Annotated in this window: 45 protein-coding genes and 1 pseudogene (1 of these 46 running past the window's edge); 27 read left to right on the forward strand and 19 right to left on the reverse strand. The window is 39.9% G+C overall.

Translation table 11 applies throughout. The annotated features are described in order from the left end of the window. Positions 1-135: 135 nt before the first annotated feature. The 3 genes from RM049_RS01475 to RM049_RS01485 form a co-directional block, all read right to left on the reverse strand. Positions 136-978, reverse strand: a complete 843-nt coding sequence (locus RM049_RS01475; RefSeq protein ID WP_322702907.1) for a tetratricopeptide repeat protein — start codon at positions 976-978, stop codon at positions 136-138. Between the two features lie 232 nt (positions 979-1,210). Beyond that, entirely contained in the window at positions 1,211-2,131 is a 921-nt protein-coding gene (locus RM049_RS01480) for a ribonuclease D (protein WP_322702908.1), read from the reverse strand. Beyond that, positions 2,109-2,309 carry a hypothetical protein gene (locus tag RM049_RS01485; protein ID WP_322690040.1) on the reverse strand — a complete coding sequence of 67 codons (201 nt, stop codon included), beginning with the start codon at positions 2,307-2,309 and terminating at the stop codon, positions 2,109-2,111. Before RM049_RS01485 ends, RM049_RS01480 begins: the two co-directional genes overlap by 23 nt. A gap of 289 nt (positions 2,310-2,598) precedes the next feature. On the opposite strand from RM049_RS01485, the gene RM049_RS01490 reads away from it, so the two are divergent. Then, on the forward strand, positions 2,599-3,066 hold the full coding sequence (locus RM049_RS01490) for a BON domain-containing protein (RefSeq protein ID WP_322702909.1): 468 nt from the start codon (positions 2,599-2,601) through the stop codon (positions 3,064-3,066). A 459-nt stretch (positions 3,067-3,525) separates the two neighbouring features. Here RM049_RS01490 and RM049_RS01495 read toward each other — a convergent pair whose 3' ends face one another. Next, a complete protein-coding gene (locus tag RM049_RS01495; RefSeq protein ID WP_322673483.1) occupies positions 3,526-4,347 on the reverse strand; it encodes a carbonic anhydrase in 822 nt (273 codons plus the stop codon). A 660-nt stretch (positions 4,348-5,007) separates the two neighbouring features. Between RM049_RS01495 and smc the strand changes: the two genes are divergently transcribed. After that, entirely contained in the window at positions 5,008-8,709 is a 3,702-nt protein-coding gene (gene smc, locus RM049_RS01500; RefSeq protein ID WP_322702910.1) for a chromosome segregation protein SMC, read from the forward strand. 63 nt (positions 8,710-8,772) lie between these two features. Then, complete coding sequence (locus RM049_RS01505; RefSeq protein ID WP_322673485.1) at positions 8,773-9,768, forward strand: PRC-barrel domain-containing protein; 996 nt, start codon at positions 8,773-8,775, stop codon at positions 9,766-9,768. A 232-nt stretch (positions 9,769-10,000) separates the two neighbouring features. Here the strand turns inward: RM049_RS01505 and RM049_RS01510 are convergent, their stop codons facing one another. Together RM049_RS01510 and RM049_RS01515 are read right to left on the reverse strand one after the other, a co-directional pair. Then, positions 10,001-10,162 (reverse strand): hypothetical protein, encoded by a 162-nt coding sequence (locus RM049_RS01510; protein ID WP_322702911.1) that lies wholly within the window; start codon positions 10,160-10,162, stop codon positions 10,001-10,003. Between the two features lie 395 nt (positions 10,163-10,557). Continuing rightward, positions 10,558-12,525, reverse strand: coding sequence for an EAL domain-containing protein (locus RM049_RS01515; RefSeq protein WP_322702912.1), 1,968 nt, complete (start codon positions 12,523-12,525; stop codon positions 10,558-10,560). 249 nt (positions 12,526-12,774) lie between these two features. Between RM049_RS01515 and RM049_RS01520 the strand changes: the two genes are divergently transcribed. Further along, on the forward strand, positions 12,775-14,499 hold the full coding sequence (locus RM049_RS01520; RefSeq protein ID WP_322702913.1) for an ABC transporter ATP-binding protein: 1,725 nt from the start codon (positions 12,775-12,777) through the stop codon (positions 14,497-14,499). 372 nt (positions 14,500-14,871) lie between these two features. Here RM049_RS01520 and RM049_RS01525 read toward each other — a convergent pair whose 3' ends face one another. Together RM049_RS01525 and RM049_RS01530 are read right to left on the reverse strand one after the other, a co-directional pair. Continuing rightward, the gene (locus tag RM049_RS01525; RefSeq protein ID WP_322702914.1) at positions 14,872-16,350 is read right to left on the reverse strand and encodes a protein adenylyltransferase SelO; all 1,479 of its coding nucleotides are present in this window, start codon (positions 16,348-16,350) and stop codon (positions 14,872-14,874) included. A gap of 11 nt (positions 16,351-16,361) precedes the next feature. Further along, positions 16,362-16,496, reverse strand: coding sequence for a hypothetical protein (locus tag RM049_RS01530; RefSeq protein ID WP_322690032.1), 135 nt, complete (start codon positions 16,494-16,496; stop codon positions 16,362-16,364). A 198-nt stretch (positions 16,497-16,694) separates the two neighbouring features. Between RM049_RS01530 and RM049_RS01535 the strand changes: the two genes are divergently transcribed. Continuing rightward, a complete protein-coding gene (locus tag RM049_RS01535; protein ID WP_322702915.1) occupies positions 16,695-16,907 on the forward strand; it encodes a hypothetical protein in 213 nt (70 codons plus the stop codon). Positions 16,908-17,407: 500 nt separating this feature from the next. Here the strand turns inward: RM049_RS01535 and RM049_RS01540 are convergent, their stop codons facing one another. Together RM049_RS01540 and RM049_RS01545 are read right to left on the reverse strand one after the other, a co-directional pair. Further along, a complete protein-coding gene (locus RM049_RS01540) occupies positions 17,408-17,863 on the reverse strand; it encodes a hypothetical protein (protein WP_322702916.1) in 456 nt (151 codons plus the stop codon). Between the two features lie 380 nt (positions 17,864-18,243). Further along, positions 18,244-18,819 (reverse strand): GNAT family N-acetyltransferase, encoded by a 576-nt coding sequence (locus tag RM049_RS01545; protein ID WP_322672074.1) that lies wholly within the window; start codon positions 18,817-18,819, stop codon positions 18,244-18,246. 612 nt (positions 18,820-19,431) lie between these two features. Between RM049_RS01545 and bioB the strand changes: the two genes are divergently transcribed. After that, entirely contained in the window at positions 19,432-20,439 is a 1,008-nt protein-coding gene (gene bioB, locus RM049_RS01550) for a biotin synthase BioB (RefSeq protein ID WP_322702917.1), read from the forward strand. A 70-nt stretch (positions 20,440-20,509) separates the two neighbouring features. Here the strand turns inward: bioB and RM049_RS01555 are convergent, their stop codons facing one another. The 4 genes and pseudogenes from RM049_RS01555 to RM049_RS01570 all read right to left on the reverse strand — a co-directional run bounded on the left by RM049_RS01555 (position 20,510) and on the right by RM049_RS01570 (position 22,866). Next, positions 20,510-21,691 carry a class I SAM-dependent methyltransferase gene (locus RM049_RS01555; protein ID WP_322702918.1) on the reverse strand — a complete coding sequence of 394 codons (1,182 nt, stop codon included), beginning with the start codon at positions 21,689-21,691 and terminating at the stop codon, positions 20,510-20,512. A gap of 82 nt (positions 21,692-21,773) precedes the next feature. Further along, a pseudogene (locus RM049_RS01560) lies at positions 21,774-21,920 on the reverse strand (element excision factor XisI family protein); the annotation flags it as partial. 152 nt (positions 21,921-22,072) lie between these two features. Beyond that, a complete protein-coding gene (locus tag RM049_RS01565; protein ID WP_322702919.1) occupies positions 22,073-22,495 on the reverse strand; it encodes a type II toxin-antitoxin system VapC family toxin in 423 nt (140 codons plus the stop codon). After that, positions 22,492-22,866, reverse strand: coding sequence for a hypothetical protein (locus RM049_RS01570; RefSeq protein WP_322659298.1), 375 nt, complete (start codon positions 22,864-22,866; stop codon positions 22,492-22,494). The genes RM049_RS01565 and RM049_RS01570 overlap by 4 nt, the downstream gene beginning before the upstream one ends. A gap of 142 nt (positions 22,867-23,008) precedes the next feature. Here RM049_RS01570 and RM049_RS01575 point away from each other — a divergent pair, with 142 nt between their 5' ends. Continuing rightward, positions 23,009-23,791: a 2-phosphosulfolactate phosphatase gene (locus RM049_RS01575; protein ID WP_322702920.1), complete on the forward strand. Its 783-nt coding sequence runs from the start codon at positions 23,009-23,011 to the stop codon at positions 23,789-23,791. Positions 23,792-23,957: 166 nt separating this feature from the next. On the opposite strand, the gene galE is transcribed toward RM049_RS01575, so the two are convergent. Together galE and RM049_RS01585 are read right to left on the reverse strand one after the other, a co-directional pair. Next, positions 23,958-24,974, reverse strand: a complete 1,017-nt coding sequence (gene galE, locus RM049_RS01580) for a UDP-glucose 4-epimerase GalE (protein WP_322702921.1) — start codon at positions 24,972-24,974, stop codon at positions 23,958-23,960. A gap of 10 nt (positions 24,975-24,984) precedes the next feature. Continuing rightward, on the reverse strand, positions 24,985-26,397 hold the full coding sequence (locus RM049_RS01585; RefSeq protein ID WP_322702922.1) for a sugar transferase: 1,413 nt from the start codon (positions 26,395-26,397) through the stop codon (positions 24,985-24,987). Between the two features lie 825 nt (positions 26,398-27,222). Here RM049_RS01585 and RM049_RS01590 point away from each other — a divergent pair. The 15 genes from RM049_RS01590 to RM049_RS01660 all read left to right on the forward strand — a co-directional run bounded on the left by RM049_RS01590 (position 27,223) and on the right by RM049_RS01660 (position 44,716). After that, complete coding sequence (locus RM049_RS01590; RefSeq protein WP_322702923.1) at positions 27,223-29,406, forward strand: polysaccharide biosynthesis tyrosine autokinase; 2,184 nt, start codon at positions 27,223-27,225, stop codon at positions 29,404-29,406. A gap of 52 nt (positions 29,407-29,458) precedes the next feature. Further along, the gene (locus RM049_RS01595) at positions 29,459-30,304 is read left to right on the forward strand and encodes an ABC transporter permease (RefSeq protein ID WP_322683835.1); all 846 of its coding nucleotides are present in this window, start codon (positions 29,459-29,461) and stop codon (positions 30,302-30,304) included. A gap of 41 nt (positions 30,305-30,345) precedes the next feature. Continuing rightward, positions 30,346-31,671 (forward strand): ABC transporter ATP-binding protein, encoded by a 1,326-nt coding sequence (locus RM049_RS01600; protein WP_322702924.1) that lies wholly within the window; start codon positions 30,346-30,348, stop codon positions 31,669-31,671. 105 nt (positions 31,672-31,776) lie between these two features. Further along, positions 31,777-33,012 carry a glycosyltransferase family 4 protein gene (locus RM049_RS01605; protein WP_322702925.1) on the forward strand — a complete coding sequence of 412 codons (1,236 nt, stop codon included), beginning with the start codon at positions 31,777-31,779 and terminating at the stop codon, positions 33,010-33,012. Positions 33,013-33,104: 92 nt separating this feature from the next. Continuing rightward, positions 33,105-34,040 (forward strand): SDR family oxidoreductase, encoded by a 936-nt coding sequence (locus RM049_RS01610; RefSeq protein WP_322672085.1) that lies wholly within the window; start codon positions 33,105-33,107, stop codon positions 34,038-34,040. A gap of 43 nt (positions 34,041-34,083) precedes the next feature. Further along, positions 34,084-34,812 carry a methyltransferase domain-containing protein gene (locus RM049_RS01615; protein ID WP_322702926.1) on the forward strand — a complete coding sequence of 243 codons (729 nt, stop codon included), beginning with the start codon at positions 34,084-34,086 and terminating at the stop codon, positions 34,810-34,812. Between the two features lie 4 nt (positions 34,813-34,816). After that, positions 34,817-35,854 carry a polysaccharide deacetylase family protein gene (locus RM049_RS01620; protein WP_322702927.1) on the forward strand — a complete coding sequence of 346 codons (1,038 nt, stop codon included), beginning with the start codon at positions 34,817-34,819 and terminating at the stop codon, positions 35,852-35,854. Beyond that, positions 35,847-36,809 carry a glycosyltransferase family A protein gene (locus tag RM049_RS01625; RefSeq protein ID WP_322702928.1) on the forward strand — a complete coding sequence of 321 codons (963 nt, stop codon included), beginning with the start codon at positions 35,847-35,849 and terminating at the stop codon, positions 36,807-36,809. The genes RM049_RS01620 and RM049_RS01625 overlap by 8 nt, the downstream gene beginning before the upstream one ends. 129 nt (positions 36,810-36,938) lie before the next feature. Next, positions 36,939-37,952, forward strand: coding sequence for a glycosyltransferase family 2 protein (locus RM049_RS01630; RefSeq protein ID WP_322702929.1), 1,014 nt, complete (start codon positions 36,939-36,941; stop codon positions 37,950-37,952). Between the two features lie 158 nt (positions 37,953-38,110). Then, the gene (locus RM049_RS01635) at positions 38,111-39,028 is read left to right on the forward strand and encodes a glycosyltransferase family 2 protein (RefSeq protein ID WP_322702930.1); all 918 of its coding nucleotides are present in this window, start codon (positions 38,111-38,113) and stop codon (positions 39,026-39,028) included. A gap of 38 nt (positions 39,029-39,066) precedes the next feature. After that, positions 39,067-40,329, forward strand: a complete 1,263-nt coding sequence (locus RM049_RS01640) for a glycosyltransferase family 4 protein (protein ID WP_322702931.1) — start codon at positions 39,067-39,069, stop codon at positions 40,327-40,329. A 175-nt stretch (positions 40,330-40,504) separates the two neighbouring features. Continuing rightward, positions 40,505-41,863 carry a hypothetical protein gene (locus RM049_RS01645; protein ID WP_322702932.1) on the forward strand — a complete coding sequence of 453 codons (1,359 nt, stop codon included), beginning with the start codon at positions 40,505-40,507 and terminating at the stop codon, positions 41,861-41,863. 1 nt (position 41,864) lies between these two features. Next, on the forward strand, positions 41,865-42,632 hold the full coding sequence (locus tag RM049_RS01650) for a glycosyltransferase family 2 protein (RefSeq protein ID WP_322702933.1): 768 nt from the start codon (positions 41,865-41,867) through the stop codon (positions 42,630-42,632). A 164-nt stretch (positions 42,633-42,796) separates the two neighbouring features. After that, on the forward strand, positions 42,797-43,777 hold the full coding sequence (locus RM049_RS01655) for a hypothetical protein (protein WP_322702934.1): 981 nt from the start codon (positions 42,797-42,799) through the stop codon (positions 43,775-43,777). Between the two features lie 42 nt (positions 43,778-43,819). Further along, on the forward strand, positions 43,820-44,716 hold the full coding sequence (locus RM049_RS01660; protein WP_322702935.1) for a glycosyltransferase: 897 nt from the start codon (positions 43,820-43,822) through the stop codon (positions 44,714-44,716). A gap of 243 nt (positions 44,717-44,959) precedes the next feature. On the opposite strand, the gene RM049_RS01665 is transcribed toward RM049_RS01660, so the two are convergent. Continuing rightward, positions 44,960-46,084, reverse strand: a complete 1,125-nt coding sequence (locus RM049_RS01665) for a glycoside hydrolase family 2 TIM barrel-domain containing protein (RefSeq protein ID WP_322702936.1) — start codon at positions 46,082-46,084, stop codon at positions 44,960-44,962. A gap of 1,119 nt (positions 46,085-47,203) precedes the next feature. On the opposite strand from RM049_RS01665, the gene RM049_RS01670 reads away from it, so the two are divergent. The 5 genes from RM049_RS01670 to RM049_RS01690 all read left to right on the forward strand — a co-directional run bounded on the left by RM049_RS01670 (position 47,204) and on the right by RM049_RS01690 (position 54,013). Then, entirely contained in the window at positions 47,204-50,509 is a 3,306-nt protein-coding gene (locus RM049_RS01670; RefSeq protein ID WP_322702937.1) for a phycobilisome rod-core linker polypeptide, read from the forward strand. Positions 50,510-50,894: 385 nt separating this feature from the next. Beyond that, positions 50,895-51,383, forward strand: a complete 489-nt coding sequence (gene apcA / locus RM049_RS01675) for an allophycocyanin subunit alpha (protein ID WP_322672097.1) — start codon at positions 50,895-50,897, stop codon at positions 51,381-51,383. Positions 51,384-51,448: 65 nt separating this feature from the next. Further along, positions 51,449-51,937: an allophycocyanin subunit beta gene (apcB, locus tag RM049_RS01680; protein WP_104908010.1), complete on the forward strand. Its 489-nt coding sequence runs from the start codon at positions 51,449-51,451 to the stop codon at positions 51,935-51,937. A 222-nt stretch (positions 51,938-52,159) separates the two neighbouring features. Continuing rightward, entirely contained in the window at positions 52,160-52,366 is a 207-nt protein-coding gene (locus RM049_RS01685) for a phycobilisome linker polypeptide (RefSeq protein ID WP_094349821.1), read from the forward strand. A 444-nt stretch (positions 52,367-52,810) separates the two neighbouring features. Continuing rightward, positions 52,811-54,013: an FtsW/RodA/SpoVE family cell cycle protein gene (locus RM049_RS01690; RefSeq protein WP_322702938.1), complete on the forward strand. Its 1,203-nt coding sequence runs from the start codon at positions 52,811-52,813 to the stop codon at positions 54,011-54,013. Between the two features lie 20 nt (positions 54,014-54,033). Here RM049_RS01690 and RM049_RS01695 read toward each other — a convergent pair whose 3' ends face one another. Together RM049_RS01695 and RM049_RS01700 are read right to left on the reverse strand one after the other, a co-directional pair. Beyond that, positions 54,034-56,340 (reverse strand): hypothetical protein, encoded by a 2,307-nt coding sequence (locus RM049_RS01695; protein ID WP_322702939.1) that lies wholly within the window; start codon positions 56,338-56,340, stop codon positions 54,034-54,036. 13 nt (positions 56,341-56,353) lie between these two features. Further along, on the reverse strand, positions 56,354-57,671 hold the 3' portion of the coding sequence (locus RM049_RS01700) for a hypothetical protein (RefSeq protein WP_322702940.1). It continues 917 nt past the right edge of the window; only the last 1,318 of its 2,235 coding nucleotides appear in the window; its start codon lies beyond the right edge, outside the window; its stop codon occupies positions 56,354-56,356.

Raw genomic sequence — 57,671 nt, forward strand, 5'->3', positions numbered from 1 at the left:
GGGCATTGGGCATGGGGAAGAGACAAGGTAGACAAGAAAAAAGGAAAAGACTTGTCCCCTTGTCCCCTTGTCCCCTTGTCCCCTTGTCCCCTTGTCCCCTTGTCTCCCCTGCTCCCCTGCTCCCCTGCCCCTCTGCTACTGTCCAAGTTCTTTGATGTTATTCATCACTTGTTGGTATAAGTCGTTGTTACCTTGACTTTGAAAAATACTTGCTGCTTGTTGTAAGTCCTTGAGCGCCCCCTCTTTGTCTCCATTGCTGGCGCGGGCATTTCCTCGGTTATTGTAGGCAGGGGCAAAGTTACGATTGAGGCGAATGGCTTGATTGTAATCTGCGATCGCCCCTTCTAGTTCTCCATTGGTAGCACGAGCATTTCCTCGATTATTGTAGGCGATCGCATATTTTGGGTTGAGGAGAATTGCTTGGTCAAAATCATCTAGTGCCCCTTTTTTGTCTCCATTGGTGGCGTGGGCATTTCCTCGGTTATTGTAAGCTTCGGCATAGTTGGGATTCAGGCGAATTGCTTCACTGTAATCTTTAACTGCTTCTCTGTTATTTCCCAGTGAGGCGCGGGCATTCCCCAAGTTATTATGGGCTTCGGCGTCGTTAGGATTGATGCGGAGTGCTTGATTGTAATCTGCGATCGCTTTTTCCTTGTCTCCCAAATCAAAGTAGGCTAATCCCCGCGCGTTGTAGGCAGCGCCATACTGAGAATTTTGACTAATTGCCTTACTATAAGAAGCGATCGCAGCTTGCAAGTCGCCGTTTAAATGCTGATTCTTTCCCTGAAGATAAAATTCCCCACCAATGGAAGTTGTAGCTGAACCACGGTTAGGTTGACTAACTCCTATTTCTGTTACTAATACATTGTCATTCTTACTACAAGAAATACTGCTAGTTGCTGTTAATGTAGTAAAAATAGCTATGGTAAATAAAGTATTTACCCTTGTTCGCTTTTGCCCAAATAAACGCCGTCTCATAAGTTAATATAAACTGCCATAATACCTGAATGGAATTAGTACCAAAATCTAGATTTTAATTCTTTAACTCAATAACTATTCTAACTTTTGATAGTCCTTTCAAGTTAATTGACAAATTTCCCTAATATTTTATAGATTTCTCAGAAAAGGTAGGAGGAAATAATTATTAAATTTCAATATTTTTCTTCACAATCACTCTATAAATTCAGACATTTGTAGCCTGATGAACAATTTACTCATCCTCAGCTTCACTCTCTTGAGTTTTGGGAATTAGCCGCCAAGAGGTATTTCTATCAATATCTACAGATAGTTGTTCTAGATTTTGCCCTAAATCTTTTTGGAGTTTCTGAGTTAGCGTAATCGGAAAATCTAAATTAATACCTTGGGTTTGGGCTAGCTTTGCCAATTCTGTAAATGCAGCTTTGATTGTAGTTCGTTCATAACTAGTCAGTTTATAATCATAAGTTTCTGAGATATCCTGAGCCTGCATGGCTTTTTTTATACGTTCTTGCAAATGCTCAAATTCTGAATTCAACAACTTCCACTGCTGCTCAACTTGCGAGTATCTAGCACTTAGCGAGCTTAAGTCTTCTGTTGCAGGTTCGGGGCTGGCTTGGGCTTGTAAGCCTAACAAGTTTAGGTGAATTTGAGCAAGATAAATGCAGTCTAGGTAAGCATACTCTATCTGTTCTTCAGTCAGAGGGCGTTTTGCCCAATCACTTGTTTGTTCTTGTTTATCGATATTATTAAAGCTACAAAGTGCTGTAGCTATGGTCTGGAGTTGGTAGTTGGGTAATGGCAAAAGATAGTAGGGAATTTTTTTGGCCATATCCAAAGTGCAAGTAATATTTTTGGCTTTCTTGCTACCGAGAAATTTTAGATCGTAACTCGCGTTGTGAAAAACTTTTTCAATGGCAGAATTTATCATAATTTTATCAATAAATTCAGCTATAATATTAGGTTGGTCTAATACATCTAAAAGATAGACGCGATCGCCACTCATATCTTGAGGATCATCTAATACCTGAATCAGCGATAATCGGGGATTACGACTTTTGTAGTCAGCGACTTCTGTATCTATCCACAATGTTTTAGCGTTTGTATATTCAGCAACAATGGCACGAATTTCGCTAGCCGAAGTAAGGTAGGGCATTGACTAATATTTCCTGATATTTAAGGCATTGTAAGTAAGCCATAGTTTTATAAAGTAACATTTTGTTGGTAAGTTTGCTGGCATAAGATTGCAAAAAGGCTGAAGTTTTAAATTCGTCATAGACATCGCCAAATTGACTCAAATCTGATAACATCGAGTCACTACTGTGGAGTGGCATAGTCTACCATCAAAAGAGCTACTGTGCATCTACATTAAATTCATCGAGAGCCACAGACTGTGTGTAAAGCTATCCTGGTTAGCAGCCGTCAGAAAAATTGAATTGAGATTTCTCAAAACCGGGTGCAAAATCTTAGCTTCAAGAAATCGCCCAAATTTCAATTTTCAGTAACCTGAGCTATTGCTTAAGTACTTTTGCTACTTCACTTTTAATTGTTTTTTTAAATTTGCTCCTCACCATGACACACATCTCAATTAACCGCTTCAATTACTAAATTCGGAGATAAATAATGAAAAAACTAATTCTATTAGTAGTTAGTAGCATTTTGGTAGTTGGTACTTTTGGCTGCCAAGAGGCTCCTAAAACTGGTTCCGAAACTCCTAGCACAACTAATGAAGCCGCTCAAGCACCAGTAAAACCAGCTTCAAACACAAATCAAACTGCCAAAGTGCCAGAAACACAAACTACTCCTTTAGCAGCTAGTACAGGTACTAAAGTTAAAACCGATGCTGAAAAAATGGCAGCAACAAAAGCTAAGAGCGACTTAAAAACTGAAGTTAGCGCCAAGTTGAATCAAGGCTTACCAGGCAACAAGTTACAAGTTGAAAACAAACAGGGTGAAATTATCCTCAAAGGCACAGCGACTTCTGTTGAAGAACTTAAGAAAGCTGAAACCTTGGCTAAAGAAGTTGAAGGTGTGAAGACAGTGAAGGTAGAAGTAAAAGTTAATGCAAAGTTGATGCTGAAAAAGCCATAAAAGAATAACTGAAGCTTTCAGTTAGCATCGACATGGAAGCCAAATAGAGACTTATACAGATATAAGTCTCTATTTTTGACTTACTTAAATAAAAGTCAGGAATAGGTAGTTAATACCCAATACGCTTCGGTTAACATATTTGTCTCTCGAAGCTCCCCCCAACCCCCCTTAAAAAGCAGGGCTTTTTCTCCTCTTTATCTCGTTATCTCGTTCCCAGTCTCAGACTGGGAATGCCCCTCATTGAGGCTCCGCCTCCCAACTCGCGGCAGGGCCGCCAAGAGTAGCATTTCCAGCCAGAGGCTAAAAACGAGATTTTAAAAGGGTTTTGGCTTAAGTTTACACCACTGAGCAATGCTGTGCCCCTACCGCATGGTTTATTTACCTGAAAATAGCTGTAAGGTACAAAAACCTCACCCTCAACCCTCTAATAGAATGTTTGGAATTCTATATTTTTATCTTTCAACTTCCATTATTTGAACCTCGATAAATTCGCTCCATCTGCTCTGGAGAAAGTCGTCTCATTGGAAACCACTCAAATGGAGAAACAGACTGTTTCTCATAAGGTTGAACATCATCCTGCTGGTTTTGGGGGGAACGCACAGCTAAATTGGTATTTGTAACCTCACCTCTGAATGACTCATCTATTTCTGATTCTGCAAACAGAGTTTGAGGCAAAACATAAGCGTGCTTCTGGGGATCGTATGCGAAAACTTCTCCTGTTTCAATGTGATAAATCCAAGCATAAATGCTGAGTTCTCCTTGATAAAGCTTAGAGTGAATCACTGGATATGTCCGCAAATTTTCAATTTGAGTCAGAACATTTTCAGCTATCATAATCTCTAATAGTTCTTCTTCGTCATAGTGGCTATAGTGGTCTATAACTAGCCTTCGAGTTGCTTCTGCATATTTAAGCCAATCATGTACAAGCGGCATTTCATCGCTGAGATTGTGTAACTTCATTAATCCTTTCATTGCACCGCAATGAGAATGACCACAAATAATAATTTGGCGAACATCTAAAGCTTGAACAGCATATTCAATTGTCGCACCTTCACCGCCATTACTTGCCCCATAGGGTGGAATGATGTTACCTGCATTGCGAATGACAAATAATTCACCAACTTGGGCTTGTGTAATTAGATTTGGATCGAGACGCGAATCAGAACAGGTAATAAATAATACTCTGGGTTTTTGACCGTGTGAAAGTTGCTCAAATAATTTTTGATGTGTCGAAAAATAGCTAGATTTAAATTCGCGCAGACCTTTAATTAATTTCTTCATTACTAAGTTCTACAAATATTTGGGGTTAAGAACCATATCACAGACAACGGATTGGGGTAGTAAAGATGACTTTCTTTCTACGTTTTTTCAATTGTAAAGATTACTTTATTATAAATTCATTTGGTGCTTTTAATATCCTCTACCATTTGGTTGAATTACTTTTTTCTCTTGTTCCCCTCAGTTCCTTAGCAGGTAACATTACTGTGTGAGAATGCCTTGAGCGTATTTCAAACTAGTTATATCCTGAGATAAAAATGCGATCGCTTTGTTGTCACGATCGAGCGAAGACGACAGAGACAGAATAGATGATTGAAACTATACCAAGTAATTATCCTTCGCACTTAAACTTTTCCTAAGATCGTTCTGGTTGAATAGTTGTAATTTAGGACTGATGCAAAGACACGCAAACGCAGAGATTTTTGAATTACAAGTAATTAGTCAGACATGATATTATCTGCTCTGGGAAAATTTTGATGGTCAGTTTGCGACATCAAAATTTTTGCCGTACACTGAGCGATCGCCTGTGGTAAGCCTTTTGGGTGAAGCTTGCAGGCTCACCGCAACGCGTTTACTATAATTTTCAATTCTCCGCCTTACCCTCTTGCGAATTCTTAATTAGTTGATACACTTGTTCTTCATTAGCCCAGGGAACCAGCGCCTATGGTGCACATCAAGCGCGTGGAACTTACGAACTTCAAATCCTTCGGTGGCACTACTTCTGTCCCTTTGCTACCGGGGTGTACTGTCATATCTGGGCCAAATGGTTCGGGTAAGTCTAATATCTTAGATGCATTGCTCTTTTGCCTGGGACTCTCCAGTTCTAAGGGAATGCGAGCCGAACGCTTACCGGATTTGGTAAATAACACTCAAACGGCTAAAGGACGTGCTTCGATTGAGGCTAGCGTCACGGTAACGTTTGATTTGTCAGATGAGATATCACATAAAGACGCAAAGGCACAAAGGCAGGAAGTAGAAGAGGCAGGGGGAGCAGGGGAGGCAGGGGAAGCAGGGGAAGTAGGGGAAGTAGGGGAAGTAGGGGAAGAAAATCTAAAATCCAAAATCGCTCGACTGAGCGAAGCCGAAGTCCAAAATCCAAAATTGGACGAGTGGAGTGTCACTAGAAGGCTACGAGTCACTCACCAAGGGACTTACACATCGAATTATTATATCAATGGTGTACCTTGCACGTTAACAGAGTTGCACGGGGAACTAAGTAATCTACGGGTTTATCCTGAAGGCTACAATGTAGTACTGCAAGGGGATGTCACCAGCATTATCTCGATGAATGGGCGGGAACGACGGGAAATTATTGATGAATTAGCTGGGGTGGCGGCGTTTGATCGCAAAATTGTCCAAGCCAAATCAACTTTAGATGAGGTGAAGGAAAAGGAAGATAGCTGTCGGATTATTGAAACGGAATTAACTGCACAACGCGATCGCCTTTCCCAAGATCGGGCGAAAGCTGAGAAATATCAAAAACTCCGCACAGAATTTCTAGCAAAACAATCCTGGGAAGCTGTATTATCATGGCGATCGCTACAAGCACAACAAGAAAAATTAGTTCACGAAATTCAAACAGGCGATCGCAATTCTACTGAACTCACTACCCAACTCACCAACCTAAATTCCGAAATCGTCCAAAAAACTGCTGAACTCGAACAACTCAATGCCCACGTCAAAGCATTGGGAGAAGAGGAACTTTTGGCGGTACAATCTACCCTCGCCACCCAAGAAGCAGAACGTAAACAACTCCAGCGCCAGCTAACGGAATTACAAACAACTTCCCAAGAAACCGCCAAACGTTTAGCTCAAACTCAGCAAGAGATTGAAAAACACCGCCATTCCCTACAAGAAATTTCCGAAACCCAACTTGTAGAGACGCGATTCATCGCGTCTTCCCAGCAACAAAGAAATGAAGCACAACAATCTCTAGAAACCTCCCGCGAAGCCGCCGCAGAAATCGCCTCGGCTTCGGAAGCCTGGGTGCAGCAACAAACAGCATTCAACCGTCAAATAGAAGCTTTGCTGCACACTCTAGAACCGCAACGCACCGAACAAGCACAACTCAGAGAACGCAATAATCAGTTACAGCAGTTAATCCAAGAGCAAACCCAGTTAATTGAACGCGACGAACCGCTATTAGCCCAAAAACAAACTGAATGTAGTCAAATTGAAACAGAATTTAACACCTCTAGCGAACCCATCCAAAATTTAGCCCAAAATCTCTCAGCCACAGAACAAGAACTGCAAATCCAACAGGAAACCCAAAAGCGGTTACTTTTTGAACAACGAGAAAAACAACGCCAGTTGGATAAAATCGAGGCGCAAGCGCAAGCACAGCAAGAAGTCCAAGGAACCCAAGCTAGTAAAGTTATCTTACAATCAGGAATGCCTGGTGTTTGCGGTTTAGTTGTGCAGTTGGGACTAGTGGAACCCCGCCATCAGCTAGCCTTGGAAATGGCTGCTGGGGGACGCTTGGGACATATTGTGGTAGAAGATGACAGCATCGCCGCAGCAGGTATTGAATTGCTCAAACAAAAGCGTGCAGGCAGGGCAACTTTTTTACCACTGAATAAAATTCACGCTCCCAAATTTACCCAAGATGCAACGCTGCGTTTCGCTAGCGGTTTCGTTAACTATGCTGTTAACTTAGTCGATTGCGATCGCCGTTACAAAGATGTCTTCAGCTATGTTTTCGGTAACACCGTAGTTTTTGCCAACCTTGAAGCGGCGCGGAAAAATTTAGGACTTTATCGCATCGTCACCTTAGACGGGGAACTCTTAGAAACCAGTGGTGCAATGACTGGTGGTAGTAATACCCAGCGTTCGGCGTTACGGTTTGGTACGGGTGAAGCGGCGGAATCTGATGAAGCGATCGCTTTAAAAAGTCGCTTGGTGGACATTGAGCGAATTTTAGAGCGTTGTACAGAAGCGATCGCTACTTTGTCAGCTAGAGCCAAAAAACTCAGCCAAGAACTCACAGAAGCGCGTCAGGCACGGCGCGAACAGCAGTTGCAATTGGAACAGTTGCAAAAAGACATTAAGAGTTTAACAGGGCAATTAGAGGGGACGCGATCGCAACTCGCCCAAAACAGCGAAAAATTAGCCACAGCTCAATCCCGATTAGAAATTTTAGAGCGGGAATTACCTGGACAAGAAAATGAGTTGCAACAATTGCGACACGCATTAGCAGAGTTAGAAGCATCCCAAACCCCCAGCGAATGGCAACAAATCCAGGCGACTATTAAAATTCAAGAGCAACAATTGCAACAACGCGAGACAACATTACGCGAAGCCGAACAAAGATTAAAAAATTTAGAAAGTCAGCAACAACGTCTGCAAGAAAAAATCCAAGAAGCAGAGACACGCATCACCGAATACGAAACCCAACAAACCTCTTGTAGAGACGCGATGAATCGCGTCTCTACACAAACCACAACGATAGACGAGCAAATCACGCAAACCCGTTTATCGTTAAATCAAATGGAACAAAATTTAGGAGAAGAAAAACAAAAACGCGACGCTACAGAACAAGAAGTGCGATCGCATCTTTTGCGCCAACAACAATTGGAATGGGAAATCCAAAAACTCCAAGAAACCCAAGAGAAGCGGCGAGAGGAACTAATTGCACTGCAAAACCAATTGCGGGATGTGGGAGCAGAATTACCAAATCCCTTGCCAGAAGTTCCAGATAAAGTAGATTTAGAAGAATTGCAGAAAGAATTGCGATCGCTTACCAAACGCTTACAGGCAATGGAACCTGTGAATATGCTGGCGTTGGAAGAATACGAACGCACGCAAAACCGCCTCCAGGAACTCACGCAAAAATTAGAGACACTAGAAGGAGAACGCACCGAACTACTTTTACGAATTGAAAACTTTACCACATTGCGGCAACTTGCCTTTAAAGAAGCTTTCGATGCTGTCAACGAAAACTTTCAATCAATTTTTGCCATTCTTTCCGACGGCGACGGCTTCTTGCAACTTGAAAATCCTGAAGATCCCTTTAGTAGTGGGCTAAATTTAGTCGCACATCCAAAAGGTAAACCCGTACAGCGCCTAGCTTCCATGTCTGGGGGAGAAAAATCACTTACAGCCTTGAGCTTTATTTTTGCCCTGCAACGCTACCGTCCATCGCCATTTTACGCCTTTGACGAAGTAGATATGTTCCTAGATGGGGCAAACGTAGAGCGATTAGCTAGAATGATTAAACAACAGTCACAACAAGCGCAATTTATAGTTGTGAGTTTGCGTCGTCCGATGATAGAATCAGCCGAACGCACAATTGGCGTTACTCAAGCACGAGGAGCTTACACTCAAGTTTTGGGGATTAAATTACAATCATCCAATACATCTGCTTGAGTTTTTGTTAATAATAGTGTATAGATAAACCAAACCGGATTCGAGATCAGGACTCGGTATAGAATGACCTCCGAACAGATAATTAGGCGTTCCGACATATTAAATACCCAGGTGATTACCCGCGACAACGGCAAGCGGCTAGGCATTATCAGTCAAGTCTGGGTTGATATCGATCAACGAGAGGTTGTGGCTCTTGGTTTGCGAGACAGCCTGATCTCCATTTCGGGCATACCGCGCTATATGTACCTCAACAACATCAGCCAGATTGGTGATGTTATCCTGGTTGATAACGAAGATGTCATTGAAGATATCGAAGTTGAATCTCTCAGTAATTTGATTAACTGGGAAGTAATTACAGAAACAGGTGAAGTCTTAGGCAAAGTTCGGGGCTTCAAGTTCAACGGCGAAAGCGGGAAGCTTGAATCTATAGTCATTGCTTCTTTAGGATTGCCCCAAATTCCCGATCAATTTCTGAGTACTTACGAGTTCTCAGTCGATGAAATTGTCAGCACAGGCCCCAATCGATTAATTGTGTTTGAGGGAGCCGAAGAACGAGTAAACCAGTTGACAGTTGGTTTACTAGAGCGTCTGGGTATCGGCAAAGCACCTTGGGAGCGAGATATAGAAGAAGAATACGGCTATACTCCACCGCGTACAATTGCAGCACCCAATCAACTGCCTAGTGGAGTGCCATTGCAGCCACCCAGGCAAAAAGTTCGCGCCCCCGAACCCGTAGCGCGGGAAGAAGAATGGAATGAAGACTATGTGGAAGAGGAAAGGCCACAGCGTCAGGTAATGAAGGCGCGGCAGTATGAATCTATTCAATACGAAGAAGATGAGGAAGAAGATAACTGGAGCGAGGCAACGGGCAACGACAGGTATCAACAACCGCAGCCGCTAAAGTATGAAGCCCAGCCCTATAACAAGCCATACGTTGACGAATACGATGATTATGACGACGTAGACGGCGATGCTTGGGAAGATGCGCCAAAGCCTGTGAATATTCCTAAGAAAGTCAAGGAAAGACAGCCAGAATACGAAGAAGAAGGCGGATATTAAGTAATTCGTAATTCGTAATTCGTAATTCGTAATTCGTAATTTAACCGGAAAATTACGAAGTATTTTAAGATTAATTCAGCCCTTTCCTTAGTTACAAGGAGAGGGCTAATTTTTTAGAACGTAGTGAGAGTGTGTTAGCGACAGCATAAGGCACTGTTTAAACGAGAGGGTAATTTGAGTAAAATTATCTTGTTGCTTGATATGTAGTGAGCTTTCTGCTATGATGCACCATCTATCGGATCGGGGGTAGATATTCAATTCGATCCTGGTATTCATCCTCAAACGAAGCTTCCACAATGATGATTAATTCTTCAACAGTTTGTCCAATGCTTTGGTTTGCATCAATGGTGAATATTCCAGGAATATGGCGACCTGAAGCTAAATGGTTAGCCAAACGCTAAAACAGTTTGTAACTAATTAGTTAACTGTTCAGAAACTCACCAAAAACTGATAGCGTCAAACAAAGTAAAATATTGTTGTAGACTTTCAAGCTTGAAAACCCTTTTTAATTACTGGCAACTACTGCCTTATATCCGAATCCAGTGGCAAACCATCACCAAGAGATTTATTGGGATCTTGGAATACGTGGTGGCGACATTTGTATTAGACTTCTTGCAAAAATCCTTGAATTACCCCTCCCCAACCCTCCCCGTATGTATTGGGGAGGGAGCAAGATTTCAAGTTTCCCCCCTTTATAAGGGGGGATTAAGGGGGGTCTATTCCACTTATGCAAGAGGTCTATCGATCGATCTTGGCAGTAAATTGGCAATTCCCTTTGCACAAGATCCATCACCACTGAGGATTTGCCATAATTAATGCCGTCGCCTGAGAGCTATCTAATGGATGGGAGAAAAAATATCCCTGCCCATATTCACAGTTCAACTTTCTCAACATTGCTAGTTGCTCTTCTGTCTCTACCCCTTCGGCGGTTACATCCACACCTAATTTGTGTGCCAATGTAATAATTGTCTGAACAATATCTAAATTTCCATCATCAAAAATGCTTCCGCTAACAAAAGAGCGGTCTATCTTCAACTGATTAATTGGAAAGTGGTGGAGACGACCTAATGAGGAATAGCCCGTACCGAAGTCGTCAATTGCCAACTTAATTCCTAAATTTTTCAGTTGCTTTACCCTGATAATGGCTTGATCGTGATTTTCCATAATTACGCCTTCTGTAATCTCCAGCGTCAAATTCGGTGCGGGGAGTCCAGTGTCTTGGAGAACTTTATTGATGTGCGGCAGCAAGTTTTCTTCACTGAACCTAGTAGTACAAAGATTGACACTAATGGTCAAGGGATATTCAGCCAGTTCACCACAACTAGAGAAGAATTGCTCTTGCCATTGATGTATCTGATGACAAGCCTCATACAAGACCCACTGCTCAATAAGGATAATTAGCCCGGTTTCTTGAGCAGCTGACATGAAATACTCTGGCAAAACAATGCCGTGTTTTGGATGTAACCAACGTATAAGCGCTTCAAAACCAGTTATCTTGCCATGACTGAGTGACACTATCGGTTGATAATAAATCCGAAACTCTTGAAGTTCAATGGCTCGGCGTAGTTCGTTAACCAACTCCAAGTGTGCCATTGCTTGAATATGCATATCAGGGTTAAAAATCTCATAGCAGGCCCTGCCTTGTGCTTTAGCTCGGTACATCGCAATATCAGCGTCACGCAAGTAATCTTCTGGTTGTTTATAATCTGTTATGCTTAAAGCAATGCCAATACTCGCTGTAGTAGAGACTTCGTGCCCGTCCAGAACCAGAGGAAGTGCCAGATTCTTTTGTATTCGCTCAACAACCCCTACCACTTCTAATACATCTCTAATTCCCACTAGCAAAATGATAAACTCGTCTCCTCCGAGCCGTGCAGCCATATCTGTAGAGCGCAAGCATTCTTGAAGCCTTTGAGCAACGGTAAGCAGTAATTGATCTCCAAATGTGTGCCCCAGGCTGTCATTGATCACCTTAAAACGATCTAGGTCTAGGAACAAGACAGCAAATAGATAATCTGAATGCCGTTGGGAATAATTGACCGCATCTTCTAAGCGGTTCATAAATAAAGCGCGGTTTGGGAGTCCCGTCAGTACATCGTGAAACGCAAGATGCACTAGTTGTGACTTGGCTCGTTTATGCTCTGTAATTTCACTCAGCAATTGCTGATTTGCTTTTGCCAGTTCCTCTGTGCGTTTTGCCACTTGTTCTTGTGCTTGTTTAGCTTCGCTGATATTACGCAGCAACCAACGCCAGCCTACCAACTTTCCTTGTGAGTCATACACTGGAGATACCTTGATACTAGCAGGAAAAGGTGTACCCAAACGTGGCTTGATGTCAATTATGCAGTCCTGTATCTGCTGCGAATTATTGATCAGGGAGCTAAATATCTGGTGGTCTTGTTGAGCAATAAACACAATTAATGGTTTACCTACCAGATATTTTTGGCATATAGAGAGCATAGTTGCTGCTGCATAGTTAGCCTCTAGGATCTTCCCTATGGTATCAGTTACCAAGTAACCATCCGGCGCAAAATCGAATAATTCTTGGTAACGCTGGCGTTCTCTCTCAGCTCCGGCTCTTGTTAGCTCTAACTCCTCGGAGGCAGCCAATAGTTCTTCCACTGACATTTGGAGTTCATCGAAAGCCTCTATTATTAGCTCTTGTTGTGAGTTCGGTTGAGTTGCTGTACGCTGCCATATTTTCCGTACCCGCGATCGCAATTCTTCTATCTCTTGGCCAAAGTTATCTACATCCATATTGCTCGAGCTGCAAAACTATGAAGCGTAGGTGGAAGTAATGGTCAAATCTAAATATCAGTATTTATTAATACTAAATATCTGTCATCTATAGCAGGGTATACTTTTAATATTTATACCAATTCTATGTATGTAGATTATTTTGACCTGAACGCTAAAACAGTTTGTAACTAATTAGTAAACTATTCAGAAACTCCCTAAAAACTGCTAGCGTCAAACAAAGTAAAATAGCGTTGTGGATCTTCAAGCTTGAAAACCCGTTCTAATTACTGGCAATTGCTGCCTTATATCCGACTCCAGTGGCAAACCATTACCAAGGGACTCATTGGTATCTTGGGATACGTGCTGGCGACTTTAGTATTAATTAATCTCGCTGGTAAATTGGCAATTCCCTTTGCTCAAGGTAATGTAGTCGCGATCGCTCAAATAACTGGCAGCTGTGCTTTAGTATTTCTTGTTCGAGGCTTGTTTCAGTCTATACAAGATATGTACATGGCAAAAGCTGCTTTGCGAGTTGCTTTTCATCTCCGCCAGCAAGTCTACGCGCATCTTCAAAAGCTCAATCTCAGCTATTTTGAAACGGCAAAAGCTGGTGATTTATCTTACCGCCTCACGGAAGATGTTGACCGTGTTGGCGAAGTGGTAAATAAAGTATTTCACGACTTTATCCCCTGTATTTTGCAGCTGCTAGCAATTCCGATTTACATGATTTATCTGAATTGGCAACTAACATTAGCAACAGTGATAGTTGCGCCACTCATGGGTATTTTAGTTGGCTGGTTTGGCGAACGTTTACGCAAGTATTCCTTAAAAAGTCAAAATCGCGTGTCGGGTTTATCAGCCATCCTTGCGGAAGTCTTCAACGGTATTCGTTTGGTACAGGCTTTTGCTGCCGAAAATTACGAAATTGCCCGCTTTGGCCATGAAGCAGAACGCAGCCTGAAAGCAAAATACTCAGCCGAACGCCTGAAAGCGATTCAGATTCCCATCATTGGATTTTTGGAAGCCTTAAGTGCCTTATCGTTACTGATTGTGGGAGCTTGGCAAATTTCCCAAGGTAACTTGACTGTGGCGAATTTTTTCAGTTATCTGGCGGCGGCAGCGCTGTTAATCGATCCCATTGGTCATACTACTAACAACTACAACGAATTTAAGCAGGGTGAAGCATCAGTTGACCGCGTTTTTGAATTGATGGCAATTCAGCCGACGGTAATCGAAAAGATAAATGCGATCGCTCTCCCTCCAGTCAAAGGCAAAGTAGAATATCGTCATATTTCCTTTGCTTATAAACCAGGTGAACCCGTATTAAAAGATATTAGTGTATTGGTATCGCCAGGTGAAGCGATCGCTCTTGTGGGTGCTTCTGGTGCTGGTAAAACTACATTTGTCAATCTTTTACCCCGTTTTTACGACCCCGAAGTTGGTGAAATATTAATTGACGGGGTTGATATTCGAGATGTGAAGTTGCATAGTCTGCGGCGACAAATTGGGATTGTTCCTCAAGAAACCATCATCTTTTCCGGGACGATTGCTCAAAATATCGCCTTTGGACAATATATTTTTGACATAAAAGCAGTTAAGGAGGCGGCGAAAATTGCTAATGCCCATCAATTTATTAGCCAACTACCAGAAGGTTATAAGACTTGGGTAGGCGAACGTGGGGTAAACTTATCAGGTGGACAAAGACAAAGAATTGCGATCGCTCGTGCTGTTCTGCTTAATCCCCAAATCTTGATTCTTGATGAAGCGACATCAGCCTTAGATTCCGAGTCTGAAGCACTGGTACAGGAAGCGCTGGAAAGATTGATGGAAAAACGCACGGTGTTTATTATTGCTCACCGTTTATCGACAGTTAGAAGGTGCGATCGGATTTTAGTTCTCGAACAGGGTCAAATTGTCGAATCGGGAACCCATGAAGAATTATTAGCTCTAGAGCGTCGCTATGCGCGGTTTTATGCTCAACAGTTTAGTTAAAGGTAGGGGAAGTTCGAGGTTTTAAGACAACTGAATTAGTCTCCCGCTTCAGACCTATCCAACATTTATTGAATATCCATAAGGGACTTCTAATAAATATAATTATCCATCTTGTGGAGTGGGCATCTTGCCCGCCCTAATTATGCAAATTAAAGGTGGAACAGCTTACTACTGACCAAGCACAAAAATTCATAATATAGCGCTTCTCAATTGCATGGAATACAGACCTAACCCCCAGCCCCTTCCCTACTAGCGTTGGGGAGTAAGTTTCAAAGCCTCTCTCCTAAAAGGAGAGAGGAATGGAAGTGAGGTCAGAGTGTATTGCATACAAACGAGAAGTACTATATTAAAAAGAAAGTAGCTGTAAATTGACTACTTCCTAGACTGAATTGCCTCGATCAACTCATAAAAAGGCTGCCAATTATCTTCCTGAGCAATTGCTTCCCAAACAGATTCAATCACAGGTCTTAATAATGCCGTTTTGGGATTATGAACAGCTAGAGTTTGGGCAATTATATCGGTGCGTAGGCGTAGCCCGTCGTAGACATCGCTATCAAAATCATTCAAGATTTTGTGGTATGCTATGCACCAATCATCAAAAATTGCTGATGCGCCCGGTACTGGTACAATATCTGAATTATTCATTACAAAACCTGGTTCATCTCGCCATTTAGATGAAAAAGTGCGAGCCATCTCATAGAAGAATTGATGATAACCAACTTGGCTGGCTTTCAAGAATTCAATCGTGAGATTTAAGAGTTCTTCAGCTTGTGGATGTTGCAACTCCACAAAACCCAACTTCTTCAACATCAAAGAACTGTATTCAGCTTGATAATATTCATCAAACCTAGCTAAACTAGTCTCCATATCGCCTTTATTAATAATTGCCTTTAAAGGTTCCTGGAGCATTTCTAAATTTAGCTTGCAAATAATTGGTTGATTACTGTAACAGTAGCGTCCAGAATAGTCAAAATATGCAGCGATAAAGTATGGGTCATAAGTAGGGATAAATGCATAAGGCCCATAATCAAAGCTTTCTCCCGTAATCGACATATTGTCAGTATTCAGGACTGCATGACAAAAGCCAGCCGCCATCCACTGCGCTACTAGTTCTGCAACCCGTTTAACTAATTCGGCGTAAAACAAGCCATATTTATCTTCTTCAGCATTTAAGTGTCGATAATACTGCTCAATTACGTGGTCTAATAACTTCTGAGTTAAATCTGGGCGCTGGAAATAGTGCAGTCGCTCAAAAGTGCCAAACCGAATATGAGAACTGCTCATCCTAACCATCACAGATGAACGGGTAGGCGAAGGTTCATCGCCCCGCCAGAGTGGTAAACCTGTTTCAATCATGCTCAGACAGCGCGAAGTACGTACACCCAAGTAGTGCAGTGCTTCCGCAGCCAGAACTTCCCGCACCCCACCTTTGAGGGTGAGCATACCATCGCCACCACGGGAGTAGGGCGTTCTCCCAGAACCTTTAGTGCCAAAATCGTATAATTCGCCATCATTGGCGCGTACTTGCCCGTAGAGAAAGCCTCTACCATCACCCAACTGTCCGTTATATTCACCAAATTGGTAGCCGTGGTAACGCAGTGCTAACAACGGTTTGCGCCCTTGAAATTGGCCAAAGGCTGCGATGAAATCTTCGTCTTTGACTACTTGGGGGTCTAGACCAAAACGGGGTAATAGTTGATCGTTACGCCAACGCAGGAGGTGTTGGGGAAATTCAGCTGCTGCAACCTCATCGTAGTAGTCGCCTCCTAGAGATTCTAAGGCGGTTTCGTAGTTGAGGGAGAGAAAAGGATTGCTAGAATTCTTGTCGTTTGGAGTTTCAGCCAGAGTCATTACGAGCAAAGCTAATTCATTCTTCCTTTAATACTACCTCTGGCTTCAGCATCATCAGCATAGACGCAAAAAGCGATCCATATCAAAATCGGGAGCGCTTCAGGAGGCAGAAGTAAGCCACCTTGAAAAACGTGGAATTGAAGCAAGAACGCTGACTAATTTGTAGTTGTATCAAACTGCCTGATAAAATCATCAGTGAGAAATTTCAGTTTTGTATTTTTTATTACTAGCAAACTTTACATTAAACCATGCTTTATCTACCTGAAATTATTCACTAGATAGAAGAAGAAGTTTAGTAATAAAAAGTATTCTCTTAAAAACAAAACTAAACAATTTTTTTCTAAATGCCAAGTAATTTTTTTACGCCTGTAGAAGAAAGAGAAAAAATCTTTTGTACAGAACTGGTTAAGTGCGGTGTGTTATATGAAAAAGCGGTTACTGCCGCTAAAATTTTAGCTTCTGGTCAGCCAGATGAGCTTTTGTCATCTGAAGACAGAAAAGTTGTCAAAGATGCCTGTGAAAAGTGGTTTGTACAGAATAAGCCCTATAAATGTTGAAGCTTATACACCCGTTTTGGGTTAGGCAACTCAGAATAATTAGAACGCTGAAACTCGCGTAAGTTCGTAGACGCGTGTCAATCGCTCACGAGTAAATTTCTACCTCTGCCATGAGGTATTGGCTCTTGTAAAACTGCTTTCAATCGCCTATTACACAAGTAGTCCCTAAGTGTAACTGCATACCTCGTACCCTCTTTTAAGAGGATGTTTTAAAAGTATTTTTCATCACATCAAAGCTTCAGAAACCTGACCCCCCTAGCCCCCAACACTCACGAGAAAATGAGGGTTTCAAAGCCTCTCTTTGCTTGCCTAACGGCAGGTTGACGCCAACGGGGAGAAAAATGGAAGTGGGGTTTATAGTATACTTTACGACTTTTCAAACATCCTCTAAAATAAATAAAGTTTTGGATATTCAAAAAAAATAAGACTGGCTTAACCGAAGTTTGGATAAAATTCGCCAGTCTTGCAAAATTTAAACTTAATGAAATAAAACTGATTTTTTATTTTTTAATTGGTTGTGATGTTGGTGAAGCAATTTCTCCTGGTTTTGATGTTGGTTGTGATGCCTGTGAAGAGAGAATTTTTTTCACTTGCAGGTTATAAGTTTGCAAAATTGATTGAACTTGTTTCTGTTGATCTTGATTCAAATCCAAAGATTTTAAAACTATTCTGATTCTCTGACGGGATTGCAGTGCTGCCTTAAATTTAGTATCTTGGGACGGGTTTAATAGAGCCTCAATATTCTTGTCTCTTTGCTGGCGAGCCGCTTGGATTTGTTGGCGCTGTTGATTTGTGAGTTTGATTGGTTGGTGTGGTACAGCACTAGTTTGAGTTTTTAAGGCTGGTGTAGTGCTGGGATTTGGGCCTGGTGCTGCTAAGACAACTCCGTTTAAGACGGTAGCAAAAGCGAAGATAGTAGAAAAGACAGATAAGCGCTTTATAGAATTAATGAGCATTTTAAAAACTCCTCAACTGTTTAAGAAAATTGGACACATCGGCTAAAGCTAACCTTAGTAACTAAGTTTGTTAGCGAACAAATATTACTATTGCATTTGCCTGTGGAGTTGTTGTGTATTTATGATGAATTTACTATGAATTTGTAGAGATTTACAACTGATATATTAAATTTCTTCTCATATAAATATGAGAGTATTGTGAATAGCTGTAAGATGGGTATTACTCAAAAATTACAAATGAGTAATTGAGTGCAATTTAAGAATTACTTACTTTTATAAAATGACTAAACAAAATTGAGAATTATGAATTATAAACAAATTGCTTTAAAAGCAGTTTTGCTAGAGAAATTAAATAATATTGACAATAGCCCTCAGCTTATTTAAATTTTAGGTTCTTTCCAATAAGGATTTGTAAGACTTGTCAAAATGTGATCTTCCCATTGTCCATTAATTAACAAATAGTCTCTAGCGTATCCTTCAACAACAAAACCGAGCCTTTTGAGTACATTACCACTGCGCCGATTGTGAGGCATATAGTTAGCCATAACTCGGTGAAAATTTAACTCTTCAAATAGATATTGAGTTGCAGATTTTAAACCCTCTGTCATATATCCTTTACCTTGTTTATTTTCAGCAAGGCTATATCCCACATAGCAAAAATGAGCGGCTCCTCGGACAAAATTACTAAAGTTGACCGTTCCAATAACTACGGTAGGATTTTTTTTGGTAAAAACAAATAGTTTTAACGATTGCCCATTGATAAATTCTAGAAAACTATTCTCTATCTGATATTGCCAATATTCTTCAGTGAAAAAGCCATCAGCCCAAAGAGGGTAAAATGGAGTGAGATAAGTTTTGTTATCAATAAAGTACTTGAGAATTTGGGGTATATCTTCATGGATCGCTGCTCGCAATAATAGGCGATCGCTTGCAATTATTGGCAGTTCTGATATCATAAATTACTTAATCGGCGGGATCTCTTCTCAAAATATTCTCTAAATGTTATAAATTCTCTCATAGTCTGCGGTTTAGCAGCAGTTAGATTAGCTGTCTTATTATCAGCACTGACGCAAGTTTCATAATTTTTTCATAAAGCTTGTCAAGAGTCAGGGGTCAATTAACTGATTTTATATAGACTTTGAACTCTTGACCAGCATGACAAAAGATATATCTATCTGACTTTTCACGTTATGTGGAAAAGTCCACAAAGACCTAACCCCCTAACCCCCTTCCCTTGTCGGGAAGGGGGAAAATTCAAAGTCTCTCTCCTAAAAGGAAGAGAGATTTAGAGAGAGGTTTTTCAGATACCGTGAAAAGTCAGATATATTTATGCCCAATGCCCTTTACAAAAGATGGGGTGAGTATTTTTGCTCTTAATCTGCCATTCAACCAAAATCTTGATAAGCTGATGTCTAATATCTAGAGCGGAAGGATTGAGAGCCAATGGGTGATAAAGCACATTCCAGGGTACAACTTCGATAAAATAGCTTTGCCCAAAGGCTGTACCGCAGCAGATTCAAGCAAACAACAGCTCAAGATTTAACCCAGTCTACAAGAAGGATAGTGATGTGGTGGGAATACGCTACGATTGGCAGGAATTAGAGATTCGGGCGATATACAACACGCCTTTGCTAGAGCTTATTTATCAAGCTGCTAGCGTGCATCGCCAATATCATGACCCAACAAAAATACAAGTTTGTAAGCTCATATCTATCAAAACGGGAGGTTGTCCAGAAGATTGTAGCTACTGCGCCCAATCTTCTCGCTATAAAACAGAGGTAAAGGCGCAAGCACTTCTAGAAAAGGAAACGGTAGTTAACATCGCCCAAAAAGCTAAAGAAACTGGTGTTAGTCGCATTTGTATGGGTGCTGCTTGGCGCGAAGTCCGGGATAACTCACAATTTGAGGAAGTCCTGGAAATGGTCAAGGATGTGACTGCAATGGGTTTAGAAGTGTGCTGCACTCTAGGTATGTTGACGGCAAATCAAGCCAAGAAATTGTCAGAAGCAGGACTTTATGCTTACAACCATAACTTAGATACCTCGCAGGAATATTACAGCACAATTATTACCACAAGGACATATAGCGATCGCTTGAATACAATTGAGAATGTCCGGCAGACAAATGTTACTGTCTGTTCTGGCGGTATCCTGGGTTTAGGCGAAACTGTCGATGACCGGATTGGGATGTTACAAACTCTGGCAAACTTACATCCCCATCCAGAGTCTGTGCCAATTAATATTCTCTCGCAAGTACCGGGAACACCCTTAGAAAATCAGCCTGATGTCCCCATTTGGGATATTGTGCGGATGATTGCTACAGCCAGAATTTTAATGCCAGCTTCCGATGTGCGTCTTAGTGCTGGTAGGGCGGGACTTTCTCAAGTTGAGCAAGCTTTCTGCTTTATGGCAGGAGCCAATTCTATCTTTTCTAGCGACGACAACAAAATGTTGACGGTGACAACTCCCTGTCCAGATTACGATACTGACCGAGAAATGCTGAATTTACTTGGTCTGGGAATGCGTCCGCCTTCCCAAAGACAGGAGAAAGTAGCAAGTTCGGCTGTTGTAGGGTAACTATCTAATTGTGGGATAACCGAAAGGTCCATCCCACAATTAATAATTGGATATTTTTTACTTGAATTCCCTAAGCAGGTGTCAATAAAATCAACTGCTGTTGCAAAAGGCTTCTTACCTCATCCAATCCCAGTTCTACATTTGTCAATATCTCTGCAACTGTGGCATTAGCACCACATCTTTGCATAAACTCAAACTCTGCTACAGATAAATTAACAATTTGGTAATCGTAATTAAAGAAACATTGACTGGGAAATCCCTCAAGACAAGGATTCAGTTCGGGAATCGCTGCTAGTAGAGCGTTATCTTCTGACCAGTCGGCTTTGATTAAAGGAGGACGACCGAGGAAAAACTCGTAATGAGTTACTTCTGGGTCTAATAATTCTATCAGGCGGTAAAGCTGGCGATCGCTCAATTCTTTTGCCCGTTCTACTAACTCTGGTGCTTTGCCTAAAAGTCTCTCCAAATCCCAAAAGCTCGGATTCGAGAAACCAATAAATTCCAATCCCGAAGCATCAATTAATTCAAACAGCGTTTCAATGTTATAGTCAATTTCTTGAGGATGAACGTACATATCAGCAAAGTATTCATCCTTGTTGTTTTCTAGCGACCAACGTTGTTTATCGTATTTGACAATTCGGTTATTTTCTGGTAAAGAAGCGAATATTTGTCGCCCGACTTGGACACCATCGCGGTAGTCGCCTTTTTTGTCACCTTGAAGAAGTGCGATCGCTTTTTGCATGAGTTGAATTTCCCAACGTCCCAACTCCCCGTACACAAAAATGTGCATTAAGCCGCCTGGGGCTAATTTCTTCGCCAAAGCTTGAATCCCGCGAATGGGATCGGGAGTATGATGCAAAACGCCAACACAGTTAATTAAATCAAACTCACCCGGTAACTGTTCCACATCAAACAAACTGAGGTGATGAAATTCAACCCGGTTAGCCCCTGAACGCTGACAACGTTCTTTTGCTACAGCTAAAGCACCAGTACTGAGGTCAATTCCCACAACAGAAGCTTGAGGATTGAGGTGAACTAGGTACTCTGTACCTACACCAGTACCGCAACCTGCATCTAAAATCCGAATATCTTGCCTTTGGGGTTTTTGCCCTGTGCAGAAGTTATGAGCGGCTAGCCAATTCCAGCGCCAGTTGTAGCCTGGAGGTGGTTCATCCAACAAAGCTTCCGGCGGAAAGGGGTAGGTATTGTAGAGTTTGGCAACAGCAGCACTAACAGTTTGGGAATCGGACATGATGAGGAGTAACGCAGCATTTCTGAGTTTAGCGGATAGTGGCTGGTTAGAGCAAAGATTACTATTGCTTATTTCCTGCTACTTATCTAATAGCAAAGTCAGTAAATTGGCGTTTATAAGGAGCATGAAATCCTAATACAATATCTTCTTTCGGTACACCAGCAGCAATTAATTCATTAGCGATACCGATTTCTGTACCATCTCTTTGTATCCAAATTTTTTGTCTTTGATATCAAGTTGATATATTTGCTCAAGCTGAACCTACACAGTACCAAATAGCATTGGATATTTTAAATTCAGCCAAAGAGTACTGGGAAGCTAATAATATAAATCTGAAATTTTTATCTATAAACAAATAGGTCAGTTTAGCCTTGATAGAAATTAAGATATAGTCCAATCTTTTAAACGCAAATTAGGAACTTTCTCAAAATCCTTACGGTTGCGAGTTACTAAAATGCCATTCACCGACAACGTAATTGCAGCAATTCGCAAATCTTGTGTGCCAATGCGGATTCTTTGGCTAATCAAGTCTTCGTAACAATTAATAGCATACTTGTCAAATGCTAGCGATCGCACATTTTTGAAAAATTCTAAAGTAGCCTGTAACTTGGCGTAAGCTAATAGCAATGCATCAGATGAAGAAGCCTTTCTGATTACATTAAACCTTCCACGCAGTTGTTCTTCAACTGTAATTATCGTTATGGCAATGTCTTCAGAATTTACTGCATTAATACGCTGTGTAACAACTGGATGCATCTGTTGAAAAAGTGAGATGTGATCCGTATCAAGTATCCATAAAGTCACTTAGTTTCATTCTCCGCATCAAGTTGCCGATAATATTCCTCCATTTGTGCGTCAAGTTCACGACGATCAGCTTCTATATATGCTAGCACCTCGTCAAATTGAGGATCATCCTTGAACATACCTGCAAATTTCATCCAAGGATGTTCGGTTTGGGGAGGTTCAATTTCCAAAGTCACTATTTCTGGTTTTCGCTCTTGTAAAAGTTGAATTAGTTTTTCTAGTGCTTCTTCTTTAGTTACACCAGAGCCTTTAAAATCTGGTAAGCCTAGCACTGTCGCACTAACTCCGCCATCTGGTTGATTTTCAATCAGCACATCATAATTTAACTTGGGTACAGTATTGTTAGGATAAGTTTTTACAGTTAAATTCATAATATTTTGAACCTTGAAGTTTTATATTGATTATAACTGCTGACCTACTTACTGCTAACTTGAAAGTTTGTACGTGTTAGCGTAGCGTTTCGTAGATAACTACAAACCTTTAAGAATTTACACTGGTTTACTTATCTATGGTTTGATTTTTATCATATTGTCTTTTGCGATCGCACCAATGATTTATAACCAATCAGAGTTTAATTTACGCTGTGAATGGGGGCCGCAAGGAGTTGCTGAACTAGCTTTTATCAGTGATGTAATTGTGATAGTTGACGTTCTCTCTTTTTCTACCTGCGTGGAAATTGCCACTAACAATGGCGCGATAATTTTTCCCTACGCATATAGAGATGAATCAGCCATAGATTATGCCAAGTCAGTACAAGCAGAGTTGGCAAGTCATAGACAACGTTGGACTACAACTGGATATTCTCTTTCACCAAAATCGGTAGCTAAAATTCCTGCTGGAACCAGACTAGTTTTACCATCACCTAACGGTTCTTTCCTGACTTTACATACAGGAAATACACCAACTTTGGCTGGCTGCTTGCGAAATTGCCAAGCTGTGGCGCACTTTGCTCAAAAGTATGGTGACAAAATTGCTGTGATTCCTGCTGGTGAGAGGTGGAAAGAAGATGGTAGCCTCCGCCCTGCATTTGAAGATTTAATTGGTGCTGGGGCAATTCTTAGTTATTTAAATGGCAGTCTATCACCAGAAGCCGAAGTCGCTGTGACAACATTTCAGGCTTTCCAGCAGGATTTACTAGGGTACTTGAAAAAATGTAGTTCTGGTAAAGAATTGATTGAAAGAGGTTTTGAGTCAGATGTTGAACTATCCGCCGCCTTTAACATCAGTAATTGCGTGCCTTTATTTAAATATAATGCCTATGTCAACGTAAGTTCGACGAACCTCTCTCTACCTTGAATTAAAGTTAAAGTCTATGCTTATCTGATTCCAAGAGGGACGGTTTTGTGTAGTAAAATCTCTAAGAAATTTTTTGATTGAGTCAATTATAGGGACACTATATGAGCCGTCGAATTCACGTTATCTAAATTGCAAAAACAAGGTTAATTAGGCGTTACAGTTCTAATTATGCATACACCATGTTTATATGCCTTTGACTTGCCAAGTTACTCTTGTGTTTTTCCCAAGCAATGGTTGTGTTGATAATCTCGTCTAAATCATTGTGTTTTGGTTGCCAACCCAAAACCCTATGAATTTTATCAGCACAAGCTGCAACACAGGCAGGATCGCCTGGACGACGTGGTGCGGCAATAACGGGAAAATCTACACCAGAAATAGCCTTGACTCTTTCAATAACTTGTCGCACGCTGTATCCTTGCCCATAACCGCAGTTGAAAATTTGGCTTTCACCTCCTTTTTCTAAGTAATCCAAAGCATCTAAGTGAGCAGTCGCCAAATCTTCAACATGGATATAGTCTCGAATTGCGGTTCCGTCGGGCGTAGGAAAATCAGTACCAAAAATTCGGACTTCTGGCTTGCGCTTGAGTGCTGCATCACAAGCAGCTCGAATCAAGTGTGTGGCATTCGGTGACATTTGCCCCAATAGTCCACTTGGTTCAGAACCTGCTACATTAAAGTAACGTAAAATTACGTAGTCTAGCGCAGATACTGCTGCATAATCCTGGATCAGCCACTCACTCATCAACTTTGAACGTCCGTAAGGATTAATGGGCTGTGTAGGATTCGACTCAGTAACAGGATTTTGTTCTACTTCTCCATAGACTGCGGCTGTGCTGGAAAAAATGAACTTGTTAACACCCATAACGCTACAGCAGCGCAGCAAATTTAAGGTGTTGCGGGTATTGTTGGCGTAGTAGTCGAGGGGATGAGCTACTGATTCTGGAACAATCAGACTAGCGGCAAAGTGTAAGACTGCGCTGAATTTATGCTGGGCAAAAACTTGATAAAGATGTCCACTGTCTACTAAATCGCCAATAATTAGTTTCCCGTGTAGTACTGATGCTGGTGAACTTGTAGAGCAGTTGTCGTAAACGACGACATCATAACCAGCTTCCCCTAGTTGGCGAACTACATGGGAGCCAATGTAACCAGCACCGCCAGTTACCAATATTTTCTTTTTCATTACTTTTTCCTTATCTACCTTTACCTAACAAAACAACTCGAATGGTTTTGAAGGCGATCGCTAAATCCAACCAAATGGAATAATTTTTGATGTAGTACAGATCGTATGAAAGCTTTTCGTAAGCATCTTCTATAGATGCTCCATAGGGATACATAACCTGTGCCCAGCCCGTAATTCCAGGTTTGACCAAATAGCGAACTTCATAGTATGGAATCGCTTCTTTGAGTTTGACATCAAATTCTGGTCGTTCTGGACGAGGCCCAATCAGACTCATTTCACCTCGTAAGACGTTCCATATTTGAGGTAATTCATCAATACGCAACAAACGTAGCCAGTATCCGACTCTGGTGATTCGTGGATCGCGTTGACTAGCCCACTGCGCCCCCAATTTTTCTGCATCCTGATACATGGAGCGAAATTTATAAACTCTAAATGGTTTACCGTATAACCCACTTCGCTGCTGACTGTACAATACTGGGCCAGGGCTATCTAGCCTAACTAGTAATGCAACCAATAACAGAAGTGGTGCAACTAATACTAGTAAAAAGAGGATCAATATGAGATCGATAACTCGCTTCAGTTTCATACTGAAGTAACCAGGCATGAGGTTAAAACCATCACTAAAAGCCAACCATTTATCTTGTAACAGCGACGAAGGGAGTTTATACCAAAATGTTTCGTAAACATCCGGCAATGTATAAACCGGAATGCCTCGCAACCGCATCTGCATTAACTGTTGTGCTTGTGACTTAGAAAAGTTTATCTGCGCTGTCACTATAACCCCAGACCAGGATTCTTGACTCCATTGCGACAAATCGCTCAGGCTTCCCTGATAACTCAGATTTCTTTTTGGTAAGTCTATAGCTTTTTGGTTTTCCTCTGCTAGAACAGTCAACTTCCCTAAAGGATTAAGTTCTAGCAATTTTTGTGTAAATTTGATGGCATTATCCCCCGATCCTAGTATTAACCAACGACTTTTCAGAGCGTGCGATCGCACCCATCTTACTGCTACCACGCGCAATATTATTGCCCAGATAGTAAAGATTCCCAAGCTAGGTAAGAAGACACTCCGCCACGTTACTGGATTCTGTTGGGCAATACCTGATAAGTAAATTAGGGCAGAAATAAAGAATGCGATCGCAATGCTACAAACAATAATTCGAGCGGGCGCTCTTAAACCTGAAATTTGCCGATCTGGATGGTAAGCATCTGCTAAATAAAATGCTGCAAGTATCATGCAGACAAATACATAAGGCAACGGATTTAGCCAATGTAAGGGTTGATCTAAACGCAACCATTGTGCGATCGCTAAACAAATTAGCAACCCAAAAATATCCCCTAACAAAAGCAATATCGGTAGGCTGCGGACTATATTTGGCAGCCTAGTATTGATAGGTAAACTGACATAACTTGTGGAAGTCATTGGTTTCTATTATTCTTCAGTATCCTGATATCGATTTATTCGTTAAAACCAGCAACCGAGTCAAATAAGGGAATATTAAAGACTAGCCGTATTGTGCCAAAGCATACAAAAATGAGAAATTTTGTCTGCTCTGTTTGTCAAAGAAATTGGAGATTAGGTATTACAAACTAGGAGGGGAACTATCTGTGCGTCGGTATAGCATATCTGTAGGAGATACATCTTAACTTGCATTGGCTGTACGAACTACACTACGGCTTCAAGGTTGTTCTTTTGACATTTGCATTATGCCATGAGTGTAGTCAATCTGAACTTTATATTTAATTTTTTGATTAGCGTATATTTGCTGTTAAAGTAGCTGTTCATAAAGTAACAAAATAAAGAAAAAGCTTATGCAAGCTGTTGAAATGCTGTTATTAAATTAATACCAAAGAAGTAAGTGGGTGAAAAAAAACATAATCATGTTAACCAAGATAAATGAGGCTAAAAGCTTCTTCCCTCTTATATCTTGCCTTCTACCTCCTGCTCGACCTCAACTATAAATATTTATGCTTTTCTACTTAATGAGTTAAAATAAATGCTTTTTAATGTAATTTAAAATTTTAGAAAAAAAATTAAAAACACCTTGACATTCAGATAATATTTCTGGGATAAATCTAAGGAAATCTAATAAAAAGCAAACATTTTAAAAATACGGATATTTTTATTATAATTTTTTATACAAACCATTAGTAATTAATCCTAATTATGTCCAAATAGCTATCTTGGACTACCAAAATTGTGAAGCAAAATTAGTAAAAACAATTTCAGGTATTCGTAACATACTCCATGCCCTCTAACCAAGAAGACCAAAACTCCTTAGATTTGCAGCAATACTCGCTACTTCTGAAAAGGCGTTGGCTAATTATAGCTGTGGTGACTGCCTCTATTTTTGGGCTTTCAGCTTTAAGTGCTATCAAGCAAAAACCAATTTATGAAGCAGAAGGTAAGTTGCTTTTCAGTAAAACTGACCGCGTTTCTTCGCTGACAAATCCCTCGGCACAAGTTGGGGAGTTGAGAAGTGTGACTGAAATCAACAGTCCATTGGATACAGAAGCAGAGGTCATTCGTTCTAATCCAATAGTTGAGAAAACTATTGCTAGTCTCAGGTTGGTAGATAAGCAAGGAACACCCTTGGAAATAGATGAGTTTCTCAAACAAGTCAAAATTAAAAGTGTCCGAGGTACAGATATTTTGGCGATTTCGTACAGCAGCAGCAATCCAAAAGAAGCCGCAGATGTTGTGAATTCGCTGATGAGATATTACCTGGAGAACAATATTCGCATTAACCAAGCCCAAGCGACAGTGGCAAAGAAGTTTTTACGCAAGCAATTACCTGAAGTTGAAGCAAGGGTAGCTAGATCGGAAGCAGCTTTGCGTCAATTTAAAGAAGGAAATCGGGTAATCGCTTTAGACCAAGAAGCAACGAAAGGAGTGGACAAACTCGCAAACTTATCAGACCAGATTACCCAAGCCCAGGCAAATTTAACGGATGCTGAGACTCGCTCAAAACTTCTGCAACGTCAATTGAGATTGAATTCGCAGCAGGCTGTGGATATAGGGAATTTAAGTCAATCAAAAGCTGTGCAGGAAGTGTTAACACAATACCAACAGGTGCAAAACCAGTTAGCAGTAGAAAAGACTCGTTATACAGACAAACATCCGACGATTGTTAATTTGTTAGCAAAAGAAGCAGCCCTCAAAAAGCAGCTAGAGACGCGAATTGTTGAGAATGCAGATAGAGAAAAATCTGTACCAGCCCAGAATTTAGGGATGGGAGAACTCAAGCAGACCTTAGTGGCCCAACTGGTACAGTCGGATGTAGAACGTTCAGCATTAGCTAACCGAATTACGGTTTTGCAGAATGCATACACACTTTCTCAAAGACGATTGAGTGTTTTACCGCAACTGCAAGAAAAACAGGAGCAGTTAGAGCGACAGTTGCAAGTTGCTACATCTACTTATGAAGAACTGCTAAAGCGATCGCAAGAAGTCGATGTAGTAGTAAATCAGAATGTCGGTAATGCCAGGGTAATATCTGCGGCTTTACTTCCTCAAAAAGCTATTCCTTCCAAAATTGCCTTTCAGCTAGCACTGGGTGGATTTTTGGGAATTTTGCTGGGTGTAGGCGTAGCTTTGATCTTAGAATCTATGGATAGATCCCTGAAAACTCTTGAGCAAGCCCAGCAGTTATTAGGTTATTCTTTACTCGGTACGATTCCTCACTTCGATCGAAAAGCTAAAAACAGTGGGGAAGGTCTAGTCGAACTAGCAGTCAAAGATAATCCATATTCGGGAGCAAGTTCAGCCTTTGAGATGCTTCAGACAAACCTGGATTTTACTATCTCCGATCGACCATTAAAAGTAATTGCCGTAGTTAGTTCAGCTCCGGGTGAAGGCAAATCATTTGTGGCTGCAAATTTGGCAGTAGCTAAAGCACATATGGGGCGCAAAATCCTATTAGTAGATGCGGATATGCGTCACTCTTCCCAACAGGAAATCTGGAAATTATCTAATCCAATCGGACTAAGTAATGTTTTAGTTGGTCAAGCAGAGTTTCGCAACACCACTCAAGAAGTATTAGTTAACTTGGATTTACTAACGGCTGGGACAATCCCATCTAACCCCGCAGCATTGCTAGATTCGCAGCGTATGGCTTTGTTAATTCAAGAGGCAGTCAAAGAGTATGATTGTGTGATTATTGATACTCCTGCCTTGAGTTTGTTTGGTGATGCACTCATGCTAGGCAAAATGGCAGATGGGATATTGCTGGTTGTACATCCTGAAGTGCTTGACCGTGCTGTTGCTAAGAGTACGAAAATGATGCTAGAGCAAGCGCGATCGCATGTTTTAGGAATGGTGGTAAATGGGGTTACTGCTGAAAAGGCGTCTGGTTACTATCACTCTAGGGGATCTGACGGTGGAAAAAGGTCTGCTTTGAGCCAGATAAATTTGCCTGGGATAAGAGCTTGATGAAGTTTATTTATTGACTTGACTATAGGTTAATGGGGATAGGGGTATTTTCATGATCGGAAAACAGACAATCGAGCCTCGGCAGAAATTAGTGATTAAGGCAGGGCAAACCGAGCAGCAGTACTGGCAGGATATCTGGAAGTATCGGGAGTTGTTTTACTTCTTGGCTTGGCGAGACATCTTGGTGCGCTATAAGCAAACGGCGATCGGGCTGTCTTGGGCATTGCTGCGACCTTTTTTAACGACAGTTGTGTTTACGGTTGTATTTGGTGTTTTACTCAAGGCTCCGTCGGCAGGTGCGCCTTACCCGATTGTGGTGTTTTCGGCGATGCTACCTTGGCAGTTCTTTTCCAATGCCTTGAGTGAGTGTAGTAATAGCTTAATTAGTAATTCTAATTTAATTTCTAAGGTTTATTTTCCGCGTTTGATTGTCCCAACAAGTGCAGTGATTGTGAGTTTTGTCGATTTTATGATTTCTGCAATCATTCTGTTGGGCTTTATGGCGTGGTATAACTTTGTGCCGGATTGGCGAATTTTAACGCTGCCGTTGTTTATTGCGATCGCATTTGCGGCGGCGATGGGATCGGGGTTATGGCTGGCGGCATTAAACGTGGAATATCGGGATTTCCGATATATTGTGCCGTTTATTGTGCAGTTTGGACTCTATATTTCGCCGGTGGGTTTTAGTAGTAGTGTGGTGCCGGAACAGTGGCGACTACTTTACTCATTAAATCCAATGGTGGGTGTAATTGATGGTTTCCGGTGGGCAATTTTGGGTAAAGACTTTGCTATTTATTTACCCGGATTTCTCTTGTCCGTGGGGTTAGTCATCTTAGTACTGATTACCGGGATTTACTATTTCCGCCGGATGGAGCGCAAGTTTGCGGACATTATTTAGGTACAGCGTTTCAGGAGTTGTTAGCAGAGGTTGGAGGATATATGGCAGATACGGTGGTTAAGGTTGAGAACTTAAGTAAGAGCTATGTGTTGAGCCATCAGCAGGAGGGATATCGCTATAAGGCGTTGCGCGATGTGATAGTGGACGGGGCGAAATCGATCGCGAAGACGTTGAACCCCTTTAATCAAAACGCAAAACACAAAACGCAAAACTCGAATCATGAGGAATTTTGGGCAGTCAAGGATCTGTCGTTTGAGATTAAGCAGGGCGATCGGGTGGGAATTCTTGGGCGGAATGGAGCCGGCAAATCGACATTACTGAAGCTTTTGAGCCGGATCACGGAACCTACTCATGGCAGTATTGAGATTACGGGACGGGTAGCGAGTTTGTTAGAGGTGGGGACAGGTTTTCATCCTGAGTTGACAGGGCGGGAAAATATTTACCTCAATGGCGCGATTTTGGGCATGAGTCGGGAACAGATCAAACGCAAGTTTGATGAAATTGTTGATTTTGCAGAGATTGAAAAATTTTTAGATACGCCTGTTAAACGCTACTCCTCTGGGATGTATGTACGCCTCGCATTTTCAGTTGCGGCACATTTAGAGCCAGATGTTTTGATTGTGGATGAGGTTTTAGCAGTTGGAGATGCAAATTTTCAGAAAAAATGTCTTGGCAAAATGCAGGAAGTATCCAACGATCAAGCTCGAACAGTTCTATTTGTAAGTCACAATATTGAAGCAATTCAACGACTATGTTCTAAATGTTTGTTACTAAATAAGGGGCAGCTAATTAATTACGGAAATACAAATAGCGTGATAACTCAATATTTATCTAGTAACTATTATTCTTGTCAAGCTTTTCCCAAAAAGTGGATAAATTTAAGCGATGCACATCGAAATGGCAATGGACAAGCTCGTTTTATCGCTGTTCAATATAGTAGTTCAAAAAAAGATATTTCTTTTAATGCTTATTCAAATGGTGAACTTGAATTTCTACTGAAAATCGAATCAGATTCCTCAAGAAATATAGGAAGTCTTGCAGTTGTTGTCTATAACCAGTACGGTATAAAATTAGTAAATGCGGATATTGTATCACTTGGACAAATAATATCCCTTCAGCAGGGAGAAAATCTAGTTAAATTAAACATTGAAAAGCTACATTTAAAATCAGGTACTTATGTCATTGGTCTTTGGCTTTCCGATTCTTCATTCCATACTATCTTTGATTATATTGAGTCGGCATTTGAAATAGAGGTGGTTGAACTTCCATCCGAAGATTTTGGTATAACATGTGACGGTTTAGTAACCTGTAACTTTCAAGTATTATCAGCGCCAATCGCCGATTCAAATCTAAATTTAAAAACCTAGAAATAATTTACTGAGAGACTTTTAGAGATAGTCTAATGTTTATTCAATACAAAAAAAGACATCACTAGACATCACTTTTGATACAAGATAGATAAGAGAGAAGGCATGGAAAAGCAAAATGTTCTTTATTTCACAAGTTATCCTTTAGACCCTAATAATGGTTGTGGAATGGCACTTTTAAATGATATTTTTCAACTATCTCAGATAGAAGATATCAACCTTTATGTTGCCGTTACTTGTAACGAAAGTAATCAATTACAAACTAAAACACAATTAGAAAATTTAAAAGTTAAATATTACTTAACTAATCGATTAAGCCCTTCTACAACAAAAGAAAGTTTTTTAAAAGAAGTAGTAAAAATATATAAAAGATTAGTGTATAAATTACGCTCGACTTTTAGCTTTCAGAATGTAACGTACTACAATTGGGATCGAGCAAAACATGTTTCTGAATATTTAACTGAACTCTGCGAACAACTCTCGATTAAAGTTGTTATTGTTGAACAGCTATATAGTATTTTATGGTTTAAAAATTTCCTTAAACTTAAACAAAAAAAGATATATCTTGCAACTGATAAAGAAGCAGAATTTTTTAAAGCTCTTGCTCCCTATAATTGGTTCAATTACAAATCTAAATTTAGTATTTTTATTAGTTATTTAAGACTAAAGAACTTTGAGAAAAAAGTCTGTGAATTGGCTGATAAATGTATATTTATGTCCGAAGCAGATATTCCCAATTATTTACTAGCTAATAAAAAAGCATCGATCAATTCACAAATACTCCCGCCTAAACTCGTCGGCTGGCGTTATACAAATTCAAAGACAGTTTTCTTTGCTGGTAATATTAATTTCTATTTCAATTTCTTAGCTGTAAAATGGCTAATTTATGAATTATCTCCGAGATTATTAAAACTAAATAATAAAATAAAAATTGTGATTGCTGGTACAGATTTTAATAATATACCCAAAGATTGGACTATAGAAAGTAACGTTCATATTCCTGGTTTTATTCCTAAAGAACAGCTTGAGGTTTTGTTTCAGACTTCCGATATTTTTATATGTCCTATTGATAATGATTTTTCAGTGAAAATGAAATTAGTTGAATGTATTTCTTATGGAATTCCTTTCTTTGCAACTGAGCCTTGTCTGAAAGCATTACCATATTTATCTGGCTTGCCAATTTTAGATATTAATAGCCCTGACGAAGCAGCAGCTTATATTTGTGATACTTTATCGAGAAAAGAAGTCTTAGAGCAATTAAGTAACCGCATCTTAGAAGATGCTTTTAATTTTGCTAATACTCGAAAAGATTGGTGGACAAAAACTGTTTTAGATATGTAAATATTTAACTTTAAATATTGAGATAATTATCAAAATTCATTTATCTCAATTTAGAAAAATTGTCAAACACTAGTTATTAGAGCATAACCAAAATGACTACTTTCCATCAATCAGTTTTAGTTACTGGGGTAGCGGGATTTATTGGTCGTTACGTTGCTCGGTATTTCTCAGAGCAAGGTTGGTCGGTAATAGGCGTTGATAATTCGCCTCCTGAAAATGCTCCCCTTCACAACTTAACAGCCTATCATCGTCTTAAATTACCCGACCCCTCTTTAAATAACTTATTAAAGGAATATTCTCCTAACATTTGCATTCATTGTGCAGGGCGTGCCTCTGTTGGCTTATCGATTATAGAACCCGATGTTGACTTTCAATCTAATACAGCTTTAACTTTTGAAATTTTAAATGCGTTGCGAATTAATGCCCCTAGATGTCGATTTATTTTTCTTTCTAGTGCAGCTATTTATGGAAATCCAGAGTCATTACCTATTGGAGAAACTCAACGCTGTAACCCCATTTCTCCTTATGGATTTCATAAGTTACAAAGCGAACAACTATGTTTAGAATTTAGCAAAGTTTATGATTTACCAACTGCAAGTGTACGAATTTTTTCTGCTTATGGCCCGGGTTTACGCCGTCAAGTCCTTTGGGATATTTGCCGACAAGCAATTTATCAACCCATAGTTAAGTTACAAGGAACTGGCAAAGAAAGCCGTGATTTTATTCATGTACTCGACATTGCCAAAGCTTTATTAGTAGTAGCAACTTCTGCACCAATGCAAGGAGAAACATATAATTTTGCAAGTGGAAGAGAAGTTACAATTTCAGAGCTAGCGGAGATGGTGTTTAAATCTTTAGACTACAAAGGTAGTGTTGAGTTTGATGGAATGGTTCCTGTTGGAACCCCCATTAATTGGCAAGCTGATGTTACAAAATTAGGAAGTCTAGGAATAACCGATTTTTTATCTTTAGAACGGGGTGTCCGTGTTTATGCAAATTGGAGTTATGCAGAACTGTTAGGTATATAGCTCTTATTAAAAAAAGCCATATTCATTAAAATAATTTTTTCTGATGAACAAAGAACAGTTAAAACTAATCGTCCAAAAGATATTACCATCTCCTACCCACTACTGGCTAAAGTCTCAATATAATAAGGTACGCCTGGGTACTTTGCAAAGCTTAAAACCTATAAATTCAGGTTGGGGTTTTGAGCAAGGAAAACCAATTGACCGCTACTATATTGAGAATTTTTTGGGTCGCTATTCAAATGATATTCATGGGCACGTATTAGAAATTGGAGATAACTATTATACTCAGGAATTTGGAGGCGATCGCGTTACTAAAAGCGATGTATTGCATGTTAAAGATAACCCCAATGCAACAATCATCGCAGACCTAACAGATGCAGAACATATACCATCAAATACATTTGACTGCTTTATACTGGTTCAGACGCTTCAGCTAATTTACGAAGTGCGACTAGCGCTCTTAACAGCCTACAGAATTATGAAACCAGGAGGTGTTGTTCTGGCTACGTTTCCGGGAATCACACCACTTAAAGATGAGGAATGGAACAGTTGCTGGTGTTGGAATTTTACAGCCCTATCTGCACAGCGACTGTTTGAGGAGGTTTTTCCTAAGGAGAATATTCAAGTCGGAACCCACGGAAATGCTTTGGCAGCCACAGCTTTTCTTCAAGGATTGGTAGTTCAAGATATACCCAAGGGAAAGCTAGATTATCATGACCGTAGCTACGAGGTAACTATCACCGTCAGAGCAGTGAAACCTGATATGAGGTGATGGAATGAAAATACCTGGAAGTGACAAATTGAAGCGAACAATTCGACGGTTCCAAAAAAATTTAGCATCCTCTAAGGGGCTGATTTTGATGTACCATCGCGTCGCTGAGGTAGAATTAGATCCCTGGAGTCTGTGCGTAACTCCCCAATACTTTGCCGAGCAACTAGAAGTTTTACAAAAATATTACCAACCCCTTAGCCTTAAGCAATTCGTGCAAGCGCATCGAGATGGCAACATTCCAGAGCGAGCAGTGGTTGTCACCTTTGATGACGGTTATGCAGACAATCTCCATAATGCCAAACCAATACTTGAGCGCTATAGCATTCCAGCCACGGTTTTTGTAAGTACTGGCTACATAGGAAAAGAGCGTGAGTTTTGGTGGGACGAGTTAGAAAGGCTACTTTTGCAACCAGGCAAATTACCAGAGAAACTTTCTTTGAATATTAATGGTAGCCTTTGTCACTGGGAGCTGGGTCAAGCCGCCAATTACACTCAACAAGACTATCAAAGCGATCGCACTTCTAAAGCTTGGGAAGCTAAACCCGGTTCTCGAATGTCTTTCTATTACTCAATTTGGCAAGTATTACTACCTTTACCGGAACGGGAATGTTTAAAAGCTCTAGACGAGTTAGTAATTTGGGCTAATGCAAAATCTACGGTACGTAAGACTCACCGCTCCCTTTTACTGGAAGAGGTGTGTGCTTTGGGGCAAGGAGATTTAGTAGAAATTGGCGCTCACACAGTTACCCATCCATTTCTTTCAGCACAATCAACAGAATTACAAAGGTATGAAATCCAGCAAAGCAAAGCTGCTTTAGAGGAGATGCTCAATCGTCCCATGACAAGTTTTTCCTATCCATTTGGTAATTACACTCCAGAAACGCTTGAACTGGCTCGAACTATTGGATTTGACTGTGCTTGCACTACAACTGAAGACATTGTCTGGCGACAAAGCAAGAGTTTTCAATTGCCTCGCTTCGGGATTGAAAACTGGAATGGGGAAAAATTTGCCAAGCAATTAGCGAGGTGGTTTTATGGTTGAACAGATAAATAAGAAACCATTAGTTTCCTGCATCATCATTTTTTTGAACGCTGTTGAAAATTTCTTTATAGAAGCAATAGAAAGCATTTTCGCTCAAACCTATGACAATTGGGAACTTTCGTTAGCAGATGACGGTTCAGCCGACAAGAGTACAGCCATTGCGTTGCGATATGCCCAACAACACCCTAACAAAGTGCGCTATTTGGAGCATGAAGGTCATCAAAATCGCGGTATGAGCGCAACGCGCAATCTGGGAATTCGCCATGCAAAAGGTGAATATATTGCTTTACTAGATGCAGATGATATCTGGTTGCCACAAAAACTGGAGAAGCAGGTAGCAATATTAGAAGCTCACCCCGAAGCAGGTATGGTTTATGGCTCCACTCTGATGTGGTTTAGCTGGACGGGTAATCCTGAAGATGCGAAGCGCGATCGCCAACGAATTCTAGGTGTAAAACCTGATACCCTACTAAAACCGCCAACACTGCTCAAGTTGTTTTTGAAAGGCAAAGCCGAAACACCAGGCACCTGTAGCGTCCTCATACGTCGCAAACTCGTTCAAGATGTCGGTGGCTTTGAGGAGTCCTTCCGAGGAATGTTTGAAGATCAAGCCTTCTTTGCCAAAGTCTGTGTCAATGCATCTGTCTTTGTAGAAAGTGGCTGTTGGGATAGGTATCGACAACACCCAAAAAGCTCCTGTTATGTTGCACAAGCTTCAGCACAATACAATCCACTCAAACCAAATTCTACCCACTTAACTTTCTTGACTTGGTTAGAGAAATATTTGTGCGAACAAGGATACCAGGATACTGAGATTTTGCAAGCTTTAAATAAAGCATTATGGCCTTATCAGCACCCACGAATGTTCTACTTGTTGCAATTTTTTCCAGATGTTGCTCAGTCTCTTAAAAGGAGTATAAAAAAAGTTGTGAAATTCATATTAAGACAGACATAGACTAAATTTAGCGATCTGTCCAGAACTAATTGACAGATAGTTTTTCACAATGACTTGAAGAAATTATTTGATTACAGCAATAAAAAAACAAATTAACTGAACATCTGAACTAACGAAAAGCCAATTATTATGAATGAGCTATACCCTTTTCGATCTGTTATTCAACCTGTGCCCGATGGAGAACCGCGACCTTTATGGTCAGTGATGATTCCCACTTACAACTGTGCAAACTATCTGCGTGAAACATTAGCAAGCGTTTTAGCGCAAGACCCAGGATCGGAGATAATGCAAATAGAGGTGGTTGATGACCACTCCACCAAGGACGATCCTGAAGCTATTGTTAAAGAATTAGCAGGCGATCGCGTCAGTTTTTATCGCCAGCCAGAAAATGTTGGACACGTTAAGAACTTTACCACCTGCTTAGAGCGATCGCGTGGCAAACTCATCCATCTTTTGCATGGTGACGATTGCGTTCGGGAAGGCTTTTATCGCAAGATGCAACAAACATTTGATACTCAGCCGGAAATAGGAGCCGCTTTCTGTCGTCACATCTTTATGGATGAGACAGGGCACTGGCGACACTTTTCTGAGATATTACAACCTCAAAGCGGCACAATTGATAATTGGTTGGAAAAGATTATAGTTAAACAATATATTCAAACTCCCTCTATTGTCGTTCGCCGACAAGTATATGAAAAGTTAGGTAGTTTTGATCGTCGGTTTTGTTTTTATTATGAAGACTGGGAAATGTGGGTGCGAATTGCCGCACAATACCCTGTATGGTACGAAGTTGAGCCACTAGCTATTTATCGGTTACATTCTGTATCTAATACTGGACAAACTGTGCGTACAGGCAAAAACATGCAAGAGGTACGCCGTGGATTGGAAATTGCACAGTCTTATTTGCCTGCTTATCTGCCACAATCAACAGTCGATCGCCTGATCGATGCTAATAAAAAACACTCGGCAATCTGTGCTCTCAGAACAGCCCAAAATATGCTGATGATTGGCGATTTATCTGCTGCGATCGCCCAAATTCAAGAGGCATTTCAATGCAGTATTTCACCAAAGGTGATAGCATATTTTATTTACTTTGCTACCCAAGCTGGATTGAAACGTTCGCTGTCATTTTATCGAAGTTAAATAAACTAAATAATACCAATTGCGGAAAGTAATCAGATAGTCACTCCAGTCATTAAAATCCTTCCAGACTTGTTTATTGTTTGGCGACTTTAAAACTTACGCACTGTACAAACGCATCATCTCTTGTATCAACTTTCAGGAAGAAAGGTATTGTCAAAATGCAAACTCCAGTTGCGTTCATCATTTTCAATCGCCCAGATAGAACCGCAAAAGTGTTTGAGGCTATTCGCCAAGCGCGTCCACCGATGCTCCTAGTTGCAGCGGATGGGCCTCGTGTAAATCGAGCTGGAGAGTCCGAAAAATGTGCTGAAACGCGATCGATAATCGATCGCGTTGACTGGCCCTGCGAAGTCTTAACCAATTATTCTGACATCAATATGGGAATGAAGCAGCGGGAAGCTACTGCTTTTTCTTGGGTATTTGACATCGTTGAAGAAGCTATTCTTCTGGAAGACGACTGTTTACCTCATCCGACATTTTTTCCCTATTGCGAAGAATTATTGAGGTATTACCGTCATGATGAGCGGGTTATGACAATTTCTGGAGATAATACTCCCTTGGGCAATCCTAGAAATCGGCAGACTCAGGATAGCTATTACTTTTCGATTTATGCCCGAACATGGGGATGGGCAACCTGGCGTAGGGCATGGCAACATTACGATCTAGAAATGAAAAAGTGGTTAACCATTCGTGACGAGGGTTGGCTGCAAGACATTCTCAGAGATTCCAGAGAAGTCCAATTTTGGCAAAACCAATTCCAATCTACCTATGATGGTTTTGACACTTGGGACTATCAATGGATGCTCTGTTCCTGGTTACAAAATGCCTTGAGCATTATCCCCACAGTTAATTTGATTAGCAATCTGGGATTCGATCTGGATGGAACCAATACAACAGATCGAGGCGATCCACGCTCCAATGTTCCGACACAACCTATGCAATTTCCATTACAACATCCGCCCTTCACGATCCCAGATCGCCAAGCCGATCGCTTTACAAGAGAGAATGTTTATATGCCAAGTTTGTTGAAACGTGTCCAGAGAAAACTCAGAAAAACATTCAAAAATTTCAAATAATTTGTCGAGCTATTAATGTTTAATCATTGAATCTATTTATGCAAATTATTCATACTAGTTATTCTGATTTATCTGGAGGTGCTGCTCGTGCAGCTTACCGGATTCATCGTTGTCTATTACAGGCAGAAATAGATTCTCGGATGCAAGTTTTGTCAAAAATTTCTGACGATCCAACAGTTAGAGGTAATTCATTAAAAATCGGAAGAATAACAACAGAAATTCGTACAGGGATTGGTTTATTAGCCAAAAAAACCATCAAAAGTTCCGATCCAACGCGTTTTTCAGCGGGGATTCTTCCTTCTAATTGGGTAAAATCTTTCCATACCTCTGATGCAGATGTGATAAATCTTCATTGGGTAGGTGCAGAGACTTTATCCATTAGTGAAATTGGTCAGATTCGTAAACCAATAGTGTGGACATTTCACGATATGTGGGCATTTTGTGGAGCAGAGCACTATACAAACGATGGACTTAATGCTCGCTGGCGTGAGGGTTATCGAGCAGACAATCGTCCCCAAGACGAGTCTGGTTTCGATTTAAATCGTTGGACTTGGGAACGCAAGCAACGTAACTGGAAATATCCTTTCCATATTGTGTGTCCTAGTAACTGGCTAGCAGATTGCGCTCGCAATAGTGCATTGATGGCAGATTGTCCCGTCTCAGTAATACCATATCCCTTAGATTTAGATAGCTTTCGCCCGATTGAAAAAACATTAGCACGACAGCTTTTGAATTTACCTCAACAGCGATCGTTAATTTTATTTGGTGCCTTGGGTGGAACTAACGATCCTCGCAAAGGTATTGATTTATTATTACAAGCTACCAGTTTTCTGGAAAATCAAAAGTCAAAAGATATAGAAATTGAAATAGTAATTTTTGGACAGTCACGTCCGCCACAAGTTCCTAAATTGGGTTTCCCACTTCGATATACAGGACATCTTGCTGATGATATTTCTCTGGCTCTACTCTATTCTGCTGCTGATGTCTTTGTTGCACCTTCTAGACAAGATAACTTACCGAATACAGTTGTTGAGGCAATAGCTTGTGGTACTCCTACTGTTGCTTTCAAAATTGGAGGAATGCCTGATTTAATTCAGCATAGAGTGTCAGGCTATTTGGCACAACCATACGAAGCAGAAGATTTAGCAACAGGAATTCAATGGGTTCTACAACAACAAAAGGAAAGTAAATCTCTTAGTTTAGCAGCCCGTCGTCATGCAGAATATATGTTTGACCCAGTTCGGATCGCACAGCAGTACGTTGCGGTTTATAAGGAAGCAATGAATATACAAAAAAAGTGAGTAACTATATAGGGCTTGCTGAAAAAGCCCCCACTGCGGATTTAGAATTCACGCAGCTTGATAAATACTAGCTTCGTAACAGAGTCTCATCAAATTCGTTTAGTAACCTCCCAGAGAAAGTGCAAGGGTTTTGAGTCTATAGAGGTGATAATGTTGCACTTGTAATCTAAAAATTATGCTTCTTAAATTCATCCCAGAAAAAAATAAAATCCATTCAATACATAAAGTTTTTTCTTTATTTGGCAATTTAAAAATTTTTATTTTGATATTTGGTCTAGCTATTTTGGCTATTATTCCGTTATTAGGTGTAGTTTTTATACTTGTATATTGCCAAATTAACGTTTCCCAAAATAAAATAGTAGGAAGCCAAAAACGTATACTTAATATATTTCCAATCTTACTAGTTTTATTTACAATTACTACATATATAGCTAGCTTTGAGCCATTTCAAGATACAATTGTATATCTTGATATTTATTCTTCGCTTCAGAAAGAAACAGGGTTGACTATTCCAGATATCGAACTAGAACCAGTCTCTTTCATCTTGCCTAAATATTTGAGTGTATTAATAGGGCCTAGTCAACTGAGTTTTTTATTCCTTCAATCTTTGACCATGAATACGGCTTTCACCGTTTTCGCCATACTATTTATGCCCGAATTTTATCCATTAATCATATTAATTAATGTAACGACTCAAGGATACTATTTTCAACTATTTTGGATGAGACAAATTTATTCATGGATATTTATAATACCTGCTATTTATATTGATAATTTTGTTATTGCTTGTCTTTGTATATATGTCGGTTATTGGACACACAAATCTTCTTTAATGTATACTTTTGGCATATTACCTGGACTATTCAAGTATAAATTTATTAATGCATTAAATCCATTCAAATCATTTTCTAAATATTTGAATAATAGATTTAGTATTATTATTTGTTTTAGCTCGATACTTTTATTTTCATCAGTAATAATGAAATCACTGCTAGATTTGACAAGTTCATTGTCATCTTTTGATGGTTCTGTATCTCAGAGAATCGATATTTATGGCGGTGGCGGTGATGACTACAGTTTTGGAGATAAAATTAAAAATCAAATACGTCCTATTCTTGATTATATTATTATCTCTATATTTATCTTGAGAACCGATCTAAGCAAAATAAATAGAGTATATAGCAAAACAAATAGAAGATATATAAGATGGATTACAACATTCTTTTTGCTTTTCTTACTTTATTTTGGATCTTTAACATATGGATTTAATTTGAGAATTACCAGTATATTTTTTTGCATACCTGGTTTTTTTTATATTATCGCTCTCTCTTCAGACAAACTTAATGGTGCCTATAGCTATGATACTTTGATATTTATATTGGCAATTGTTTTCAGGATGATTTACTTTTTTGTTAGTATCACACTTCCTCAAAGCTACCTAACTTTTTGGAATGGTGAACCGCTAACTACACCAATCAGTGAATATTTTTACCTTTTTTATCAGTTTTTATTAAACCTAATTAATCATAACTAATATGAATAATTGCCAAGTATCGATAGTGACGATATCCAAAAATAATTACCAAGGATTGCAAAAAACCTTACAATCAGTCAAAGAACAAGACTATAAAATAATAGAGCATATTATTATTGACGGAGATTCTGATGATGGAAGTAAAGAGTTTTTAGATTCATATACCCATTCTAAAAATTATATTTATTTGTCAGAACTAGATAATGGGATATCTAGCGCATTTAATAAAGGGTTACAAAAAAGTAATGGGGATTTAATTTTCTTCTTAAACTCTGGAGATGTATTCTTTTCCAAAACAGTGATTTCTGAAGTTGTGCAAAGCTATATGCAACATAAATGGAAATGTGCTATTGGTGTCACCGTCACTACAAGTTTTGCTGGAGAAACCATATTTTATCGTCCGCCGCAACTTTCATCGAAATTTCTAAAATACTTTATGTTTTTACCACACCAGGGGTTTTTCTGTGAAACTTCTCTACATAAGAATTACAAATACAATGAATCTCTCAAAATTTCTATGGATTACGAGTTATTTTTACGAATGCTTAAAAATATAACAATCTTTTATTTACCTACAGTAATATCAATACGCGAACCTGGAGGTATTTCTAGCCAAACTCAAAAGAGAATTAGTGAACATTCACAAATACGTTTGATTTACGCTAATAAAATACATGAAAAATTGATAGTTAGCATTTTAAATACATTAATTTTATTTAAAAACTATCTCAAAATTGATTCACCTTTTGCATCAAAAAAAAGTGAATAAATCCAAAATTATATTAGCGAATATTTACTAAGACTTCAGTCATCTCAAATATTTATTTTTGAAATCACCGCGTTTTTATCCATTTGTGAATTATGCATATAATATATCTTTTTAGACCGAAAAATCCCAGAGTGCATCATTGCTCAGAATCTTTTTACAAAGCAATGACACTAAATACTGATTCTGATATAGCTAGTTATTCTGTAAAATACTTGTATTCCGTCACTTTACGAGAGGTTTGGTCATTAATCAAACAGTTCGTGAGCATAAATAAGGAAGAAGAAATATCAGTATTTTTCTTTTTAATTCAGTTAGATTATTTAGTATTAGCTTTAATTTTAAAAACTATTAGTAAATTTTTAAATAAGAAATTAAAAGTTTTTTATTTAATGCATGAGCCTAAATTTGAAAAAGGAAGAATTAACCCTTTAAAAGCAGATATTGTATTTTTATATCATATAATTTTTGGCTATATAGGAGATAAAATATTATTGCCTAGCAATGAGGCAGTTTTGAAAGCAAAAGACTTCGTTAATAATGATAAGCTTTACAAGTTAAACTTATCATTTATTTCTATACCAGAAAATATTTTACACAATAATTTAGCACAACTAAAGTATAGTTGGGATAAGGAAAAAACTTTTTTATTGTTAGGTCGAGCAGATAGAGATAAAAACCCTCAAGGATTTTTATCTCTAGCAAGTATAATTAACACAGATTACCCAAAACAAGCGAGATTTATTCGGGGTGGAAGTGAGAGGAACATACAAGTAAATTACGACGAAAAACTAATAATTAGATTTCCTGGCTTCATTTCAAATAGTGCTAAAAGTTTCCTACTTGGTTTAAGCCACTTTGTTGTGATTCCCTACTCCTTCTCAACTCAAAGTGGTGTGGTGACAGAGGCTTTGAGTTATGGAAAGCTTTTAATTATTAATGATATTTCTACTTTCTCATATTTAAAAGGTCTAAGTTTTGTCTTTTTTACTGATTTTAATGACAAAAGTTCAATGTCAAAATGTATTTATGATGTATTTAGTATGGACATAAATGATTATGAAACCCGCTATTGGGAAGCAATAAGATACTTCCAAGAAAATCATTCAGAAGCTTATCTTTCAAAAACCTTGCAAGAAATTTTATAAACATATTTTTGTTTTTGAAATATACAGAGGTGAAATACATCCATGTCGAATATAGTACCTACAGTTTCTAGCAACATACAAGCAAGCATTACAGTGGGTATTCCTTTTTACCAAGGTAGCAATATTGCACATCTTCGTGCTGCTATTGACTCTATTTTATGGCAAAGCGTACCAGCAAAGGAAATTCATTTAATTCAGGATGGTTTGGTTTCAAAAACTTTGGAGGAAACTGTTAATGAATATACTGCAACTTATCCTCATATAAAACACCTCTTAATTTCTCAAAACATGGGTTTAGCTCATGCACTTAATATCTCTATATTAAACTCTTCATCTACATACTACGCAAGAATGGACTCTGATGACATTGCACATCCAGAGCGATTAAGTAAACAAATAGATTTTTTAGAAAATAACTTAGATATTGACATCTTAGGTACTTGGGCTTATGTCTTTGAAGATGAATTTCCAAGAGAAAATTGCTCAATTAGGATAATGCCTGTATGTAATCAGGAGATACATGCACTGTTTCATTATCAAAATCCGTTGATACATCCATCTGTGATGTTTAGAAGTAGCGTTTTTGCTAAAACAGGGCTTTATAACATGGAATTTCGTTCTGAATGTGATTTAGAATTGTGGGCAAGAGCATTGAAATTGAGAGTAGGTATTTCAAATTTATCTGAACCTTTACTTTATTATAGAAATACAGGCGTTATAAGTAGAAGGTCTGCGGCTTTAGGACAGCAAATTAAAGCACGATATCAATACAATACTCTTTCACTAAAATTAAATATTCTCAAAGTCATGTCTTTACTATTTCGCATTCTTCCTTATCAAATGCAAGTTTGGGGATACAAAAAGTTTAAAAAAGAGAGCAATTTTAATCAAAATGCTGGCGAATTTTTAGTTAAATATAAATCGAATATTTCTAATTAATTATATTCAAACTATAGGTATTAATTATTATAAAAATTGGTTGAATATCATATCTATTTAATTTTTATAAAAAATATTTATCATACTGTATCTCTCAGTTGAACAACGCAATTAAACATAAGATAAACTTAACTATGCCACATAGCTCAAACTTCTTCATCCCTACTTCTCAGAGTTAAGAGATACGGAATAAGAAGTTTGAAAAATTTAGATGTCTTATATTTAATTACTAAGCTTATTAACTTATCTTACTTGATACAACTTTACTTCATAAGCATTTAAACGAGTGCTGAAACTTGCATTAGGAAATAGGTTATTAATAGTTTTTTCATTAAAAGTAACTATTTTACCAGCTAAACTCTGAGTCAGTTTTATTACAAAATTTATTTGAGTCGAAGTATGATTAACAGCTATAATTAAATATTTTGTAGTATTAGGAATAGGAAATAATTTAACTTCTATATTTGGGTTGTTTACTTGTACTGGATTACTTAAATCTTCTCCTCTAACGATTGCAGGAATGTAATCTCGGAATTCTTTAATAGTAGGATACAAAACTGACTCATTCCAGGAAGGTGAAGAGAGATAGTGTATCCAAAATAGCAGCCCATCAGCCCCTGTAAGGACTGATAAATAAAACATATAGCGAAATTCTAACTTTGTTGGTAATCGAAGATCGGTCTGATTTCCTCTATAAGCTTGTATTACGTTCCAAAATTTTTTGTTTTTAACATCAGCAAGGGAAATGACTTCGTAGAGTGCTTTTCGGTAAAATGATACCCATTGGAATTCTACAACTCCATCTTTGCAAGGATAACAATCCCACATCAGTATATCCATTGCATCGCTGTAAGGTTCAATTTTTTCTATTTTGTGAAAAACTAATGCCACTGGCTTTGATTTATCTTCTTCCTTAATAGCTTTGTATACCTTTTTTAACAAATTTGGAGAAATTGGTCTAGGTTTTTTTATTTCTGGTTCATCATAAAGATACCAAGCATAAACGGAAGGATGGTTTTTATAAGTACGAATAAAGTCTTTCACTCCTGAAATATTTTCTGATTCGATTAAAGGACGAGGAATCTCAAGCAGAATTTTTATTGGTGTTTTTTTAGAAGCATCCAAAAATGCCTGGATTTTTGCCTTGCCTTCTTTTTCAACATAGGGCATTAATAAGTCAATTCCTTTAGAAGATGCTTTTATTGGTACATCTATATTATTGATATTGTCATACCATCCTAAGAAAAACGGTAAACTTCGTTTCCGATTATTTAAATATTTTTTGGGATTTAAACTTACAAGTATGCTGCTAGTACTAGCTACTAAAAAACCAGGAATTAAAGCTATAAATTTACGTCGCGTTATCATTATCAAATATTAAATTTAAGAACAAGCTTAATTAAACATCACATTGATTGGTTTGGCAATATTTGGTATTATCTATGAATCATTGCAACTTATTCAAGGACATTTGAGTACCTACCTCATACCTTAGTAGCGATGTAAGCAAACGTTTGTCCGCGATAAAACTGGTCACGTCCAATTTTGGTGATATATGCTGGTTCTATGAAAATCATTGGCAATATTTAAAATTATAAATATCTTGTAACAGTTTCACTGCATTAACATTTTTTGTAGTGAATTTAAAGCGATCGCTACCACTAACAGTTATGCTTTCTTTAGTCACTGTCCCTTTTTAAGAAGTGACATTAATATAAAAGTATCACTTTATACTTTTATATTTGTATCGTTGTAGTGGTGGGCTTCACTGTTGCATACCAAAGTTGGTATTTTAGGTCTAGTCTTTGCTCACTTGACAACGGTGCTGATATTTTCTCTAGAAGCGCATTTGCCGAAGTGACAGCGAAAATAATTGCGATCGCAGATAGAGTAGCATTGAATCAGTAGTTAAATTTATAACTTTTATTCTTAGCATTTACCCTTAATACTAATACTGGCTATTTCCAGATTAAACTACCACAGATTCAGAATTATTTTCCCTATAGTGTCAGTTTTAACATGAATTTACCAGTAGCAAAAACAACTTAACATCGACGAATAACCACTGTCTAGTGACTAAGTGCAACCTTTAATTAATGCATAGCTAATTCTTTGCGTGCCTCTGCGTTTCCCTCTGTGCCCCTACCCTGCAAAAAGGCGAAGTGCTTATGCGTTTAAATAAAAAAGAAATCAGCAGACAGTTCCCAACCTACTACTTAGTTACAAAACTTAGACTTAATCTCAGACAAACTGGAGTATACACTTTTAAGACTGGAGACATTTAAGATACAGGTTCTACATACTTCTTAATAAATCCGCCTTGAGAACGCAAAACGTTCTAATCTAAAAGCTAAGTGGGTTAATTTACTGGCAGTTTTGCAGGTAATACTTTCAAGCTTATAAAGCATAGACACGCCGATGTGTCAAGCCTCAAAACAATCCAGACTTAACATATTAAACGCTTATAATGGGAGTTTTACAAATCCGATGAGTGTTAAGGCGAGTGGTGGAAGCTCGGTTGCGCGTCCGCAACTATATCAAACCCTAACTGTATCCACAATTACCCAAGCGGAGCAGCAAGACCGTTTCTTGGGAAATGGTGAACTAAATGAACTGGCAAGCTATTTTGCATCTGGTGCAAAGCGTCTAGAAATTTCTCAGACGCTGACAGACAACGCCGAGATTATTGTGTCTCGGGCTGCCAACCGGATTTTCGTTGGTGGTTCGCCAATGGCTTTTTTAGAAAAGCCCAGAGCGATAGAAATAGTACCTGTTAGTGCTGGTGCTAACGTTCAGCAAGGGATGCAACTGGGAACTGTAACCTACGTTGAAAGTCGTGGTGGGTTCCTAGAAAATTTACGTTCAATATTTAACTCATCCCCCAGTGGCCCAACACCTCCAGGTTTCAGACCAATTAACATTGCCCGTTATGGCCCGAGCAACATGGCCAAGAGCTTGCGGGATTTATCCTGGTTCTTGCGCTACGCTACTTATGCGATCGTTGCTGGCGATCCCAACATCATAGCGGTGAATACAAGGGGTTTGCGGGAAATCATTGAAAATGCCTGCTCTGGAGAAGCTACGCTAGTAGCTTTACAAGAAATCAAAGCTGGGGCACTTTCATTTTTCCGCAACGATGCTGAGGGTACAGAAATTGTGTCTCAGTACATGGATGTTTTGTTAACAGAATTCAAAGCAGCCACACCTTCAAATAAACTGCGCCAACGCCCTTCTAGCGACCAGCAAGGGTTAGAATTGCCGCAAATCTACTTCAATGCCTCAGAACGTCGTCCCAAGTTTGTGATGAAGACTGGGTTATCCAGTAGCGAAAAAAATGAGGTAGTTAAAGCGGCCTATCGACAAATCTTTGAGCGCGACATTACCCGTGCTTATAGTTTGTCCATATCTGACCTAGAATCCAAGGTGAAGAATGGCGACATCTCTATGAAAGAGTTTGTCCGTCGTTTAGCTAAATCTCCCCTTTACCAAAAACAGTTTTACCAGCCTTTTATTAACAGCCGAGTCATCGAACTAGCTTTCCGTCACATTCTGGGACGGGGCCCAAGTAGCCGAGAAGAAGTACAAAAATACTTCTCGATTATTTCTAACGGTGGTCTACCAGCTTTGGTAGATGCCTTAGTAGATTCTGCTGAATACGGCGACTATTTTGGTGAAGAAACAGTACCCTACCTGCGGGGTCTGGGTCAAGAAGCACAAGAATGTCGCAACTGGGGGCCGCAGCAAGACCTGTTTAACTACAGTGCGCCTTTCCGCAAGATACCTCAGTTCCTCACCACATTTGCAGCTTACGAGCAACCGCTACCAGATCAACATCCTTACGGTTCTGGTAACGACCCCTTGGAAATTCAGTTTGGGGCGATTTTCCCGAAAGAAACTCGCAACCCCAGTACCAGTCCGGCTCCTTTTAGCAAGGATACCAAACGTATCCTGATTCACCAAGGAGCAGGGATTAATAACCAAAATAGTAATCCCAGAGCGCGGGGTGAAGCTCCTGGTACCCTTGGGCCCAAGGTGTTCAAATTAGACCAACTGCCTGGTACTAGAGGTAAAAAGGCTCCCAAAAGTTCTAGTGTCAGATACTCCGAAAGCTCCACACAAGCAGTAATTAGAGCTGCTTACCTGCAAGTTTTTGGTCGCGATGTCTACGAAGGTCAGCGCCCGAAGGTATTAGAAATCAAGCTGGAAAACGGTGACATCTCGGTACGGGAATTTATCCGTGCTTTGGCTAAGTCGGATGTCTTCCGCAATCTGTACTGGTCATCGCTGTATGTTTGTAAAGCGATCGAGTATATTCACCGCCGCTTGTTAGGTCGTCCGACTTATGGTCGTCAAGAAATCAACAAGTACTTTGATATCGCTTCTAAACAAGGCTTTTACGCGGTGGTTGATGCCATTATTAACAGCGTAGAATACAGCGAAGCCTTTGGTGAAGATACGATTCCTTACGAACGGTATCTGACTCCTGGTGGTGTAGCAGGGCGACAATTACGTGTTGGTAGCATTCGTGATGATATCGCAGCGAAAATCCAGAAGGAGGTAACACCAAGCTTTGTGACACTGGGTACAGTGACAGAAAAGCGGTCAGAACCAGATATTCAGTTCCGCATTAACCAAGGTGTTAGCAAGCAACGGGAACAAACCAAAATCTTCAAATTGGTGGCGAATACTACTGACAAGGTTGCAGTCAAAACTTTGATCAGCGCTGCCTATCGTCAGATTTTTGAGCGGGATATTGCACCATACATCGCCAAAAACGAATTTACCAAATGGGAAAGCAAGTTGGGAAATGGCGAAATTAGCGTGAAGGAATTTATTGAAGGTTTGGGTTACTCTAACCTCTACCTGAAAGAGTTCTACACACCTTACCCCAACACCAAAGTGATTGAGTTAGGAACCAAACACTTCTTGGGACGTGCGCCACTAGACCAAGCAGAAATCCGCAAGTATAACCAAATTTTGGCTACTCAAGGTATTCGTGCCTTTATTGGTGCTTTGGTAGATAGTGTGGAATATAACCAGGTGTTTGGTGAAGATACGGTGCCTTACCGCCGCTTCCCGACCCTGCCAGCGGCAAACTTCCCCAATACAGAGAAGCTTTACAACCAGCTGACCAAGCAAAACGATGACGTGGTTGTACCCAGCTTTAAGCCAGTACAAGCCCGTGTCGGAGTTAGTAACGATACACCGCTTTTGGTACAGGCGATCGCAGATATCGCAGCCCAAACAAATGGTCAGCCATCCTTTGCTGAACTGGGCCGTTCCTACAACGATGCTAGCGGACAAACCGTGGAACAAGGTGTGCGTAAACATGCGCGCATTTACCGTCTAACAGAAAACACCAACCAAGACGAAAAACAACAGGCAATCAACGCCATTTATCGTCAAGTCTTGGATGTATTTAGCGGTGAGGTGCCCGATAATTTCCGTCGCACTGACCTAGATAGCAAACTCCAAAATGGTGAAATTTCCGTGCGGGAGTTTGTGCGTGAACTAGCTAGTTCCCAAATCTATCGCCAGCGCTTCTTATCACCTTATCCTCATACCAAGACCATTGAGTTCCTCTTCCGTCATCTGTTGGGGCGTACACCCGCAACTCAGGAAGAAATTGGCCAATATAACAAGCTGCTAGTCGATAGTGGTTTGTCAGCCGCTGTAGAAGCAATAGTCGAAAGTCCAGAATATAACCGCTACTTCGGTGAAGATGTTGTGCCTTACAACCGCTTCCCATCTCTGCCAGCAGGTAACTACCTCGGCAGTGTTGCGGTTGATTAAGAAGTAGGGAATAGGGAATAGGGAATAGGGTACAGATTATTTACTGTTCCCTGTCCCCTGTAACCTTTCCCCTGTCCCCTTCTTAACCTTTCGTAATACCGCTCTCAGATTGTAGTTAAAACAGTAAATTCTGAAAAGCAATATTACAAAGTATTAAGAGCAGTCATAAATGCTCAACAGAATGCCGGAAAATGTTTTGCGGAAGGTAACTGAGTTTGAAAGCTTGTGTACTTGTGTTGACTCAAGCAAAGTCGTAATTTATTAGCCGTAGCAGTTGTAAAATTGTTGTGTCTAAAAGAACGAGAAAACAAACTCAGTAAACCAAACTCAAAGTCGCACCAGTTTAATCAAATCCTGGTTTCATTAGTATTGGAGGAATCCATTAATGAGTATCGTCACGAAAGCTATCGTGAATGCTGATGCAGAAGCTCGCTACCTCAGCCCTGGTGAGTTAGATCGGATCAAGTCCTTTGTTACAAGTGGTGAGCGCCGGGTGCGGATTGCTCAAGTTTTATCAGAAAATCGCGAACGGCTTGTTAAGCAAGCTGGCGATCAACTGTTCCAAAAGCGTCCTGATGTTGTGTCTCCTGGTGGTAACGCTTACGGTCAAGAATTGACTGCTACTTGCCTGCGTGACCTAGATTATTACCTCCGCCTCGTTACCTACGGTATCGTTGCTGGTGATGTCACCCCCATCGAAGAAATTGGTGTTATTGGTGCCCGCGAACTGTACAAGTCCTTGGGAACTCCTATCGATGGTGTTGCTGAAGGTATCCGCGGGCTGAAGAATGGCTCTGCGTCACTGCTCTCTGGTGATGACGCTAGTGAAGCTGCTGGCTACTTCGACTACCTAGTTGGTGCTCTTCTAGGATAGGGTAAAGCTGTTTACCTACTTAAACAGAAGTATTGCAATACGGTTGGAAATAAGGAATTAACAACATGGCTCAAGACGCAATTACCGCTGTCATTAACTCCGCAGACGTTCAAGGTAAATATCTAGACTCTTCTGCTTTAGAGAAGCTAAAAGGCTACTTCTCCACTGGCGAACTGCGGGTACGTGCTGCTAGCACCATCAGCGCTAACGCTGCTGCGATCGTCAAAGAAGCTGTAGCAAAATCTTTGCTATACTCTGACATCACCCGTCCCGGCGGCAACATGTACACCACCCGCCGCTATGCTGCTTGCATCCGTGATTTGGATTATTACCTCCGCTACGCTACCTACGCTATGTTGGCTGGCGATCCTTCCATCCTAGATGAGCGTGTGCTCAATGGCTTGAAGGAAACCTACAACTCCTTGGGCGTTCCCGTCGGTGCTACCGTGCAAGCTATCCAAGCAATCAAAGAAGTAACCGCCAGCTTGGTAGGTTCTGATGCTGGTAAGGAAATGGGCGTTTACTTAGACTATATCTCCTCTGGCTTAAGCTAAGAACTAGTTTGCGCTTAAGAATTTAGGTGCGGCTTTATTAAGGTCTGGAAATCAGCCGTGAGTGCTAGAACGTTATATTGCTTATCTTGGTAAATTATCAGTGATGAGTGTTGGTGGTCTAGTATTGATGTTTGATTTCCAGCCTTTGAATGATTAAAAGATTTGCACTCAAGATTTTGAGATAAAAAAGTTTTCGCAAAGTATACAGGAGATTTTCAAAATATGTCCCGTTTGTTTAAAATTACTGCTCTAGTTCCTAGCCAAACCCGAATTCGTACGCAACGCGAACTGCAAAATACTTACTTCACTAAGCTAGTTCCTTATGAAAACTGGTTCCGCGAACAGCAACGCATTCAAAAAGCAGGTGGCACAATCATCAAGGTGGAACTAGCAACTGGCAAGCAAGGTGCTAATACTGGCTTGTCGTAATTGTGTAAATAGAATATTATTTTAGGGAATTGGATAAGAGGTCGAGAAAGACCTCTTTTTTATGGCTCGGATTTTATGCAAATCAATAATTAAACATATTTAAAAGACGATACCCGCGAGTATAAAGTGGAACTGGAGCGTCAGCATTCTGTCTATTCTTAGCCTGTTCAATAGTTTCATCAAGCACAATTAGGTTTCTTTTCCAACCTTCAGCCAATTTTCTAGCGATCGCTCTTAACTATAGAACCATAAAATTTAAGTATAAAATACTACTTTTATAGCGCAAAGTAGAAATGGCAATTTGTCAGAAATTATTGAACTAGTGGTGTATTGAAGTTAACAACTCTAATATTTATGGTTGTAAAGCCTACTTATGAGTTATAAGTTATGATTTATGAGTTTTATTTTTAACTCCTAATTTCTAACTTTTTACCTGTACCGATCGTGAATCTACGCCACCTGATTCCAATTTTTGATAGTTCAGTCTCCAACTGGGCATTAGAAGCGCGGTTCTTGCGCTGGTTAACCTTGATTTGGCTGTTCGTCGGCTTGATCATGCTATTTTCAGCATCATATCCTGTCGCTGATGCCCGTCAGAATGATGGTTTGTACTACTTTAAACGTCAACTGCTTTGGGTCTTAGTTTCCTTAATCGGATTCAATATTATTGTTAATTCGCCATTGCAGAAAATTTTGGGACTATCCCATTGGTTTTTGTTGCTATTTTTGGGGTTAATTTTTGTCACACTGATCCCAGGATTGGGAAGAAAAGCTTTTGATGCAGCGCGTTGGATTGCGATCGGGCCAATTCCGATTCAACCTTCAGAACTAATTAAACCCTTTTTGGTGTTGCAAAGTGCGCGGCTTTTTGGTCAATGGGAACGAATTAGTTGGCGGGTTCGTTTCGCTTGGTTGGGCGTTTTTGGTTTGGTACTTTTAGGAATTCTTGCCCAGCCTAACTTGAGTACAACGGCACTTTGCGGCATGACTATCTGGCTAATTGCTTTAGCAGCTGGCTTACCTTACAAGTACCTGGGAGGAACAGCAATTGGTGGAGTCATGTTGGCGCTACTCAGTATTAGTATTAAAGAGTATCAGCGTAAGCGGGTAATGTCATTCCTCAATCCTTGGGCGGATGCTACAGGAGATGGCTACCAGTTGGTGCAAAGTCTACTAGCTGTGGGTTCTGGGAAAACTTGGGGAGCTGGATATGGGCTTTCTCAACAAAAGCTGTTTTATTTACCAATTCAAGATACCGATTTTATTTTTGCGGTGTTCGCTGAAGAGTTTGGCTTTGTTGGCAGTATGGTGTTGTTGGTACTTTTAGCTACATTCGCTACTCTCGGATTAGTTGTGGCGCTGAAGGCTAAAAATATAGTACATCGATTGGTAGCGATCGGTGTGACGACTTTGATGGTGGGACAATCATTGCTCCACATCGGTGTTGCTACAGGTTCTCTACCGACTACTGGCTTACCTTTGCCCATGTTTAGTTATGGTGGTAATTCTATGATTGCCAGTTTAATAGCTGCTGGGTTGTTGATTCGGGTAGCACGTGAGAGTAATGAAGCTGAGGTAGTACCGTTGCGAAAACCTCAGCTTGAAAATGGGCGCAGACACCGAGCTTTTCATAAAACCAGGAATTGAGCTAGCAAATGCCCAAAAAGTTACCTCTGAGGTAAGGGAGTCTTAAATGGACTATTGCTAGATGGCAGAGTAGGTGGAATTGGGTTAAAGCTAGGTATAGGAGTAGGCACTACTTTTTTGAGGACTGTGATTGCAAATCCTCTTTGCTGGGGTTGTTGCTTACCAGATATATCATTGACTAGCAGTCCGATTTGAGCAGGGAAGGCTTGATTTACTAAAAACTTCGTTGAACCAACTGCTGGAACGTCATTGCCGTATGGTAGAAGTTTAACCTGAATATTTTCTCCCTCTACTCTCCAACTCAAAATAGCAGATGTTCCTTCATTGAGAACCAAATTTGGTTGTTCGCTACCGTTAATTTTGAAATAGACAATTTTAAATGGTTTGGGTAATATGGGAATTTTTGATTCAGCTTTTTTAGAACTAATTTTGTCGCTTCCATTGTTAGAAACAGCTTTGATTTCAAATGCAAAACTTCCTACTTTGTTTGCTAATAAAGGAATATTTTTACATTGCAGTTGTTGATTTTGTTGTATACATAGTTTTTTAATTTTAGGGTCTGTTATATTGCCTTGATTAAATTTGTAAGTAACTGGTTCACCATAAGATGTACCATCATCTGCATTGCCAACAACCTGTAATTGTGACAGCAATAATGGACGTGCAATTGTCCAACTAAAAAGAATATTTTCACCTTTTGTGTACTGGGGCTTATCTAGCTGAAAATTAACTACTGATGCAATTGGTTTTTCTGCAATTTCTACTTGGGTAGTTTGCGCTACTACTTGGTTAGTTTGAGAAAATATTTGTATACCATTGCGATAAAAGGCTTGTAATTCAAAAGTGTAATTACCTTTTGTTTTTACTCCAGTTTTGACGTTGCTACAAATTAATTCTTGTTTATTTTGTACCTGACATGCAGGGATTTCATTAGCACTTCCTTTACCCAGTGTTTCAGGAATGCCATTGCTAAAGTCATAAGTAATCGGCTGAATAGGTTGGGAACCTTTAGCCGTCAAAACTAACTTTTTTAACTGTTTATATTGATGAATTTCCCAGTTTAAAGCTACCTCATCACCTTCAGTAATTTGAGAGTCATTTGCACTAAAATTTTCTAATCTCAAAGGATCGGGGTTTAAAATTCGCCAAATGATAAATCCTATCCCTCCCAATAACCCCAAAATTGCCAAAACTAACAGAAGAAATTGCCACCAAGGGCGGGGTTTCCATACCAAAGTTCCTTGAGGCAGTGTGTTCGGTAGGGGTAAATTTTGTTGGTCTTTGATGTTGAGTTGAAAGTTGATCGCTAGCCCTGCACCAAACCACGGTCGTCGCCACCAAGGTTTGGGTTTGACCGTCAAATTAGCCACAGCACTTCTATTAGGTAATAATCTTACTTCAGTAGGATCGAATTTGTAAGTATATAGTTCTTCTTCGTCTCGACTTTTTAAGTTTAATATCAGTTCGCGGACAATATTGCCCTGGTTAGCTAGTGATAATTCGTACTTGCCAAGACTACGGCTAACTTGTCCCAAGATGGTATTAAGTTCTATATCTAAGCGATAATTTGTCGGAATTTGGATATACACCAAATCCAGCAGTACTAAATCTGGAGAGTTTTCTGAATACAAGCGGATTGTCGGAGAATAGCTTCCCGCAAGGGTATCTCCAGGTGGGTGAAATTTCAACAATATTTGACCTTGAGTACCAGGATTGAGTTCTAATGCAGTCACGTCAGACACTAATCCTGGCCCCTCAAATCCAGTTGCAGGATAATTAATTGTGAACCAGTCATCGTCTAAATCTGGACAACTCAAGCGGAATCTGTCTACGAGATAAGAGCGATTGTCAACTATTACCTCCACTTGCAAAGGCTCACTAGGATTGAAAATTAACGGTTTGTTGGGGTTGGTGTTAGGTCTGATGGAAAATGTCGGGTCGTTCACCCGAATTGCAGTCTGTTCTTTTAGTAGAACCTTAATTTGGTTTGCGAAAGTTATGGGAGTATCTTGGGGATAATGTAGAGGAGAATCTACGACTAGTGTATAGTCATAAGTTCCTGGGAGAGCATTTGCGGCGATTTGAAACTCAAATCTGACTTCGTCGCTATTTTGCCCTGGAGCTAATGCTAAACTTTCTCTGGGAGAACTAGACCAGCCGGTTAAATTTTGAAATACTTCATCAAAAACAAAATATAAGTCAATAACCGCACTTTGATTTCCCTGATTGATTACAACAATATAAAGTTCAATGGTATCTCCTGGCATCCCAAATTGAATTCCAGGTGGGTTGATAATAACTTGCAGTGGATTGAATTTAGCTTGCATGTCATTGATTCCCTTATTTGATGCGGTGTAATTTGACCTGAAAATCTTCACCACCACTGACAATCATGGTTCCTTGATTGGTTTTCAAGTCGATACTATTGATTTTTTTAGAGCTTTGGTAAATTGTTTTACCTTCTGCTGCTCTTGTTTTGTCAAGCTTATGTTCGGGAGTTAAATACCAAACTACGACTCGTCCATCATCGCCACCACTTACTAAGAGACTCCCATCGTCACTAAATGCTAGAGTCCGCACAGAAGTTTTTGATGCTGGCCAACGGTCTAGTTGCGTACAATTAAGTTCATTTACTTTTTCTAACGGATTCGGATTTTTGATAGTTTGACACTGATTTAAATCCCAAATGGTAATAAATCCCGCAGAATCAGAAGTTGCGAGGATTTTTCCTGTTGAGTCAGGAACAAAAGCTAATCCCCAAATATAATCTTCAGGCCCAACTAATGGGTCTAGTTTTTCTATATTTTGCACCGATAAACTTGGAAATTGTTTATTAGATTGAGTTTGATTCCACTGCCACAATATAAAACGCTTAAAGTTTCCAGCAATTACTAGAGTTTTTGCATCTGGGCTGAGATTTAATGCCCGGACTTGGAAACCTGAGAGTTTCAATCTACTTTGTACGTCAATAACTTGGGGTTCTGGCAGAAAATCGCTGTTAGGTGCTGGTCTTGACCATAGTCTGACTTTACCACTGCCATAGCCACTGAATAAGTTAAGTGAGTTTGAGGTGAAAGCTAGGTCAAAAACGCGATCGCCTTTTGCTTTAGGATCTTTAAGGTCTTGAAGTTGGCTAATCTTTGTACCTGAAGGAATATCTCTGAGTTCAATTACACCATTATCTAAACCAACAGCAGCGCGATTATTTTGTAATGGCATGAAGCGCAAGACTTCTACAGCGTCATCGGTAATGGCCATCAAGCCTTTAGGCTGTTGTGCTTGGTCGCAAGCAAGGGGCTGCCCAGCGTATCTTACAGTATCATCGGGGTCTAAACTATCAGCACCAATTCTCCAAAATCTTAAGGTGCAATCATCTGAGCCACTGACCACAGATAAACCAATGCCACTAAAGCGGACTGAGTTTACAGAACGGGTATGCATTACACCTTTTGGTTGCAAGATTAATGCGAGGAGTGCGGCTAATAGTGCGATCGCAGCCAATTGTAGCCATAAAGGTATAATTGGCAGAGTCTCTACTTCTAATGTCTGCGTGGCTGGGTCTGTACTGCCTAAACGTTGATCCGATAATTCCGATTTAGCCTCTAATAATAGAGTTTTGCCGATTCCAATCCAAGGACGTTTTGTTTTAACATCGAGA

This window comes from Nostoc sp. DedQUE04 (assembly GCF_034530995.1).
Classification (GTDB): domain Bacteria; phylum Cyanobacteriota; class Cyanobacteriia; order Cyanobacteriales; family Nostocaceae; genus Nostoc.

Coding starts and splice junctions, on each gene's coding strand:
- RM049_RS01475 (WP_322702907.1), bottom strand. CDS start 978: ATGAGACGGCGTTTATTTGGGCAAAAGCGAACAAGGGTAAATACTTTA.
- RM049_RS01480 (WP_322702908.1), bottom strand. CDS start 2,131: ATGCCCTACCTTACTTCGGCTAGCGAAATTCGTGCCATTGTTGCTGAA.
- RM049_RS01485 (WP_322690040.1), bottom strand. CDS start 2,309: ATGCCACTCCACAGTAGTGACTCGATGTTATCAGATTTGAGTCAATTT.
- RM049_RS01490 (WP_322702909.1), top strand. CDS start 2,599: ATGAAAAAACTAATTCTATTAGTAGTTAGTAGCATTTTGGTAGTTGGT.
- RM049_RS01495 (WP_322673483.1), bottom strand. CDS start 4,347: ATGAAGAAATTAATTAAAGGTCTGCGCGAATTTAAATCTAGCTATTTT.
- smc (WP_322702910.1), top strand. CDS start 5,008: ATGGTGCACATCAAGCGCGTGGAACTTACGAACTTCAAATCCTTCGGT.
- RM049_RS01505 (WP_322673485.1), top strand. CDS start 8,773: ATGACCTCCGAACAGATAATTAGGCGTTCCGACATATTAAATACCCAG.
- RM049_RS01515 (WP_322702912.1), bottom strand. CDS start 12,525: ATGGATGTAGATAACTTTGGCCAAGAGATAGAAGAATTGCGATCGCGG.
- RM049_RS01525 (WP_322702914.1), bottom strand. CDS start 16,350: ATGACTCTGGCTGAAACTCCAAACGACAAGAATTCTAGCAATCCTTTT.
- RM049_RS01535 (WP_322702915.1), top strand. CDS start 16,695: ATGCCAAGTAATTTTTTTACGCCTGTAGAAGAAAGAGAAAAAATCTTT.
- RM049_RS01540 (WP_322702916.1), bottom strand. CDS start 17,863: ATGCTCATTAATTCTATAAAGCGCTTATCTGTCTTTTCTACTATCTTC.
- RM049_RS01545 (WP_322672074.1), bottom strand. CDS start 18,819: ATGATATCAGAACTGCCAATAATTGCAAGCGATCGCCTATTATTGCGA.
- RM049_RS01555 (WP_322702918.1), bottom strand. CDS start 21,691: ATGTCCGATTCCCAAACTGTTAGTGCTGCTGTTGCCAAACTCTACAAT.
- RM049_RS01570 (WP_322659298.1), bottom strand. CDS start 22,866: ATGAATTTAACTGTAAAAACTTATCCTAACAATACTGTACCCAAGTTA.
- galE (WP_322702921.1), bottom strand. CDS start 24,974: ATGAAAAAGAAAATATTGGTAACTGGCGGTGCTGGTTACATTGGCTCC.
- RM049_RS01585 (WP_322702922.1), bottom strand. CDS start 26,397: ATGACTTCCACAAGTTATGTCAGTTTACCTATCAATACTAGGCTGCCA.
- RM049_RS01590 (WP_322702923.1), top strand. CDS start 27,223: ATGCCCTCTAACCAAGAAGACCAAAACTCCTTAGATTTGCAGCAATAC.
- RM049_RS01595 (WP_322683835.1), top strand. CDS start 29,459: ATGATCGGAAAACAGACAATCGAGCCTCGGCAGAAATTAGTGATTAAG.
- RM049_RS01600 (WP_322702924.1), top strand. CDS start 30,346: ATGGCAGATACGGTGGTTAAGGTTGAGAACTTAAGTAAGAGCTATGTG.
- RM049_RS01605 (WP_322702925.1), top strand. CDS start 31,777: ATGGAAAAGCAAAATGTTCTTTATTTCACAAGTTATCCTTTAGACCCT.
- RM049_RS01610 (WP_322672085.1), top strand. CDS start 33,105: ATGACTACTTTCCATCAATCAGTTTTAGTTACTGGGGTAGCGGGATTT.
- RM049_RS01615 (WP_322702926.1), top strand. CDS start 34,084: ATGAACAAAGAACAGTTAAAACTAATCGTCCAAAAGATATTACCATCT.
- RM049_RS01620 (WP_322702927.1), top strand. CDS start 34,817: ATGAAAATACCTGGAAGTGACAAATTGAAGCGAACAATTCGACGGTTC.
- RM049_RS01625 (WP_322702928.1), top strand. CDS start 35,847: ATGGTTGAACAGATAAATAAGAAACCATTAGTTTCCTGCATCATCATT.
- RM049_RS01630 (WP_322702929.1), top strand. CDS start 36,939: ATGAATGAGCTATACCCTTTTCGATCTGTTATTCAACCTGTGCCCGAT.
- RM049_RS01635 (WP_322702930.1), top strand. CDS start 38,111: ATGCAAACTCCAGTTGCGTTCATCATTTTCAATCGCCCAGATAGAACC.
- RM049_RS01640 (WP_322702931.1), top strand. CDS start 39,067: ATGCAAATTATTCATACTAGTTATTCTGATTTATCTGGAGGTGCTGCT.
- RM049_RS01645 (WP_322702932.1), top strand. CDS start 40,505: ATGCTTCTTAAATTCATCCCAGAAAAAAATAAAATCCATTCAATACAT.
- RM049_RS01650 (WP_322702933.1), top strand. CDS start 41,865: ATGAATAATTGCCAAGTATCGATAGTGACGATATCCAAAAATAATTAC.
- RM049_RS01655 (WP_322702934.1), top strand. CDS start 42,797: ATGACACTAAATACTGATTCTGATATAGCTAGTTATTCTGTAAAATAC.
- RM049_RS01660 (WP_322702935.1), top strand. CDS start 43,820: ATGTCGAATATAGTACCTACAGTTTCTAGCAACATACAAGCAAGCATT.
- RM049_RS01665 (WP_322702936.1), bottom strand. CDS start 46,084: ATGATAACGCGACGTAAATTTATAGCTTTAATTCCTGGTTTTTTAGTA.
- RM049_RS01670 (WP_322702937.1), top strand. CDS start 47,204: ATGAGTGTTAAGGCGAGTGGTGGAAGCTCGGTTGCGCGTCCGCAACTA.
- apcA (WP_322672097.1), top strand. CDS start 50,895: ATGAGTATCGTCACGAAAGCTATCGTGAATGCTGATGCAGAAGCTCGC.
- apcB (WP_104908010.1), top strand. CDS start 51,449: ATGGCTCAAGACGCAATTACCGCTGTCATTAACTCCGCAGACGTTCAA.
- RM049_RS01685 (WP_094349821.1), top strand. CDS start 52,160: ATGTCCCGTTTGTTTAAAATTACTGCTCTAGTTCCTAGCCAAACCCGA.
- RM049_RS01695 (WP_322702939.1), bottom strand. CDS start 56,340: ATGCAAGCTAAATTCAATCCACTGCAAGTTATTATCAACCCACCTGGA.